At 68.5% G+C, this 54,241-nt stretch carries 59 protein-coding genes (2 of these 59 only partly in view); 32 read left to right on the top strand and 27 right to left on the bottom strand.

Annotated features, from left to right (window positions below; translation table 11 throughout):
* Positions 1–679 carry the 5' portion of an alpha/beta fold hydrolase gene (locus AB0B96_RS23230; protein WP_362901705.1) on the bottom strand. 20 nt of this gene lie to the left of the window's left edge, so 679 of the gene's 699 nt are visible here — the first part of the coding sequence; it begins with the start codon at positions 677–679; its stop codon lies beyond the left edge, outside the window.
* Positions 680–859: 180 nt separating this feature from the next.
* On the opposite strand from AB0B96_RS23230, the gene AB0B96_RS23225 reads away from it, so the two are divergent.
* From AB0B96_RS23225 to AB0B96_RS23210, 4 genes are all read left to right on the top strand, one after another.
* Entirely contained in the window at positions 860–1,510 is a 651-nt protein-coding gene (locus tag AB0B96_RS23225) for an SUMF1/EgtB/PvdO family nonheme iron enzyme (RefSeq protein WP_362901860.1), read from the top strand.
* Positions 1,511–1,964: 454 nt separating this feature from the next.
* Positions 1,965–2,291 (top strand): NYN domain-containing protein, encoded by a 327-nt coding sequence (locus tag AB0B96_RS23220; protein WP_362901703.1) that lies wholly within the window; start codon positions 1,965–1,967, stop codon positions 2,289–2,291.
* A 278-nt stretch (positions 2,292–2,569) separates the two neighbouring features.
* The gene (locus tag AB0B96_RS23215; protein WP_362901701.1) at positions 2,570–5,461 is read left to right on the top strand and encodes a DUF6493 family protein; all 2,892 of its coding nucleotides are present in this window, start codon (positions 2,570–2,572) and stop codon (positions 5,459–5,461) included.
* Between the two features lie 230 nt (positions 5,462–5,691).
* Positions 5,692–7,098, top strand: a complete 1,407-nt coding sequence (locus AB0B96_RS23210; RefSeq protein ID WP_362901699.1) for a S41 family peptidase — start codon at positions 5,692–5,694, stop codon at positions 7,096–7,098.
* A 176-nt stretch (positions 7,099–7,274) separates the two neighbouring features.
* Here AB0B96_RS23210 and AB0B96_RS23205 read toward each other — a convergent pair whose 3' ends face one another.
* The 7 genes from AB0B96_RS23205 to AB0B96_RS23175 all read right to left on the bottom strand — a co-directional run bounded on the left by AB0B96_RS23205 (position 7,275) and on the right by AB0B96_RS23175 (position 15,854).
* A complete protein-coding gene (locus AB0B96_RS23205; RefSeq protein ID WP_362901697.1) occupies positions 7,275–8,405 on the bottom strand; it encodes a HAMP domain-containing sensor histidine kinase in 1,131 nt (376 codons plus the stop codon).
* 205 nt (positions 8,406–8,610) lie between these two features.
* Entirely contained in the window at positions 8,611–9,264 is a 654-nt protein-coding gene (locus tag AB0B96_RS23200; RefSeq protein ID WP_362901695.1) for a response regulator transcription factor, read from the bottom strand.
* Positions 9,265–9,533: 269 nt separating this feature from the next.
* The gene (locus AB0B96_RS23195; RefSeq protein ID WP_362901693.1) at positions 9,534–10,505 is read right to left on the bottom strand and encodes an FkbM family methyltransferase; all 972 of its coding nucleotides are present in this window, start codon (positions 10,503–10,505) and stop codon (positions 9,534–9,536) included.
* Between the two features lie 353 nt (positions 10,506–10,858).
* Positions 10,859–12,109: a hypothetical protein gene (locus AB0B96_RS23190; protein WP_362901691.1), complete on the bottom strand. Its 1,251-nt coding sequence runs from the start codon at positions 12,107–12,109 to the stop codon at positions 10,859–10,861.
* 297 nt (positions 12,110–12,406) lie between these two features.
* Positions 12,407–13,966: a serine/threonine-protein kinase gene (locus tag AB0B96_RS23185; RefSeq protein WP_362901689.1), complete on the bottom strand. Its 1,560-nt coding sequence runs from the start codon at positions 13,964–13,966 to the stop codon at positions 12,407–12,409.
* A gap of 339 nt (positions 13,967–14,305) precedes the next feature.
* Positions 14,306–14,887, bottom strand: coding sequence for a hypothetical protein (locus AB0B96_RS23180; RefSeq protein WP_362901687.1), 582 nt, complete (start codon positions 14,885–14,887; stop codon positions 14,306–14,308).
* 22 nt (positions 14,888–14,909) lie between these two features.
* Positions 14,910–15,854, bottom strand: coding sequence for an SDR family oxidoreductase (locus AB0B96_RS23175; protein ID WP_362901685.1), 945 nt, complete (start codon positions 15,852–15,854; stop codon positions 14,910–14,912).
* Between the two features lie 197 nt (positions 15,855–16,051).
* On the opposite strand from AB0B96_RS23175, the gene AB0B96_RS23170 reads away from it, so the two are divergent.
* From AB0B96_RS23170 to AB0B96_RS23160, 3 genes are all read left to right on the top strand, one after another.
* Positions 16,052–16,891 carry a helix-turn-helix transcriptional regulator gene (locus AB0B96_RS23170; RefSeq protein ID WP_362901683.1) on the top strand — a complete coding sequence of 280 codons (840 nt, stop codon included), beginning with the start codon at positions 16,052–16,054 and terminating at the stop codon, positions 16,889–16,891.
* A 200-nt stretch (positions 16,892–17,091) separates the two neighbouring features.
* Positions 17,092–17,652 (top strand): hypothetical protein, encoded by a 561-nt coding sequence (locus AB0B96_RS23165; protein WP_362901681.1) that lies wholly within the window; start codon positions 17,092–17,094, stop codon positions 17,650–17,652.
* A gap of 91 nt (positions 17,653–17,743) precedes the next feature.
* Positions 17,744–18,346, top strand: coding sequence for a DUF6461 domain-containing protein (locus AB0B96_RS23160; RefSeq protein WP_362901679.1), 603 nt, complete (start codon positions 17,744–17,746; stop codon positions 18,344–18,346).
* A gap of 151 nt (positions 18,347–18,497) precedes the next feature.
* Here the strand turns inward: AB0B96_RS23160 and AB0B96_RS23155 are convergent, their stop codons facing one another.
* Positions 18,498–18,866: a hypothetical protein gene (locus AB0B96_RS23155; protein WP_362901677.1), complete on the bottom strand. Its 369-nt coding sequence runs from the start codon at positions 18,864–18,866 to the stop codon at positions 18,498–18,500.
* A 212-nt stretch (positions 18,867–19,078) separates the two neighbouring features.
* Here AB0B96_RS23155 and AB0B96_RS23150 point away from each other — a divergent pair, with 212 nt between their 5' ends.
* From AB0B96_RS23150 to AB0B96_RS23140, 3 genes are read left to right on the top strand one after another with little or no spacing between them, the layout of a single operon-like run.
* A complete protein-coding gene (locus AB0B96_RS23150; RefSeq protein WP_362901858.1) occupies positions 19,079–19,543 on the top strand; it encodes a sigma-70 family RNA polymerase sigma factor in 465 nt (154 codons plus the stop codon).
* A 1-nt stretch (position 19,544) separates the two neighbouring features.
* The gene (locus AB0B96_RS23145; RefSeq protein ID WP_362901675.1) at positions 19,545–20,459 is read left to right on the top strand and encodes a hypothetical protein; all 915 of its coding nucleotides are present in this window, start codon (positions 19,545–19,547) and stop codon (positions 20,457–20,459) included.
* A 48-nt stretch (positions 20,460–20,507) separates the two neighbouring features.
* Positions 20,508–20,960 (top strand): hypothetical protein, encoded by a 453-nt coding sequence (locus AB0B96_RS23140; protein WP_362901673.1) that lies wholly within the window; start codon positions 20,508–20,510, stop codon positions 20,958–20,960.
* Here the strand turns inward: AB0B96_RS23140 and AB0B96_RS23135 are convergent.
* Genes AB0B96_RS23135 through AB0B96_RS23120 form a run of 4 tightly spaced genes read right to left on the bottom strand, consistent with a single transcriptional unit; the run spans position 20,957 to position 22,581 of the window.
* Positions 20,957–21,583: a dihydrofolate reductase family protein gene (locus tag AB0B96_RS23135; RefSeq protein ID WP_362901671.1), complete on the bottom strand. Its 627-nt coding sequence runs from the start codon at positions 21,581–21,583 to the stop codon at positions 20,957–20,959. The genes AB0B96_RS23140 and AB0B96_RS23135 overlap by 4 nt on opposite strands.
* On the bottom strand, positions 21,580–22,056 hold the full coding sequence (locus tag AB0B96_RS23130) for an SRPBCC domain-containing protein (protein ID WP_362901669.1): 477 nt from the start codon (positions 22,054–22,056) through the stop codon (positions 21,580–21,582). The genes AB0B96_RS23135 and AB0B96_RS23130 overlap by 4 nt, the downstream gene beginning before the upstream one ends.
* On the bottom strand, positions 22,053–22,391 hold the full coding sequence (locus AB0B96_RS23125) for a metalloregulator ArsR/SmtB family transcription factor (protein ID WP_344746984.1): 339 nt from the start codon (positions 22,389–22,391) through the stop codon (positions 22,053–22,055). The genes AB0B96_RS23130 and AB0B96_RS23125 overlap by 4 nt, the downstream gene beginning before the upstream one ends.
* Positions 22,392–22,419: 28 nt before the next feature.
* Positions 22,420–22,581: an NUDIX domain-containing protein gene (locus AB0B96_RS23120; protein WP_362901667.1), complete on the bottom strand. Its 162-nt coding sequence runs from the start codon at positions 22,579–22,581 to the stop codon at positions 22,420–22,422.
* A 143-nt stretch (positions 22,582–22,724) separates the two neighbouring features.
* Between AB0B96_RS23120 and AB0B96_RS23115 the strand changes: the two genes are divergently transcribed.
* The 4 genes from AB0B96_RS23115 to AB0B96_RS23100 all read left to right on the top strand — a co-directional run bounded on the left by AB0B96_RS23115 (position 22,725) and on the right by AB0B96_RS23100 (position 25,494).
* The gene (locus AB0B96_RS23115; protein WP_362901665.1) at positions 22,725–23,882 is read left to right on the top strand and encodes a hypothetical protein; all 1,158 of its coding nucleotides are present in this window, start codon (positions 22,725–22,727) and stop codon (positions 23,880–23,882) included.
* A gap of 103 nt (positions 23,883–23,985) precedes the next feature.
* Positions 23,986–24,339 (top strand): hypothetical protein, encoded by a 354-nt coding sequence (locus AB0B96_RS23110; protein WP_350945087.1) that lies wholly within the window; start codon positions 23,986–23,988, stop codon positions 24,337–24,339.
* 233 nt (positions 24,340–24,572) lie between these two features.
* Positions 24,573–24,812: a hypothetical protein gene (locus AB0B96_RS23105; protein ID WP_362901663.1), complete on the top strand. Its 240-nt coding sequence runs from the start codon at positions 24,573–24,575 to the stop codon at positions 24,810–24,812.
* Between the two features lie 280 nt (positions 24,813–25,092).
* Positions 25,093–25,494 carry a hypothetical protein gene (locus tag AB0B96_RS23100; protein WP_362901661.1) on the top strand — a complete coding sequence of 134 codons (402 nt, stop codon included), beginning with the start codon at positions 25,093–25,095 and terminating at the stop codon, positions 25,492–25,494.
* Between the two features lie 94 nt (positions 25,495–25,588).
* On the opposite strand, the gene AB0B96_RS23095 is transcribed toward AB0B96_RS23100, so the two are convergent.
* Positions 25,589–25,876: a hypothetical protein gene (locus tag AB0B96_RS23095; RefSeq protein ID WP_362901659.1), complete on the bottom strand. Its 288-nt coding sequence runs from the start codon at positions 25,874–25,876 to the stop codon at positions 25,589–25,591.
* A 278-nt stretch (positions 25,877–26,154) separates the two neighbouring features.
* On the opposite strand from AB0B96_RS23095, the gene AB0B96_RS23090 reads away from it, so the two are divergent.
* A complete protein-coding gene (locus tag AB0B96_RS23090; protein WP_350945083.1) occupies positions 26,155–26,619 on the top strand; it encodes a hypothetical protein in 465 nt (154 codons plus the stop codon).
* A 230-nt stretch (positions 26,620–26,849) separates the two neighbouring features.
* On the opposite strand, the gene AB0B96_RS23085 is transcribed toward AB0B96_RS23090, so the two are convergent.
* From AB0B96_RS23085 to AB0B96_RS23075, 3 genes are read right to left on the bottom strand one after another with little or no spacing between them, the layout of a single operon-like run.
* Positions 26,850–27,392 carry an NUDIX domain-containing protein gene (locus AB0B96_RS23085; protein WP_362901657.1) on the bottom strand — a complete coding sequence of 181 codons (543 nt, stop codon included), beginning with the start codon at positions 27,390–27,392 and terminating at the stop codon, positions 26,850–26,852.
* 5 nt (positions 27,393–27,397) lie between these two features.
* Positions 27,398–27,559, bottom strand: coding sequence for a hypothetical protein (locus AB0B96_RS23080; RefSeq protein ID WP_362901655.1), 162 nt, complete (start codon positions 27,557–27,559; stop codon positions 27,398–27,400).
* Complete coding sequence (locus AB0B96_RS23075; RefSeq protein WP_362901653.1) at positions 27,556–28,026, bottom strand: ATP-binding protein; 471 nt, start codon at positions 28,024–28,026, stop codon at positions 27,556–27,558. The genes AB0B96_RS23080 and AB0B96_RS23075 overlap by 4 nt, the downstream gene beginning before the upstream one ends.
* Before the next feature lie 353 nt (positions 28,027–28,379).
* On the opposite strand from AB0B96_RS23075, the gene AB0B96_RS23070 reads away from it, so the two are divergent.
* Both AB0B96_RS23070 and AB0B96_RS23065 read left to right on the top strand, forming a co-directional pair.
* Positions 28,380–29,273, top strand: coding sequence for a helix-turn-helix transcriptional regulator (locus tag AB0B96_RS23070; RefSeq protein WP_362901651.1), 894 nt, complete (start codon positions 28,380–28,382; stop codon positions 29,271–29,273).
* Positions 29,274–29,287: 14 nt separating this feature from the next.
* Positions 29,288–29,494: a DUF397 domain-containing protein gene (locus tag AB0B96_RS23065; RefSeq protein WP_362901649.1), complete on the top strand. Its 207-nt coding sequence runs from the start codon at positions 29,288–29,290 to the stop codon at positions 29,492–29,494.
* A 64-nt stretch (positions 29,495–29,558) separates the two neighbouring features.
* Here the strand turns inward: AB0B96_RS23065 and AB0B96_RS23060 are convergent, their stop codons facing one another.
* Together AB0B96_RS23060 and AB0B96_RS23055 are read right to left on the bottom strand one after the other, a co-directional pair.
* Positions 29,559–29,681, bottom strand: a complete 123-nt coding sequence (locus tag AB0B96_RS23060) for a hypothetical protein (RefSeq protein ID WP_362901647.1) — start codon at positions 29,679–29,681, stop codon at positions 29,559–29,561.
* Between the two features lie 284 nt (positions 29,682–29,965).
* Positions 29,966–30,490, bottom strand: a complete 525-nt coding sequence (locus AB0B96_RS23055) for a TetR/AcrR family transcriptional regulator (RefSeq protein ID WP_362901645.1) — start codon at positions 30,488–30,490, stop codon at positions 29,966–29,968.
* 114 nt (positions 30,491–30,604) lie between these two features.
* Between AB0B96_RS23055 and AB0B96_RS23050 the strand changes: the two genes are divergently transcribed.
* The 3 genes from AB0B96_RS23050 (at position 30,605) to AB0B96_RS23040 (ending at position 34,444) form a co-directional block, all read left to right on the top strand.
* The gene (locus tag AB0B96_RS23050; RefSeq protein ID WP_362901643.1) at positions 30,605–31,852 is read left to right on the top strand and encodes an FAD-dependent monooxygenase; all 1,248 of its coding nucleotides are present in this window, start codon (positions 30,605–30,607) and stop codon (positions 31,850–31,852) included.
* A 149-nt stretch (positions 31,853–32,001) separates the two neighbouring features.
* Positions 32,002–32,211: a hypothetical protein gene (locus AB0B96_RS23045; RefSeq protein WP_362901641.1), complete on the top strand. Its 210-nt coding sequence runs from the start codon at positions 32,002–32,004 to the stop codon at positions 32,209–32,211.
* 115 nt (positions 32,212–32,326) lie between these two features.
* On the top strand, positions 32,327–34,444 hold the full coding sequence (locus AB0B96_RS23040) for an NACHT domain-containing protein (protein WP_362901639.1): 2,118 nt from the start codon (positions 32,327–32,329) through the stop codon (positions 34,442–34,444).
* Between the two features lie 1,122 nt (positions 34,445–35,566).
* Here AB0B96_RS23040 and AB0B96_RS23035 read toward each other — a convergent pair.
* From AB0B96_RS23035 to AB0B96_RS23025, 3 genes are all read right to left on the bottom strand, one after another.
* Positions 35,567–36,721 carry a hypothetical protein gene (locus tag AB0B96_RS23035; protein WP_362901637.1) on the bottom strand — a complete coding sequence of 385 codons (1,155 nt, stop codon included), beginning with the start codon at positions 36,719–36,721 and terminating at the stop codon, positions 35,567–35,569.
* A gap of 85 nt (positions 36,722–36,806) precedes the next feature.
* Positions 36,807–38,228: a hypothetical protein gene (locus tag AB0B96_RS23030; RefSeq protein WP_362901635.1), complete on the bottom strand. Its 1,422-nt coding sequence runs from the start codon at positions 38,226–38,228 to the stop codon at positions 36,807–36,809.
* Between the two features lie 321 nt (positions 38,229–38,549).
* On the bottom strand, positions 38,550–39,188 hold the full coding sequence (locus AB0B96_RS23025; protein WP_362901633.1) for a helix-turn-helix domain-containing protein: 639 nt from the start codon (positions 39,186–39,188) through the stop codon (positions 38,550–38,552).
* A gap of 49 nt (positions 39,189–39,237) precedes the next feature.
* On the opposite strand from AB0B96_RS23025, the gene AB0B96_RS23020 reads away from it, so the two are divergent.
* On the top strand, positions 39,238–39,921 hold the full coding sequence (locus tag AB0B96_RS23020) for a methyltransferase domain-containing protein (RefSeq protein WP_362901631.1): 684 nt from the start codon (positions 39,238–39,240) through the stop codon (positions 39,919–39,921).
* Between the two features lie 95 nt (positions 39,922–40,016).
* Here AB0B96_RS23020 and AB0B96_RS23015 read toward each other — a convergent pair whose 3' ends face one another.
* On the bottom strand, positions 40,017–41,021 hold the full coding sequence (locus AB0B96_RS23015) for a CU044_5270 family protein (protein ID WP_362901629.1): 1,005 nt from the start codon (positions 41,019–41,021) through the stop codon (positions 40,017–40,019).
* On the bottom strand, positions 41,014–41,655 hold the full coding sequence (locus tag AB0B96_RS23010; protein ID WP_362901856.1) for an RNA polymerase sigma factor: 642 nt from the start codon (positions 41,653–41,655) through the stop codon (positions 41,014–41,016). Before AB0B96_RS23010 ends, AB0B96_RS23015 begins: the two co-directional genes overlap by 8 nt.
* 300 nt (positions 41,656–41,955) lie before the next feature.
* Here AB0B96_RS23010 and AB0B96_RS23005 point away from each other — a divergent pair, with 300 nt between their 5' ends.
* From AB0B96_RS23005 to AB0B96_RS22995, 3 genes are all read left to right on the top strand, one after another.
* The gene (locus tag AB0B96_RS23005; protein WP_362901627.1) at positions 41,956–43,365 is read left to right on the top strand and encodes a hypothetical protein; all 1,410 of its coding nucleotides are present in this window, start codon (positions 41,956–41,958) and stop codon (positions 43,363–43,365) included.
* Complete coding sequence (locus AB0B96_RS23000; RefSeq protein WP_362901625.1) at positions 43,362–44,132, top strand: hypothetical protein; 771 nt, start codon at positions 43,362–43,364, stop codon at positions 44,130–44,132. Before AB0B96_RS23005 ends, AB0B96_RS23000 begins: the two co-directional genes overlap by 4 nt.
* Before the next feature lie 84 nt (positions 44,133–44,216).
* Positions 44,217–44,393 carry a hypothetical protein gene (locus AB0B96_RS22995; protein WP_362901623.1) on the top strand — a complete coding sequence of 59 codons (177 nt, stop codon included), beginning with the start codon at positions 44,217–44,219 and terminating at the stop codon, positions 44,391–44,393.
* Here AB0B96_RS22995 and AB0B96_RS22990 read toward each other — a convergent pair.
* From AB0B96_RS22990 to AB0B96_RS22980, 3 genes are read right to left on the bottom strand one after another with little or no spacing between them, the layout of a single operon-like run.
* Positions 44,390–44,575, bottom strand: coding sequence for a hypothetical protein (locus AB0B96_RS22990; protein WP_350945024.1), 186 nt, complete (start codon positions 44,573–44,575; stop codon positions 44,390–44,392). The two genes, AB0B96_RS22995 and AB0B96_RS22990, sit on opposite strands and share 4 nt — an antisense overlap.
* Positions 44,572–45,525, bottom strand: coding sequence for a methyltransferase domain-containing protein (locus AB0B96_RS22985; RefSeq protein ID WP_362901621.1), 954 nt, complete (start codon positions 45,523–45,525; stop codon positions 44,572–44,574). Before AB0B96_RS22985 ends, AB0B96_RS22990 begins: the two co-directional genes overlap by 4 nt.
* Positions 45,522–46,847 carry a cytochrome P450 gene (locus tag AB0B96_RS22980; RefSeq protein WP_362901619.1) on the bottom strand — a complete coding sequence of 442 codons (1,326 nt, stop codon included), beginning with the start codon at positions 46,845–46,847 and terminating at the stop codon, positions 45,522–45,524. Before AB0B96_RS22980 ends, AB0B96_RS22985 begins: the two co-directional genes overlap by 4 nt.
* 251 nt (positions 46,848–47,098) lie before the next feature.
* Between AB0B96_RS22980 and AB0B96_RS22975 the strand changes: the two genes are divergently transcribed.
* From AB0B96_RS22975 to AB0B96_RS22940, 8 genes are all read left to right on the top strand, one after another.
* Positions 47,099–47,485, top strand: a complete 387-nt coding sequence (locus AB0B96_RS22975) for a hypothetical protein (RefSeq protein ID WP_362901617.1) — start codon at positions 47,099–47,101, stop codon at positions 47,483–47,485.
* 89 nt (positions 47,486–47,574) lie between these two features.
* Positions 47,575–48,528, top strand: coding sequence for an ABC transporter ATP-binding protein (locus AB0B96_RS22970; protein WP_362901615.1), 954 nt, complete (start codon positions 47,575–47,577; stop codon positions 48,526–48,528).
* A gap of 5 nt (positions 48,529–48,533) precedes the next feature.
* Positions 48,534–49,364 carry an ABC transporter permease gene (locus AB0B96_RS22965; RefSeq protein ID WP_362901854.1) on the top strand — a complete coding sequence of 277 codons (831 nt, stop codon included), beginning with the start codon at positions 48,534–48,536 and terminating at the stop codon, positions 49,362–49,364.
* Between the two features lie 261 nt (positions 49,365–49,625).
* Positions 49,626–50,948 carry a cytochrome P450 gene (locus AB0B96_RS22960; RefSeq protein ID WP_362901613.1) on the top strand — a complete coding sequence of 441 codons (1,323 nt, stop codon included), beginning with the start codon at positions 49,626–49,628 and terminating at the stop codon, positions 50,946–50,948.
* Positions 50,938–52,173, top strand: coding sequence for an NAD(P)/FAD-dependent oxidoreductase (locus tag AB0B96_RS22955; RefSeq protein ID WP_362901611.1), 1,236 nt, complete (start codon positions 50,938–50,940; stop codon positions 52,171–52,173). The genes AB0B96_RS22960 and AB0B96_RS22955 overlap by 11 nt, the downstream gene beginning before the upstream one ends.
* Complete coding sequence (locus tag AB0B96_RS22950; RefSeq protein WP_362901609.1) at positions 52,173–53,252, top strand: Rieske 2Fe-2S domain-containing protein; 1,080 nt, start codon at positions 52,173–52,175, stop codon at positions 53,250–53,252. The genes AB0B96_RS22955 and AB0B96_RS22950 overlap by 1 nt, the downstream gene beginning before the upstream one ends.
* Positions 53,249–54,043 carry an alpha/beta hydrolase gene (locus tag AB0B96_RS22945; RefSeq protein ID WP_362901607.1) on the top strand — a complete coding sequence of 265 codons (795 nt, stop codon included), beginning with the start codon at positions 53,249–53,251 and terminating at the stop codon, positions 54,041–54,043. Before AB0B96_RS22950 ends, AB0B96_RS22945 begins: the two co-directional genes overlap by 4 nt.
* Before the next feature lie 74 nt (positions 54,044–54,117).
* Positions 54,118–54,241, top strand: the beginning of a protein-coding gene (locus AB0B96_RS22940; protein ID WP_362901605.1) for a hypothetical protein. The gene runs 722 nt beyond the window's last position; only the first 124 of its 846 coding nucleotides appear in the window; the start codon lies at positions 54,118–54,120; the stop codon falls past the right edge of the window.

The following is a 54,241-nucleotide window of genomic DNA, read 5'->3' as shown; positions in this document are numbered from 1 at the left end:
GCAGGATCCGCGCCAGCTCTCGCGGCAGGGAGAACATCGGCCAATGACCGGTGTCCATCTTGACCAGCCGCCAGTGCTCACCGCTCAGCAGCTTGGCCACGTCGTCGCTCGGCTCGTCGCCGTCGAGCAGGCATTTGACGTACGTCGCCGGGAGCTCGCCGAGCGGGCGTGCCAGCACCGCCGGCTCGGTCAACGTGGCGCCCGGATGCGGCGTCGCGCCGCTCACGATCCGGGCGATCTGCTCGCCGGTGAGACCCTGGCCGTCGTAGTCGGCCGCGACGGGCGGCGCCCAGAAGCCGCCGGTCTCGGCGATCGAGGCCTCCACCATCGCCCGGCCGTACGGCCAGCCGGACACGAAGGACTCTCCGTCGGCCGGAACGTTGGCGTCGACGAAGACCACGCGGGCCAACCGGTCACCGATCCGCTCGGCGGCCTGACCGACCGGGATTCCCGAGTAACTGTGCCCGACCAGGACGACGTCGCGCAGATCACGGTGTTCGACCTCGTCGACGATGTCCTGAACGTGGGTCCGCTGCCCGGCGGGCACGCCCCGCTTGTCCGCGAGACCGGACAGTGTCAGCGGATGGGCGCCGTGCCCGGCCGCGCGCAGCTCGGGCACCACCTCGTCCCACGCCCACGACCCGAGCCACGCACCTGCGACCAGTACGAAATCCGCCATGGCGGCAACGTAGCGGAACAGACCGACAATCCCGGTCGCGACCGCGAGACCGTCGGCCCGCCGACGCGCCTGGTAGCGTTCGCGGACGGGTGTGTCCGGGACCGATCGGGTGGAGCAGGACGAACGATGATCGCCGAGTCGACGCCGCGCGAGGCGACCGCCATCGCCGTCGCCGAGCACATGGTCGCGATCCCGGCGGGAAACGTCTTCCTGCGGGACGAGGGCACGAAGGCGATCTGGAAGGTCGAGATCGGGGCCTTCGAGCTGGCCTCCTATCCGGTGACCCGCGAGCTGTACCGCGCCGTCCTGGGTGAGGCGCCCGCGAGCCCGGCGGGGCCGCGGACGCCGGTGACCGAGGTCTCCTGGATGGACGCCGTCCGGTTCTGCGACCTGCTCTCACGGGCGGAAGGGCTCGCCCCCTGCTACTCGATGGGCGACGACCCCGATGGCGAGGACGTGGTCTTCGACCGGGAGGCCGACGGCTACCGCCTCCCGACCGAGGCCGAGTGGGAGTACGCGTGCCGGGCCGGGACCACCGGCGTCCGCTACGGGGAGCTGGACGAGATCGCCTGGCACCGCGGCAACTCCGGCGGCGAGGTCCGCGACGTCGCGACCAGGGCGCCGAACCCATGGGGGCTGTACGACATGATCGGCAACGTGTGGGAGTGGTGCTGGGACGTCTACGACCCCGAGGTCTACGGCCCGTACCGGGTCTTCAGGGGCGGAGGTGTGTCCGATCACCCCCGGGGATGCCGGGCGTCGTGCCGCCGCAAGAGCCACCCGACCTTCCGCATCGACGACCTGGGATTCCGGCTCGCCCGATCGCGGTAAGAAGACCGCCTGCCCTCGATGAGCCACGCTCGACGTCGCACTCTTCAGTTGAGAGGCGATTGTCCTACCGGCTTCCGGCTCTCACGCTTCCGCCCAAGCAGTATGCCAAGCCCCACTGTTTTAACTTTGCGTGACGATAGATTCACTCTGTGATTACGAACTTCTATGTTGACGGGTTCAACCTGTTCTACGGCTGCCTTAAGGGGACTCCTTACAAGTGGTTGGACCTCGACGCTCTTTCCCGGCGACTCGCACCCACCCATCAGATCCACCGCATCCGCTACTTCACCGCCAAGGTTTCAGCCCGCCCCGATGACCCCGATGGCCCAAACAAACAGGATTTTTACCTCAGAGCCCTGTCTACCATTCCTCACCTCACCATCCATCTGGGACGGTTCCAGCGGAAAAGACAAGAATGCGACTCGCCTATCCACCGGTAGTAGGCCCCACGACGGTGGAGGTCATCAAGACCGAGGAGAAGGGTTCGGACGTCAATCTTGCGACCTATCTGCTCGCGGACGCCTTCCGAGAGGATTGCCAGGTCGCCATCGTGATCAGCAACGACGCCGATCTGGCCGAGCCCATCCGACTGGTCTGCCACGAAGTCGGCCTTCGCGTGGGCGTGGTCAACCCCCATCGCATACGCGGACGGAGTCTCGACCTACAAGCCGCCACCCCAACCTTCTTCCGAGAGATCCGGGAGACCGTCCTGGCCACCTGCCAGTTTCCGGAAAAGCTGGAGGACTCGCGAGGAGAGATCCGGCGGCCGACGACCTGGTGAGAAAATACAAGGCCCCGTCCAACGGACGGGGCCTGTTCCCACCGGCGCGTGTCCCGTGGGGCGATGCCCCAAGTGAAGCAGTCCACCTCCGTGTCTGTCAAACCACTCGGAGTAACAGGCCTGTCCGTCCGGCCACCATGTCCTGCACGGGGTGCGCGAACTCCTGAGCAAGGCCAAGGAGGCGGGCGACCTCCGCCCTCCACCTCCAACGCATCGCCTACCCGGTGCTGTTCATGTGAGATCCGGTTCTGTCGGGGGCGATCTCTACGGTGTGCGGCATGACGACACACTCCCCCGTGAGCGGGGCCTGGTCGAGCGTGCGCGCGGCCATCGCCGCCGGTGACCCTGCCCTGGTCGCAGACACCGTGTTGGCTCTGGACGAGGCCGGGTGCCGGGAGGTGGCTCGCGAGTTGCCCGACCATATCGGCGTCGCCAGGACAGCGGTCGAGGAACGCGACCGGCGCCAGGGGGTGTGGACCGACGGCGAGGAATGGATCGAGCCCATGCGGGTCGCCGGCGCGGGTGTGTTCGGCGGGGTGGCCGCCGTCGCGACCTGGCTGTATCGGCGCGACTTCACCCGTTGGCGGCCACCGCTGGACTCCGGGCCGCTGCTGCGGGTGATCGCCGCGCGACCGCAGCAGTGGCAGGCCGGTCTCGCGGTGCGGCTGGCCCTGCGGCTGCGTGGCAACCGGACCCAGGTCAGGGACGACAGCATGCCGTTGGCCCTGGAGCTGCTGCGCCGTAGCGGTGCCGTCCCGCCCGAGCACGACCCGCTCGCCGTCGCCTGGGTGTCCCAGCCGCCGGATCTGGAGCACGACCCGTTGGCCGAGCACCTGGTGCCCCGGTTGTTCGAGGCCGAGGGCGTGGGCCGGGCGCTGCGCGGAGACAGCGTCGATCCGCCCTCGTGGGATCCCAGCCTCCGCACCTGGCTGGGGGCGCTGCGCGCCGCGGTCACGGCCGGCCGGCTAGCCCCCGAGCCGCTGGTCGACGGCTGCCTGCGCCGGTTCCTGCGCGGTGGCAACCCCGCCGACCTGCGTTTCTTCGTTCGCCTGCACGAGATGCTCGACCCGGCGCCGAGCGCTGAACGCACTCGCGACTACCTGCGGCTGCTGCCCGCCGCGCCGGGGCCGGTGGCCGAGCTGGCGCTACGGCAGCTGCGCGGTGCGGGTGGGCTGAGCGGCGAGGAGATCGACGAGGCGGTGTCGGCGCTGCTGTTCCGCCCCGAGGGCAAGCTCGTGCGGGCCGGGCTGACCTTGCTCGACCAAGCCGCCCGCGACGCGGACGGCGACCTCGACGAGCTGGCCCCGGCGCTCGCCTCGGCATTCCTGTGCGAGCCCTACGAGGTGCGCGAGCGCGCGGTGCGCCTGGCCGTCAAGCATGCCCGGCGCTTCACGCCCGCCGGGGCCGAGGCCGTCCGCGAGGCGGCGAGCGTCCTGCCCGCCGAACTGGCGGCGCGGCTCTCCCAGTCTTACGGGGTGGTGGCGGCCGAGCCGGAGGAGATCGACGACTTCGAGCCGGGGACGCTGCCGCCGTTCCAGCCGGTCGCCCGCGAGCCGTTCCCACCGGCGCTGGAGGACCTGACCGCCACCTACGACCAGGTGAGCGACGTCATCACCTTCGAACGGTGGCTCGACGGTTTCGTCCGCGACCCGTCCAGGCGACCGCGCCCCGGCCGGGGCCGCATCTACCAGCGGCGCCAATGGTGCCACCTGGAGGAGTGGACGGAGGCGCTGCTGCGCGAGGCCGCCGACCCCGGACAGGAGCCGCCGATCCCCGAGCCAGAACAGGCTCCCAAGTACGCCAGGCACGTCATCGGCGTGCGCATCGCCGAAGGCGGCGAGGAGCGCGACATCGAGGTGGACTTCGGCCGGCTGCCCGCCGAGATGCGAGAGAACATCGCCGCGGCCCTCACCGAGAACGGCACTCCGCTCGGCAATCTTGAGCACTTCACCCAGGGCCCGCCGCTCGAAGCGGAGATCCTGAACGTGTGGATCATGTCGTCGGGCAGCTGGAGAAGCCTGGAGGAGCAGGAGAAGCCGCCGCACGACCGCCTGCCTGACCCGCGTCACCTCTCGGCACCGCACTACGCCATGCTGCTGCGCTGCGCCGAGGTCCACTCCGCGCTGAAAGCCGGGACGCTGCCCTCGTACCTGCTGGCCACCCCGACCCTGACCTCCGGTCACCTCGATCCCGCCGAGCTGGTGGCCCGCCTGGAGGGGTACGAGCGGGCCGGCGCCCAGGCCCTGCCCGCCGACCTGGGGCAGGCGCTGCTGCGACTGCCTCGCGAGGCGTCCGCCGAGGTGATCGACCGTGCCGGGAAGCTGACCTCTCAGGCGGGCGCCACACTGGTGCGCTGGCTCACCGACCGGCCGGAGCCGCAGTTGCGGGTGGACTGGGCACACGCCGGCGGCGCCTACACGCACGACCGGCAGAAGGGCGAGCACTCCCCCCGGCTGAACCCCCGCATCCGGATCGAACCGACGGGGCTCGCGCTGATCGACACGCTGCTGTCCGATCCGCGTTCCTGGACGGGCGAAGACGACGGCAAGTACATGGAGTTCTGGCGGCTGACGCTGCCCTCGGATCGGGAGGCGGTGGCCATGCACCTACTGCCGCACCTGCTCGACACCTGGGAGCGGCCCGGTTACTTCCATCAGTACGTGACCGCGCTGTTCTCCCAGGACGGGCCGGTGGGTGAGGCGACGGCGCTGCTGATCGCCGTCCAGTTGGCCCAGCTGGGCATGTTCGCATGGCCCGAACGCGGTCTGCGGCTGCTGCTGGACGCGGCCGCCGCCGGCTGCCTGCCCGCCGTGGAATGCGGACGTCAGCTCGGGCTGTCCCTGCGCAGGGAGGTGACCACGATGAGCCCCGTGCGCTCGGCGCTGGAGGAATGCGCGAAACAGGGCGCGCACCGGCAGGTGTGGGAGATCATGACCGGGTTGCTGCCGGTCTACCTGCCAGGACCGGACGAGCGACCGTATTCCGGGCACACTCAGGCGCTCTCCCTCGCGATCGACGCCGCCCGCTGGGCCGAAGCGCGCGGTCCCGTCCCCGCGGTCGCCGAGGCGGCGGCCCGCAAGGGGACGAGCAACTTCGTACGCACCGCCCGTACCCTGCACGAACAACTCCTCGGCCGACAGGAGCGGACCGCGACACAGACACCCGCCTGAACAGGCAAAACCTTCTCGACCGGATATCCCTCCTCCCCCGCTCCCGATGACGTAGCCCGGCTCCCTGTCGGCCGATCGGCCAAGCCGACACAATCGGTCGCGGCCGGTACCATCTCCCCGCGACCGGCGCCGGGCTCCCAAAAGCAGTGTTCCTACCGGAGGGACCGCTACGGCGGTGTTAACGTTCGCGTTCACATCCGGGCAACAGCATGATCGCGAAGCTCGGCGGCATGAGAAGCAGAAAATCGTTCGTCATCGCGATCACGCTCGCCGCTCTCATCGGTTCCGGGGCCACCGGCGCGAGCGCCGACCGTGGGTACGGCGGCCGATCACCGGCGTGCGTGTCCCTGTCAGGACCGTCGGGGCCGTCCGAGCCTCCGCCGTTGAAGCCGACCACCGTCACCACCCTCGAGCAGGCATACCACTGCGTCTTCGCCAACTACTACAGCGGCCCAGTCTTGGATCCCCGCGCGCTGCTGATGCCCGCGTTCGCCGCGCTCACCCAGGAGTTGCAGCGCCGCGGACTCGACCGGCCGAACGCGACGATGCCGGCGCTCACCGGCAACAAGAAAGCCGACTGGGCTGCGTTCAGCGCCGTCTACCAGAAGGTCGTCGGCACGTTGCCCGCCGATCCCGAGGTACGGCAGGCGGTCGCGGAGGCGACGATGCGGGGCATGGTGCGGAGCCTCGACGACAACCACGCGAACTGGGAGCGCCCGACCCCTGGTGGACTGTCCCTCGGCGCCCGCCTCTCCGGCATCCGTCCCCCAGGGGTGATCGATCCCGCGGCCACCCCGCCGCTCTTCATCACCGACGTACGCCCGGAAAGTCCGGCCGCGAAGGCGGGGATCCGGCCGGGCGACGAACTCGTCTCGGCCGAGGGGGTGCCGCTCTTCGTCAACGGGGTGCTCTCCCAGGGAGTCCTGGACGGGCTCATCAGACCCCCTGCGGGCAAGGAGATCCGGCTCACCCTGCGCCGTCCCTCCACCGGCGGCACCGTCGATGTCTCGGTGACCCCCGCCCCCTCCTCCGGCTCCGAGCCGAAGGTCGACTCCAGGCTGCTCTCCGGCTCCGTCGCCTACGTCGCGCTGCCGGGCTTCTTCCCCGGCGCGGCGGACAAGGTCCTTGAGGCCATCGCCTCCCTGCGCGAGAAGGCGACCCTGCGCGGGGTCGTGCTGGACCTGCGCGGCAACGGCGGCGGCAGCCCGCAGGAGGTCTCCAGGCTGCTCGGTGCCTGGACGCACGGCAAGGTCACCAGCTACTGGTGCGACGTGCACGGCCGCTGCACCGCCAACCGGAGCGACGACACCGTGCCGCTGCTGGGTCTGCCCCTCGTCGCGCTCACCGACCGCAACTGCGCCTCGGCGTGCGACTCCTTCACCAGCACGGTCAAGGATCTCCGTCTCGGCACCCTGGTCGGCACCCGCACCGCCGGCGCGGTGTCGGGCCCGGGAGCCGGTTATCTGCTCGACGACGGCAGCGTCCTCATCCTGCCCAAGAAGCACGAGATCGGAGCGAACCGGGAGGTCGTGAACACCATCGGTGTCGCCCCCGACCACCAGGCCCCGATGACCTCGGCGGACCTGTCCGCCGGACGCGACCCGGGCGTCGCGAAGGCCCTCACCTTGCTGAAGTAGGCCCTCCCCGCGCAAGGAGCCCGGCGACCGCCGGGCTCCTTCTTCTGTGTCGCGGGCGGCCCTTGCCGCGTACGTTCTGTGTCGCGGGCGGTCCCTGCCCCGTACGGGGAAGCTCGCGGTCGGCTGCTACGGGCGAGAAGAGTCGCGATCGACCGCTGCGGGTGAGGAGACTCATGTCAGCCGCTACGGACGGGGAAGATCACGGTCAGTTCGAGGCCGCCGCCGAGGTTGGGCCGGGCGGTGACGGTGGCGTGGTGGGCGTGGGCGATCGAGGCCACGATGGACAGGCCGAGACCGGCGCCGTCGGCGCTTCCGGTCCGGGAGTGCAGCCTGCGGAACGGCTGGAACAGCTCGTCGACCCGTTCTGCGGGCACCTTGGGGCCGGTGTTTCGTACGGTCAGCACGCCGGTCGCGGTGAGGCCGACGTGCACGGTCCCGCCGGGGCGGTTGTGGCGGACCGCGTTCTGCAGCAGGTTGGTCAGGAGCCTGCCGAGCAGGATCGGGTCACCCGCGACGACGACCGGCCGGGTCTCCGAGGTGATGACGATGCCGTCGACGCCGTCGGCGGTCGTCTCCTCGATCGCCTGGCGGACCAGCGCGTCGAGGGCCACCGGCTCCATGCCGTCCGGGCCGTGTTCCGCCTGGGCGAGCAGGAGCAACGAGTCGATCAGCCGCTCGGTCCTGCGGTTCGCGGTCAGCAGCTTCTCCCGTACCGGGACCAGCCGGTCCGGCAGCGGGTCGTCCAGCCCGATCTGGATCGCGGCCCGCTGGACGGAGAGCGGGGTCCGCAGTTCGTGGGCGGCGTTGGCGATGAAGCGGCGCTGGCTGTCGACCGACCGTTCCAGCCGTTCCAGCATCGCGTCGAAGGTCTCCGCGAGGTCGGTGAGCTCGTCGCGGGGACCGGCGAGCCCGATCCGTTCGTGCAGGTTGGACAGGGAGAGCCGTCGCGCGGTGGCGGTGATGTGCCGCAGCGGGCTCAGCACCCGACCAGCCAGCCACCAGCCGGCGGCCACCGATACGACGGTGAGCAGGGCGATCACGATCGCGCTCACCGTCCACTGGTAGCGCAGCACCGCGCCGGACAGTGTGTTCACGACGTCGACGACCTCGGGGCGCGCCGGGAGGTCGGGCAGGTCTGGCGCCCTCGGCGCGGGCACCCCCGGGGGGAATCGTTCAAAGGGCGGAAAGTCCTCCTTGATGGATCTGACCCGGCTCTCCAGCGCGTTGCTGAGCAGCAGGTTCACCACGGTGAGCAGGATCGTCGAGGTGACCAGGAACAGGCCGGTGTACAGCAGGGTCAGACGCATCCGTACCGTGCCGAAAACCTTCCGGGCCGCGCGCCCGCTCACAGCGGCCCCCCGGCAGCGCGCGTTCCCGGACCGCACACCGGACGCACCGCCCTTCTCCGACCGTGTGCCGGGCATGCCGTGCCTTTCCGACCGTACGCCGGGCATGCCGCGCGCCTCCTGTCGTGTACCGGGAGCGCAGGGTTCCTCCGGAGCGTACGCCGGGTCACAGCAGGTATCCGGCGCCCGGCACGGTGTGGATGCACGGCGGGTCGCCGAGCTTGGCGCGCAACCGGCTGATGATGACGCGTACCACGGTGGTGAACGGGTCGGCGTGCTCGTCCCACGCCGACTCCAGCAGCGTCTCGGCGCTGACCACGGTCCCGTTCGCCCGCATCAGCACCTCAAGCACCGCGTACTCCTTCAACGACAGCCTCAGGAAGCGGCCGTCCCGGGAGACCTGCATCCGCTGCGGGTCCAGCACGATCCCGTGGCGTTCCAGCACCGGTGGCAGCGCTGCCTGGCTGCGCCGCCCCAGGGCACGTACCCGCGCCACCAGCTCGGTGTAGTCGAAGGGTTTGGGCAGGTAGTCGTCGGCGCCCAGCCCCAGGCCCGCGACCCGCTCGGGGATCGACGCGGCCGCGGTCAGCATCAGGATGCGGGTGCGTGCCCCGGCTCGCACCAGGTCCCGGCAGATCACGTCGCCGGATATCCCGGGCAGGTCCCGGTCCAGCACGAGCACGTCGTAGTCGTTGACGGTGAGCCGCTCCATCGCGGCCTCGCCGTCGTACGCGACGTCGACCGCCATCGCGTGCCGCCGCAACCCCATGGCCACCAGGTCTGCCAGGTCCCGCTCGTCCTCCGCCGCCAGTATTCGCATGATCGAAGTCGTATCCGACGACCGGTATCAGCGGCGTTAACGCCCGTGCCACACCGTCGACCGCCGGGGTGACCGCGCGGGGGTACGCCTCGTCATCGCCCGGCACCCGGCACCCGGCACCCGGCACCCGGCACCCGGCACCCGGCACCCGGCACCCGGCACCCGGCACCCGGCAGACCCTACCTCTCGGTCCGGGACATGGACTCGCCTCTGACGAATCCGCCTTCCCCTGGAGGAAGCCCTCGCCCTATCTCCGGGTACGGCGGCGCTCAGCCGAGGTCGTGCCACTGCCGGAGCGCGTCCCGGTGCTCCTGCCGGCCGACCGCCACGAGGTTGGAGCGGTAGAGGCCGATCGCGTCGGGGGCGTCGAGGTCGGCTCGCGTACACGACCGCAGGACGTTGTTCAGCTCGTCCACCAGGAAGACCCAGGGATAGCGGGCGAAGACGAGGTCGAGGAGTTCGCTCGTGTCGCAGCCGCAGTTCGCCTGGAGTTCGGGGTGCAGTTCGAACAGCAGCGTCGGCAGGGCGGTCAGGGTCTGGGCCGCACCCTGCAGCACGAAGCCCTCGTACCCCTCGACGTCGATCTTGATGATGTCGGGTGGGCCGAGGCGATTGTCGGCCAGATAGGCGTCGATCGACGTCATCGGCATGGTGATCGTCCCCGCGGACGTCCCGACGTTCGCCGCCGCGGCCGAGTGCTTGCCGGACTGTTCACCCGACAGATGCACCGTCAACTCTCCGGTCGACGCCCCCACGGCCACCGGCTCCACGGTCACACAACCGGTCAGATCGTTGCGCTCCACGTTGCGCCGCAGGTAGGCGAGGTTCTCCGGCACCGGCTCGAAGGCGATCAGACTGCCGCCCCGCGAAAGGTGCGTCCCGCCGGTGCAGGCGTAGACGCCGATGTTCGCCCCGACATCGAGGATCGAACGACTGCACGCGGCCAGCCGCTCGAAGACGCTCACCTCGAACTCCTCGTAGTATCCCGCCGAGATCGAGGGCATGATCGTCGCGTCCCACACCGGGCCGGTGAGCACGACGCCCCGGTAGCGCGCCTCGGCGTCGCGATTCCCGGTGGTGACCCCCAGCCGGAACACCGTGTGATAGAGCCGGTTGACCAGGGGGAGACGCCGGACGCTACGGCCGCGCAGCAGGGTGCGGGTCACCCGACTCCTGTTCGCCGCCCTCGCCGCCCGCATCACCCCGATGGCGAGATCCTGCCGCAGCCTCTTCAACGACATGACCGTGACGTGACACCGACGCCGTTGTGTCGAGGGACGTCGGTGAAGAACGTTTCGACGTGGCGTGCGTGGCGAACAACGGGCCGATCCTCGCCAAAGGTCCGCGGTGTCCGAGTCATCCAGGGTCTCAAGGAGCGCTGCCGCCTTCCGAAATAGATCCGGGTCTCTTCTCGCTCCCCCTGCCCCGGTATGCCCCTTCGACACCGACCGGGGCAATGCGGCTCGTTGACCCTGCCTTCGACCGCCGACGCGAGCCGATAACCGGCCCATCGAGATCGAGGCCGCTGGTGGGGCCCGAATCCACCGACCTCCCGCAACGGCCGCCCCGCCGTCGGCGCACCTGTGTCGGCGTCTCAGCCTTCCTTGTCGCGTTCCTCGTTGTCGCCGCGTCGACGGAGCACTCGCTCGGTGATCCCGCCGGAGAGCCTGCCGGTCACCGATCTGGCTCGGTCGAAGGTCTCGTTACCGAGGCGCTTGGCGGTATTGACGCCCTCCGCTCCCGTCTCGAGCACCTTGTCTCTCGCCTCCGCGGCCGCGTCCCCCCATCGTCTCGCGTCCAATGACTGCCGCCCCCGCTCGATCCCTAGCCGCCCGTGGAAGTCGACGACGGCGATCGCGACGTGGTTGCTCGAATGCACCACGGCTGGAGAGGCGGTCGGGTGCAGCAGCACCTTCGTGTTGGCCGCGTCGGCAGCCGCGACGACGCGGGCCATCAGACGCTCGGTGCTCCGCGAGATGAGTTCCATCCGGTTCTGCCGGGCGACCCGGAGTGCGAGGCGATGCCGGTCCAGCTCGTCCGGAGACGCGTCGAGCACGCGGTCGAGTTCGAGCACGGCGATCGCGTCGTGCAGTTGGAGGCAACGCGCCAGAACGGCGAGCCACTCCCGAACCGCGACCTCCGCGTCCTTGGACGCCTTGGCGAGATCACCGATCTTGGTCTTGTTCTCCATCTTCTCGGCGAGCGCGTCGAGTCGGCGCAGCGCGTAGGCCTGGGTTCGCGCGATCGTCATCGACATGGCCTGCACCTTCGACCACGTGATCTCGGAGACCCGGCCCACCTGCTCCCGGACGGTCATGGCCTCCTCGATGACGAAGCCCGCTCCGATCATGTCCGCCAACACCACGTCCTTCTGGGCGCGGAGCACATCGTCGACTTTCTCGTCGATCGCGGCGAGATAGTCGGTGATCTCGTTCATGGCCTGCTGCATCGCGAGCTGCGCCATGAGCACCCCGACATTGGCCAGAAGCGCCGGGTTGGTCGAACGCAGTCCGGGCGTTTTCACGAATTCGAGGAGTCCCTTGATCTTGCTGTTCTCCGTCAACACGGCACGGTCGACGCCCGGACTCGAACCTTTCATCAGCTTGTACTTCTTGAGAGCCTGCGCGGACTCCTTGGTCAACTTCACCCAGCGGCCCGAGTTGGCGGCGATCTCGGAACCCACCTGCGCGACTCCGGCCGCGGCGCCGAGGGTGGATCGGAGCCTTGGCAGCCCGAGATCCTTCGACGGCAGTCCTTCGGAGGCGAGGAAGCGTTCGACGGCCGCCGGACTTCCGATGACCGCCAGGCCGTCGCCGTCGCTGATCAGCTGAATGTCGTCATCCATCATCGGCTCCTGAAGTGGCTTTCCGTGGTCGAGGGCGTGAGCGGATCGTTCGCGCCTTCCGAAGTCACGGAGAAAAGTCCTCGTCGATTCCGAACCTCGGCACGCCGTGTCCTCCGGGGATTCTCATGTGTGCAGGCGCCCTACAAGAATGCTCGCCCTGGTCAGTGGCGATCAGGGCTTTCCGGAATTTCCCGGAACCGGGGGCTCCTGCCTTTTCCGTACGGCGAACGATGTCGGCGTCGCCGGGGCGTCATCGATCTTTTCCGTACGACGAAGGACGTCGATGTCGCGGAGGCGTCATCGGTCGTCGAGAGCTTCGAGGATCGCGCGAACCTTACCGGCTTCCGCGTGCTGCGGGCCGTACTTCCGCTCCAGGTCGCCCAGCAGGTCGCCCAGCGTGCGCCTGGCCTGGGTCCGATGACCCGAACCGAGTTCCACCAGCCCGATCTGACGCCGGAGTTCGAAAATCCGCTCCTCGTCGGCACCGAACCGCCTCTCGTCGGCGAGGAGCTCGCGAAACTGCGTCAGGGCGAGGCTCATCTCCCCCACCGCCGCGTGGCAGTTCGCCTCCATCAACCGGCATCGCAGTGCGAGGTTGTTGCCGGGTCCCTCCACCTGGGCCACGTCGATCGCCAGCCGGCGGAACTCGGGCGCCGCCCGGCGGTAGTCCCCGCCGAGGAAGAGCGCCTCGGCGAGCTCGATCCGCAGGTCCACCACCTCGGAGCTGGCCGAGCCGAACGACCCCTCGGCGGGGCGCATCACCTCCGCGAGCACATCCGCCGCCTGGGTGAAACGGGACTCCACCTTGAGCTTCCTCGCGTCCCTGCGGGCACGCTCAAGATCGTCCCCTCCGATCTGCGCCGATTCCGCGGCGAGCCTGATCCGCGGCGGCCGTACCGGATCGGCGGGCCGACGGTTCCGGTTCGCTCCCATGGGGGCGACGCGTCCGACGACCGCGGCGTACATGCGCACCGGGTGCGGCGCGTCCAGGTTCACGTAGCCGGGAAAGGGCGGCAGTTCGCGGCAGAAGTCCAGCAACCGCTCGTAGACCACCCCCGCGTTGGCCGGCCGTTCCTCGGGTGACTTGGCGAGTAGCCACAGGACGAGCCGCTCCAGACCTTCTGGGATGCCCTGCCTTCTGGCGCGCAGCGGCCGGGGCGGGACGTCCGTGTGGTTGCGCATCGAGGCGAGCGCGGTGGGGGCGGCGAACTGGTTCTCGCCCGCGAGCATCTCGTCCAGGATCACGCCGAGGGAGTAGAGATCACTCTGCGGACCGGCGATTCCGGTCATCGCCTGTTCCGGTGCCATGTAGGCCGGCGTGCCGAGTATCTCTCCCGTTCTGGTGAGCCGGGTCGTCTCCGTACCGGCCAGCGCGGTGGCGATCCCGAAGTCGAGTACCTTCACCGTGCCGTCGGGGCAGAGCACCAGGTTGGCGGGTTTGAGGTCGCGGTGCACCAGGGAGTTGGCGTGGGCCACGGCCAGCACCGAGCAGACCTGCGCGGCGATCGCCACCGCCCAGGCGACGGGCACCTGTGTCTCGTCGAGAAGCGAGGAGACGGGGGCGCCGTTGACGAGTTGCATGACGAGGTAGAGGTCGTCGTCGTGCGATCCGCAGTCGTAGACCGTGGGGACCCCCGGGTGCTCAAGCCGGGCGGTGATCCGTGACTCGCGCACGAATCGTCTTGCGAGCTCCTCGTCCTCGCGGCCGTCGGGCAGCTTGTCGATCCTGATGAACTTGATGGCGATCGGCCGGTCGAGGCGGTTGTCGTAGCCGAACCACACCTCGCCCATTCCTCCCGAGCGACGCGAGAGAGGGTCCAGCTCGTAACGGGCTCCGATGATCGTCCGCCTGCTCACAACCGCCCGCCGTCTGGATCAGGGGCTGCCTGTTTGTTTTCGACCGGTCCGGCGGTGATTTCGGGTGACAGATTAAGCCCTTGCCGTCTATCCCTTAAGTCCGGAAACAGGCCTTCCTGATCATTTACCACGCCCGCCGACACCTCTCGCGGAGTTCATGCCTCAGTCGTTCACTGAAACAAACTTAGCCCCGTTTTCGGCACGTCTCTCAATGTCTAAGCAGACATAAACGACATTGACGGATATATGAGGATATTTTTTATCCAGAACTCTCTACACCGCTGCCGCCAACCCGACATCGCGGCAGCCCGGCGCCCCGGTCACCTGCGAGCCGCCGGTTCAGCCAGAGCCCGAATCGGCCTCGGGCGCGGGCCGTTGTCCCGGACACGGCGCCCCGATACCGATCTGCACCCGGTGCAGCTCACCGTTCCCGACTCGAACATCTACCGGAAGACAGGCAGCACGCCGGACGGTGTAGCCACCCGCGAATGCGAGCCATTCCTTGTCCGAGTCGCAACGATCGACAATCACCTGGTCGCCCAGCGGCTCCGGCCTGCCCCATTTCATCCAGAACCGGTCCCGAAAATTCTCCGGAACGATCAGCTCGACAAGCTCGCCCCGCCGTACGAGCAGCCCTTGTTTCGCGAACAATCCCGTCTTCCCGTCAGGCAGCTTCACCTCGCCGGCCTGCAGGGCATGTGATCGATCACGGCTCGTCGGCAGCGCCACCGCACCACCGATGATCTCGAACCCGGCAGGGGGGACCTGCTCTCCGCCGACCGTCGCCTCACACTCGACGGTTACCGAGGTAGCGGGCGAGGACGAGGCCGGCACGCCGGTTTCCTGCCTTGCCGGAGAGGCGTCGGGAGTGCAGGCGACCGCGCCCAACGCCAGAATGAGGACGATCTTTCTGATGCGCACCCCCGTAGGGCCTCGGCGTGGGTCAAGTGGCCGGAACGACGGTCTTGGTGAGCTGCTCCGAGATCCGCCAGACGCGCTCGGCGTCCTCCGTACCGCGTAGCGGAGAATACATCCGCTGCTCGGCCGGTGCGCCGCCCAGGTCGCCGAGGCCCTTGGGGCCGTAGAGGACGCCGGGCTTGGCGTCGGGGTCGGTCGCGGCCATGAGCGCGGGCAGCATCGCGGTCTCGACGGTGCCGACGAGGATGCCGCGCGCCGAGAGCGCGCGGATCAGTCGGACGCCACCGGTGTCCTTGTCGCGGTTGAGCTCGGGGCGGGCGGCGAGGAGGCTGGTGGGGGCCACTCCGGGGTGGGAGAGGTTGCTGGTGATGCCCCATCCGTGGGTCTTGCTGCGACGGTCCAGTTCGAGACCGAAGAGCCCGAACGCGATCTTGGACTGCCGGTAGGCGCGCATGGCGTCGTAGTCGCGTTCCCAGTTCAGGTCGTCCCAGTTGATGCCGCCGCGTCTCACGGCGATGCTGACCTGCGACGTGACGCGGGCACGACCGGCGCGCAGCAGCGGGAGGAGGTGGGCGACGAGGGCGAAGTGGCCGAGGTGGTTGGTGCCGAATTGGAGTTCGAAGCCGTCCGCCGTGGTCTGCCGGCTCGGCGGGGTCATCACGCCCGCGTTGTTGATCAGGATGTGGATGGGCCGCCCCTCCTCGCGGAGAGTCTCTCCGAGGGCCTGGACCGACGTGAGCGACGACAGGTCGAGGCCGCGCAGCGAGAGCTTCGCGTTCGGGAGGTTCCGGCGGATCGCGGCGATCGCGTTCTCGCCCTTGCCGAGGTTGCGGACGGGCATGACGACCTCCGCGCCGGCCGCGGCGAGTCGCGCGGCCATGCCCAGCCCCATGCCGTCGCTGGCGCCGGTGACGAGCGCACGCTTTCCTGACAGGTCCGGAATGGTGATGTCGATTGCTTGACGCGACATTGCTCTGCTCCCTGTGGTGTCGTCTCGGATCCACGGTCCCGGAGGCGGCGTGGATGTTCCAGGGACCACCGATCCATGGATGCGGCCTCGCCCACCTCGGAAACCTCCGAGACCTCCGAGAGGGGGATCGACGGTCCGTGGTTGCCGTCGCGCGAGGACGATAGAAACGGAACAGCACCGCGAGCGGAGGGAATGCCATGATCGATCGCGCCGGGCTGGCGGAGTTCCTCCGAAGCCGTCGAGAAGTGCTGCAACCCGAGGACGTCGGCCTCCCGCGCGGTCCCCGTCGCAGGACGAACGGGCTACGGCGCGAGGAGGTCGCGACGCTGTGCCACATGTCGACCGACTACTACTCCCGCCTTGAGCAAGAACGCGGACCGCAGCCGTCGAGCCAGATGCTCGCCTCGATCGCCCAGGGCCTGCACCTCTCGCTCGACGAGCGAGACCACCTGTTCCGCCTCGCGGGACAGAACCCGCCCACCCGCGGCGGGGTCGGCGAGCACATCAGCCCCGGCCTGCTGCGCATTTTCGACCGTCTGGACGACACTCCCGCGGAGATCGTCACCGAACTCGGCGAGACCCTGCGGCAGACCTCGATGGGCGTCGCGCTCACCGGCGACACGACCCGCTACGCCGGGCCCGCCCGCAGCCTGGGATACCGGTGGTTCACCGATCCGGCCGCACGGGATCTCTACGCGCCGGAAGAACATCCGTTCCTCACCCGGATGTTCGCCTCGGGACTGCGCGAGCTCGTCACCCTCCGCGGCCCCGGATCCCGAGCCGCGCACCTCGCCGACCTGCTCCTCGCCCGCAGCGACGAGTTCCGGCGCGTGTGGGACGCCCACGAGATCGGGATACGCCCCCACGAGGTCAAGCACTTCGTCCACCCCGAGGTCGGAGCCTTGGAGCTGACCTGCCAGAGACTGATCGACCCCGACCAGGCACACTCGCTGCTCGTCTACACCGCCATTCCCGGCAGCGAGAGCCACGACAAGCTGAACCTGCTCTCCGTCATCGGAGCCCAGACCCTCCACTGAAAACAGCGTGGAGGCGATGGTTTCGGAGACGGTGAACGACAGCTGGGAGGCATAAGAACCACTCGGGGCCGTCGAAGGGGTGCTCGCCCGGCCGTCACACCTCGGACTCCGGAGTGTCCGTGAAGCCCACATGACATGCTTCTCGTCTCATCCGGTACCGGTGGCGGGAAGCAGGACAGATGCGGTTACAACGGTGGTGGTTGGCGGCCGCGTTGCTCGCGCTCCTCCCCTCGGTCATGGCCTGGTTCGGCAGCGACGCCATCGCGAGCACCGGTCTCTTCTACTACGACTTCCACGTCACCGACGGGATCGGGATCTTCCCTCTGGCGCAGGGCCTTGGCATCGGCTATCTGGGCTCTGTCGGCGTGGACATCATGCAGGTGCTGTGGGATGCCGAAGTCGTCGTGCTGGCCTTCGCACTCCCCGTACCCATGGTGGCCGTGGCGGCCTTGCTCCGGCGAAGGTGGCGGGATCGAACCACCCTCGTCCTGGCGGTTTTTCTCGGAACTCTCGCGGTGGTCAACCTCGCCGCCAACATCGTCGGCCCCTGGTCGGACCTGACCCAATGCCCGCCGATCGATTCCCTGTCTCTTTCTGACCAGTACTCCTGCTACAGGAACGGCACAGGGACGGGTATTCCCCCCTTCTCCTACAGTCCCGCTTACGCCTTCGCCGCCCACACCCTGATCGAGATCCGTCGCAACCTCACCGACGTTCCTCGTCGTCCTGAGGCGCGAAGCGGTGTTGACGTCGTTGACTGACATTCGATGTTCATCCTGCGGCGATAGCCATCTCCAGAACTTGGACAAAAAAGCTTGTCCAGCGAACCCCGCCATCCATATGACAGACGATTTGGAACTCTACGATCTTCTTGATGAATACGACCTCGACAGCGAGGATTTCGGCTTCCGTGCGGCTTGGTGCGAAGGCCTGACCTGTGAGGAGGCCGCGCGTCGCCTTCGAGCAGACCTTGACAGCGCCTACGCGTCCACCATCGACGAACTGATGCACGAAGAGGGAGACCACGACTTCGATGAAGGCGCGGTCCTCATCGGTCCGGCCGGAGCCTGGACAATGATCCTGCAGCTCAACGGACTGGACTGCACTCGGTATTCGACACTTGAGGCATTGTCCGCCGGAGCCGGGCGAGCGGTTGGAATCGGCTGGAGCGTCAATGGTGACGAGCGGCTGATCTACGCAGAAGATGGACGTGTCCTGGTCTCAATGGACTTCACGTTTCCAGAGGACCGCAGCGGGCCTGATCGCCAGGCGCTCGACCCGTATATGGAAGGGCTTGTTCTCGGGTACGAGGAGGGGGCCGATGTCGAGGAGAGCATCGACGCCGCCTTGACCTTGATCGGCCGAATGACCGGACATCCCATCGATCGCGACTGGATCGAGGCCCGCCACACGTTCTACGTGATTCCCCGAGACGCCTGGGCCTTCCAGTCGTAGGAGCGGGACGTCACGGCCCGCAAAGCCGGGGGTGTCCTACGGCGCAGAATTCGACTCGGTAGAGAGAACGGCCGCCTCACCTGGCCAACCACTCAACGTTGCCGTACCGCATCAGAACCCGGAACCGTCGGGCCCTGGGTACCCTGCCGCTTCAGTAAGCGGTGAAACCGTCCGTCGCGGTGCGGCAGAAATCGCGGAAGCGAGTCAGCCACGCGACCGTCGCGGAATAGTTGCTTCCGAGGTCGTCGCGGTGGAACTCGTAGGTGTCGGGTTCCGTGACGATCGATCCGTTCAGGAGGACTCGGCCTTCGGCGGGAGCGGTCGCCAGGTAGGTGTCCAAGAAAGCGGCGATCCGCCGGGCCTGCTCGCCGGTCAGTTCCACGGCGATGTTGTAGCCCAGCATTTCGGCCGTGTCGGCGTCGAGGAGATCGGATCTCTCCAGTAGTTCCAGAGTCGGTCGCCAGTTCCACGCGTTGACGTCAAGCGACTCGCCACCCGGGGTTTCGAGCGTCCAGGACATCGACCCATCCTATCGAGACGTCAGGTGAACGTACGGGATGGCGGATTCGCACGTCAGAGCTCTTCAGAGGGCAGGTGTCCACCAACTTCAGCACTCCCCTGCCCCTGTTGCGACGTCATGCTTCCGGCGCATTGACCGGCAAGCCGTGTGACCATTCCCGGCGCGGTCGCGTCTGCATGTGACGTGACAATCGAAACCGTTCGGGGGGCGACATCATCGAGGAGCTGTACCGCGAGCACTGGCCGCTCGTGTGCGGGTTCCTTCTGCGCAGGACCCGCGACCCGCATCTCGCCGAGGACCTGGCGCAGGAGACGTTTATCAAGGCGACCAGGGCACTGCTCGGCTGGCGGGGGGAGAACGCGGCGGCGTGGCTGCTCACGATCGCGCGTAACACCCTGGTGGATCACGTACGCAGGAGCCGCCGCGAACTCGCCCTCCCGAACCCCGACGAGCTGGGCGTGCCGCCACTTCACGTGGAATCACTGGACGTTCGCGACGCGCTGGAGCGGCTGCCCGAGCAGCAATACCGGCTCCTCACGCTGGTCTACTTCGAGGGCTTCTCGATGGTGGAGGTGGCCGCGATGACCGGCAGGTCGCACAACTCGATCAAAACCGCGGTGTGGCGGGCGAGAGCCGCCTTCGCCGACCTCTACGGGAGAGCCGATGAACATGCCTGAGATGCCAGACCTGCCAGACTTCGACCCCAAGCGCACCCGGCGTGCGGTCCGGCGAGGACTCTTCAGGACGGTCGCCATCGTCCTGGCCGTCCTGGCGCTGCTCGCGGTGGCGGCGACCGAAGGCTCGTCCCTGCTGCAGACCCGCGGCGACCGGGAAGACCGCATGCAGGCCGTGCTCGGCACCGCCTTCAAGATCTACAACCCGGCCTATACGGTGACGATCGACTCCTGCTGCCAAACCTCGCCCCTGTCGATGTCGTTCGAGGTGGTGGCACGTCCCGTAGGGCCTGTCGGAGCCTGGCCGGCCGGGGGCGAGTCGCACACGATCGGTCAGGACTTCTTCGGCCGCGTACGACGCCTGCCGCTGGGCCATACCTCCAACACCAGGCTTTCCCAGTCCCTGTTCAACGTCGGCACCAGGCTGGCGCCCAAGGACGAGGTGCGCGCCGTGCTCGCCCGGCTGCCCGCCGACCTCAGCGCGCTCGCGGTGGTGGAGTTCGAGCAGCCACTCGGCGAGGCGGATCTGAAGGCGTTCACGAAGCGGCACGGCTCCTGCGCCGAACGGATCGTGTACGAGCGCAGGCCCGGCTCCCTCCCGATCACCTGGGGCTTCGACTACTGGACCGACCCGATGGAACTCGGCATAAGCGGCGACATGACCGAAGAGATGTGCGGTGGCGGCCTGCCGCAGTTCCGCGACTGGGTCGGCCGACTGCGTGACCACGACGACGCGAACCTGCGCTCCTTCGACCTGTCCCTGACCCGGCTGCGCGAGGCGGCCAAAGCCGGACTCGCCTACGGCTATGTGGACCAGCTCAGCTCGGTCCGCGAGCTGCGGGAGTTGCTCAAGGACCCGAGGGTGCGCACGATCCGTCTGGCCGACGTGGCGTTCAACCTGGACCGGCCTCGCCCCTGACACGCGTCCCCTCGGGCAAGCATTCGGATCACGGCGAGACCCATCCGTATGACACCGCCGGCCGGGCACCTCAACGCCGCCACCGGTCGCCTTCAAGCCGCCCAACGCGAACCCTTCGTCGACCTCTACGGAAGCGACACGGTCGTCGTGCCGGGAGACGAGGTGAAGGCGAAGGTCCTCGCCTTCTACCGGCACGACTACGAGCGGGCCGGAAGCAAGAGCGGCCCGTGGACTCCGCCCGACCTGCCCGATCCCGGCTTCCCTCAGACGGGGATGGTCGCGATCCTCTTCGACGAGGAGGACGGCCTCGGCTTCCACCCGGACTTCGACCTGCTCCAGGAGGTCTTCGCCGACCCCGTGCTCATCGCCCGCGGCCGGTATCGCGAGGTGGTCAGCGGATATCTGCACGGCGACGACGTCAGCCCCCGCATACTGCAACGACTCGCCGCGAAGGACCCCGGCAAAGCGAGCGAGATCTTTCGGTTCCGGTCACCGTGCTAGACGAAGGCCGTGACGCCCTCGTATTCCGCTGTCGGGGCGGCACCGGCGGCCTCGTACTGGAGCAGTAGCAGGCCTTTCGCCGTCACCTCGTGGCGGACGAGTCGAAGGCCGACGGGTCGGCTCGGCTGGTCGAACAACCGCCGTCCGGAACCGGTCACGGCCGGGGCGACGACGAGCCGGAGCGTGTCGACGAGGCCCGCCGCCAGCAGGGCGTTGCCGAGCCGGGCACTCCCGTGGATCTGGAGTTCCCTTCCTGGTCGTGCCTTGAGTTCCCCGACGGTCTGGATCGGGTCGCCGCGAAGCACGGTCGTCGGATGCCAGCTCCCTTCGGTGAGGGTGTTGGTCACCACGTACTTCGGCAGTACGTTCATCCGCGCGGTGTACGGGTCGTCCGGGTCGGTGATCTGCGGCCAGTCCCGGGCGAACGCCTCGTAGGTTCGCCGCCCGAGCAACAGGCCGTCGGCGAGGTCCAGCCAGTCGGAGGTACGCCGGACGAAAAGTTCGTCCAGGTGGGGCACGAGCCAGCCGCCACGGGTGAAGGCGTCGCTCGTGTCCTCGGTCGGCGAGCCGGGCCCCTGGCTGACCCCGTCGAGGGTGACGAACTCCGTGAGAGCGATCCTCACCGTACGGCCTGGCTCTCCGCGACCACGGCGAGCTGCTTGACGACCGAGCCCACGCCGTCGAAGAAGCCGAGCTCCTCGTGACGGGCACGGGCGGCCGGATCACCGTGCCGGACGATCATCCGGTACTCCGTGCCGTCCGGATGATCGCTCAGCGTGACCTCGGCTGTCATGAGCACCGGTGCGGGACTCGCGGGGCGCCAGGCGCTGTCGATCGCGTTCGTGTACACGATCCGCTCAAGCTCGTCGACGACGAGGAAGCTCGCGTCGAGGTGCGGGACGAAGCCGACCCCGTCTTCGCTCATTCGCGTCACGAGCGCGCCGCCGGGCCGGACGTCGAGGCGGTCGACGCGGCACACGGTCGGCGCCGGAACCCACCACTGCTCGAAGAGGGACGGATCGGTCCACGCGCTCCACACCGCGGCGCGGGGAGCGCGGATGACCCGCTGCAGGAGCAGGTCGAGATCGGGGTTCACGGGTGTTTCTCCTTCGGATCGGTGACGAGGCGTTCAAGCCGGTCGGTGCGCTCTTCCCAGACCTGGCGCTGCTCTTCGAGCCAGCCGTCGACAAGGGCGAGGCGGTCGCGGTTGAGCACGCAGGTGCGTACCCGGCCGAGCTTGACCGTGCGGATCAGGCCGTTCGCCTCCAGCGTCCGCACGTGCTTCATGAAGGAGGGAAGGGTCATCGGGAACTCGCGGGCGAGATCACCAACGCTCGTCGGACCGCGGCCGAGGCGTCGGATGACACCGCGCCGCGTCGGGTCGGCGAGAGCGACGAACACACCGTCGAGCTCGGCCGAATACTGTGCCATGCGGCTAAGTATTGCCCACCCCTAATACTTAGCGCAAGAGCAAAGTATTGCCAAAGGTCCGCTGCCGGACATCGAGGAAGCGGATCGCCTCGGCGAGTTCGCGCAGGGCCGCCTCCAGCAGGGTGGTCTCGGAGTCCTCCAGGTGACCGCCGGGCAGCAGTCGTCGATCCGGGGCGACGGCCTTGGCCATCGCCGTCTCGGTGCCGATGCTTGGCCACCGGGCTGGTGGGGTTTCTTCTCCCGGCCCCACGCCCGGCCGTCTGCGTTCTGTCGCCGCCGTCCTCTACGCTCCGATCCCGTTGATCAATGGGCGGCGGCAGGAAGGCGGGTCCGATGGCGTGGCTGCTGCGCGGTTGCGATGACGAGGTGTGGGTGCAGTTCGGGGAGCTGGGGGTCTTCTTCGAACGCAGCGACGGCGATCTCCTGCTGGAAAGTCCTGACGGCGAGAATCACCTTGCAGACATCCGGCTGGAGGCGTGGGATGGGCGGCCTTCTGATCCCGGGGCTCCGTGGTTCCTGCTCCAGGACACCACCATCGAAGGCGGCACCGGGTTCGTCACCGTGGGGTCGTTGGCCGAGGAGGCGAGCCGACAACTGATCATCGGCCCACCGCACTTCCTGTACGGCGTCACCGCGCACACTCAAAAGGGCGGGGATCCGCCGGAGTTCATCTCTGAGGAGCAGTTCGAACGGGCGTGGGAGGAGCGCACGCCCGAGCGGTGGCTGATCAGGTTCTGGCCGATTCGAGACGTCTTCGATCCGGCCCGGCACGCACGTCCCGACAGGGCGGACGGCCAGCAGGCGCGCCCGGTCGAAGTGCCGGTCTCTACGGCCGAGCACTGGCCCGCGGCGCGGATCGGCCGTCGGCAGGCGGCCTTGAACAAGCACCTCGTCCGCCAGGGAATGACCATGGCCGACTTCCTGACGGCCCAGGGGCTGGCGCCGGACATGCCCTTTGACCGGTGGCAGGCGGCGATGGCGGAGCGGGAGGTGCCCGACATCGCCGAACGCGAGGGATGGCCGCACTGGCTGACCGAGCTCGTCAGCAAATACCCGCAGATCGCCGGCCACTGGCACCACCTGCCGGAAACGGTCGAACAGTGGGCTCCCGAGCAGCGTGAGGAGCGGGCCCGAGACCTTGCCGCGCGCCTACACACCGCCGAGGTCCTGAACCCGGACGACGTCACCTTCACCGCCGACGTCCAGGCGTACGAGCCGCAGCCGGGTGGAACCTACCGGGGTTGGCGCTGGGACTACGCCGATCGGCCTGCCCACGAAACCTTCGGTGTTGACCGACGCGTCGTCTGCCACGACATCATGAGCGGAAAGGTGCTGGTCACCGGCATCGTGACGGTCCTGGGGCACGACGGGCAGAGCGGTTATGAGGTCCGCGACGCCACACCGGCCGAGGCAGCCCGCCTCCGCTGCGCGGAGGCGGCATGGAGCGGGCCGGACGTCGGCGAAAAGCGCGCAATGCGGCTCGGGCCTTGAAGCGGCCAGGAACGGTCGGCTCACTGACGCTGAATCGCTCCGTTGTCGCTCAATGCCTGATCCTGACGCTTGAGAACATCTGATACTTGATCGGGAGATGGGCATGATCTGGGAAAGCGACGACTACGCACACGAGGGATGGGCCGCTGCCGAGTTTTCAGACGGCAGGGTCTCGGTGGGCTCGGAGACCGGCGGTGCCGTGGTGGTGCGCTGGGGCCCGGAAGGCGAGGCCGAACCGGCCGGTCTGCTGGACGGCCGGGACGCGGTCGGCTGGTGCGCGGTGTGCGAGTGCGGCTGGCGCGGTCCGCTGTGGGCCCGAGTCGCCACCCCCGCCGAGCACGACACCGCGCGCCGCCGCGTCCACGCCGCCCCTGGCCTGCATGGTGACGCCCCCAACGACGTCGAGGACGCTCTCCGCCGCGAGTGGACGGACCACCTGGGGCCGGCCATGTTCTGATCGGCGCCTTGATAGGCGACCGGTTTCCAACTGATTTTCAAAACGCTGACGGGGACATCGGCTGTGGTCGGTAAGGCTTGGTCACTGGATCTGTGCGGCAGCCACCCGGCCACCCGGGACAAGGTGGTCGCCGAGCTGGTGGCCAGGAGCTGGACGGCGGCGAGCTCGCCGTCGGTGTACCAGCGGCGGTGTCGGACGCATGCTCCCGCAGACGTTCGTCAGACGACCGTTGGATGAACACGCCGGACACGGCTACGGAAGGTCGTCTGCGTCTGGAATCCACCGCGCCCGGATCTGCCGCCTGGGACGGCGGCGACTTGGGAGCGCGCGGCCCGGAACAACCGAAGACCATGCAGGCCATCAGAACTCAGCGCAGTCCCGCACAACCGCCCCTACCGATCGTCGCCGGTCACAAAGGCCACGATCGCGCCAATGAAAAAACCCACCGCGGCGACCGTGCATACAACAAGTGAGATGTACAGATATAGCCGAGTCGATCCGTTCTGGAGCATCGTATAGGCGGCCCACGCTGCGACCGCCGATATGGTGCCGCATACGAGGTACTTGGATCGCTCGGTCATGCGGGGTCCTCCGGCCTTTCTCGGTGAACGATCGAAGGGGGCGGTCAGTGCCGAACGGGCGTACTGGAACCACTTCGGGGCTCGCTTTTGACTCGCGACGAGCGGCATCATCGCGGGTCAGGCTTGCGATTCCGGGCTACTGATTGCTCGCTTTGCGAGGTGGCCGATCAGGGTGGCGACGGGCACCATTACGGAAGCGGAACCGTTTTTCCTTGTGCAGACTCACCCCTCGGGAGGCGCCGTGATGCTCGTACCGTTCGCCATCAACGTGACCAGCTGGGGTGGAGCGGTAGGCACCGGCATAGGACTGCTGACTCTGACCCTGGTGGAGCGCAGGAGAAAAGCCCGGCGTGAGCAGGAGCGCGCCTCCACTGTGGGGTATGTGCTGGGCTGGCGCCTGAGTGACGGCAGCTTGCACAGCGGTACGGCCTCGGCCAATGCCACTGAGGCTGAGGTGACCACCGCTGCCCGGCGGAAGTCGTTGGAGGTTGACGTGATGGAAGCGTGGGTTTCCTGGCGTACCCATGACGGCCACCGGGTCCGGCGGTCCTACGCGGACGGAGGACGACTGTGACTCGGCGGCCATCATCGCGCGTACGGGCGTAGGTTCAGTTATGGATCGGGCAGCCGCCCGGAGCTTCGCAGGCGCACTCTTCGAACAGCGCAACTCAGCATTCAAGAGTGCGCCAGCGCTCGGGCCGCTTGACCGGGTCGATGCTCCGGAAGTTCTGGACGCTCCAGACCTCACCGTATGAGGCGCGACCGTCGGCAACGCAGTTGATCGGAGTGAGCGCGAACTGACGGCCACCGTCGTTGATGACGAGCTGCTTGTGCTCTGCGCCGATCCGGATATCAAAGGTAACGGCGTCGCGGCTGGTTCCAGCCTTGATGTTCAGCGCCTCCCCCTTGCCGTAACTGTCCTGACTCTGGGGATTTAATACCATTAGAACCGACATATCCAGTTCTCCTTCTTTGTTTCCCGCCGACCTGGGGCCCGTCTCGTCATCAGTACGTCCGAATGAACCGGCCCGGTCATGGAGTGGGCGACGCCTGCCATCCTCGGCGACAGCACCACCTGCCTGATCTCCACATGTTCTCGTCACCCCTGGAAGCTTCCAGGTTCCCGGATCCCCGCCGGCGTTCGATCATTTGATCGAGTAACCGCCTCCCGACCAGACAGGTAGCACGCCGAATCGATTCCCCCGTCATTGGAAACGCAGGAGAGAAGGAAGAGATGAAACCATCCCGTCGTCTGGCAATCGCCGGCAGTTTGCTGCTGGCCGCGACCGTGGCGCCGTTCGCCGGCATCCAGGCCGCTCAGGCCGCCGTGTCGTGCGGCTCCACCACCTTCACCACGGATCCCACGGTCACCCACAAGGGGGCGGGTACCCCCTCGCAGAACAACGGCCTCACCTCGTTCCGTGGCCGCGTGTTCCAGCTGCGCACGGAACCGATCTTCGACTACAGCCAGGGCAACATCGCCTCCGGCTACAAGTCGGGCGACAAGGTGTGGATAGACGTCTCCGAGAACCAGGGACAGAGCTGGACCCAGTGCGGCCCGTACTACCGCGACCGGACCTACTTCTCCTACCACAAGGGGAAGTGGATGCGCGTGTGCGTCAATGTCGACGGCATCACCCAGTGCGCGACCAACGGCAACAAGACCGGGCCCGGCGGAAGCAAGTGGTGGGACGACTGACCTCGATCCAACAGAACGAACCGGTTCGGTAAATGGGCGCTGTTCCGGCAAGTTCGTCACTCGCCACCATCGAAGCCGATGCCATTCAAGCCGAAACGAGAGCCAGAGCAGCAATAGGACGCTTCATCGACGGACTCCTTTCCGTTTCAGGGCCACCAAGAGTTCGCATGACTGATATCCGTGCCCCTTAACGAGAGTGAAGAGCACCCACCGAACTCGGCCGGAAGGGTTCAGTGAAGTGCCCGGATGACGCGTTGTCTCAGGATGGGGTCGCCGATGCTGTCGGGGTCGTGCCAGGCGGCGGCGGTGACCTCTTCGGTCTGGAGCGGACCGATCGCACTGGTGGTGTGCAGGAGGAAGCGGAAGTCGATGTGCCGGTGGTCCGGCTCGCCCTTGGCCGGGTTGGCGGGAATGGAGTGGATGTCGATCTGGAGAGGACGCTCCCCGGCCGGGGTGACGGCGGCGGTGGGGATGCCGGTCTCCTCGGCGAGCTCGCGCAGGGCCGCGTCCAGGAGGGTGGTGTCGGATGCCTCCAGATGACCGCCGGGCAGCAACCAACCGTCCAGGACGAGGTGATGGATGTGCAGGATCCGCCCGTCGGGGTCGGCGAGGATCGCGGCGGCGGTCGCGTGGCCGCGGAACTCCTTGCGGGTCGTGATGTCCGCGCCGTCGTCGAGCAGTTCCAGGGCCGGGGCGAGGCTCTGCCTGTCCTCGGGGTACGCGTCGAGGTAGTCGCCGATGACACTGCGAATGTGGTCTGCCGTGATGGCCAAGTCGATCACCTGTTGACGTAGGAGAGCCGGATCGCCGCGACAGCGGCGCGGTCGGCCGCGGAGACCTCATGCATACCGGGTGCGAGGTCTCCACAGGCGAGCTTTCCGATCCTGGCGAGCCTCTCGTCCTGGGCCAGGAGGACGAACGGCGAAGGCCGTTCTCTCATCGGTGCGGTTGGATCGTTCCTTCCCGCTCTTCGGGAGGTGGGAGCGCCAGGGTGCACCAGACGATCTTGCCGCCGGGGGTGGGGCGGTAGTAGCCCCAGTCGGTGGCGAGGAGCTCGACGAGGTGCAGGCCGCGGCCGTTCTCGTCGTCGGGGTGGGGATCGCGGACGACCGGGGTGAGCGGGCTGGCGTCCCAGACGCGGAACACGACGGTCTCGCCCATCCGGTAGACGTCCATCCAGATCTGGTCCGGGTCGGCGTGCGGGATCGCCTTGGCGGCCTCGGGACACGCGGCGTGCGCGGTGATCGCGTTGGAGACCAGCTCGGAGACGAGGAGCTGAGCGGTCTCGATCAGGTCGTCCCGGTGCCAGCTCTCCAGTACGCGTCGGACGTGGACCCGGGCGTAGTAGGGCGAGGTGGGGAAGACGGAGAGTTTGAGGTACTGCGTGCTGCTGGCGACATCGGTCATTTTCCCTGGCTCCTGGTCAGTACGTCGGACATAGGACCGGCGCCGTTCGCGGCCGGGGACGCCGCGCTCCCTCACGGGGGACGAGAGGGCACGGCGCCGGTCCTACGGGAGTACGGCCGGGGAGCGTCGCAGATGTATCGCCGGTCGTACCGCTGAGGCCGGGCGGGCACCCGGTACGGGGTGGGCCGCACCGAGAGGGAAGATTGTCCGCCCGGCCGTCTGGGGAAATCCTTCGTTTTGCCTTCCGGCGGGAACCCCACCTGGAATGCTTACGGAGAGAGCATGCACCATCACACAAAGTAAAAGCAATCCGGGCTTTTACATTGCCTGCTTGATCCAGAAAGGAGCTAAAGATGCGAGAGAAAGAGGAGATGACCGGAATCGCGCCTCTGTCGTCGCCCAAGCGCCAGCCACCCACGGTCCGCCTACGTCGCCTGGCAGCCGAACTGCGTCGCCTCCGCGAGGAGGCTGGACTAACCCAGGCCGAGGTGACCGAGAAGACCGACCTCAACCTCGCAACCCTCTACCGAATCGAGACGGCCAAGACCAAGCCACAACTCCGGACACTCAACGCGCTGCTTGACCTCTACAACGCCACCGGAAGCCGCCGCGCCGACCTGGTCGCATTGCAGAAGGAGGCCAAGCAGCGCGGCTGGCTCCACAGCTTCGAGGCGAGTCTCCCCGACCAGTACACCGCCCTCATCGGCCTGGAGGCAGAAGCCGAACAGGCCATCAACTACGAGTCGCTGTTCATCCCCGGCCTGCTGCAGACCGAGGACTACATCCGGGCGATGATCCGCGGTGTGCGGCCAGCCGCCACCGACGAAGAGATCGAGAATCGCGTCAGCGCCCGGCTGCAGCGGCAAGCCCTTCTGGAGGGAGACGCCCCTCTCCACCTGTGGGCGATTCTGGACGAAGCCGCTCTGCTCCGGCAGGTCGGCGGCGTCTCTGTCATGCGTGCCCAACTCAAGCACCTGGCCCAGCAGGCTCGACGCCCGCACATCACCGTCCAGGTCATCCCATTCTCCGCTGGAGCCCATCCAGGAATGCCCGGCAGCTTCATCGCCCTGAAGTTCGCCGAGGACGACTTCGATGTGGTCTACATCGACAGCATGGCCGGCGACCTATTCCTTGAGAAGGAATCGGATATCGAGATGTATAACCATATGTGTCAGCATCTTCGCGCGATAGCGCTCAGTCCAGCCGACACAGCCGCGCTACTCGCGTCTCTAAGCGAAGATCATTAGCGGAAGGAACCGCGATGCAGCCAAACCTATCCGGTGCGCGCTGGCGCAAGAGCAGCCTCAGCGCCGACGGCGCAAGTTGCGTCGAGACGGCCTTCGTCGGCAACGACGTCGCCGTCCGCGACACCAAAAACCGCGACGGCGGCACCCTCATCTTCAGCCGCACCGAGTGGACCGTCTTCATCAACGGCATCAAGAACGGCCACTACGACAACCCTGTCTGACCACAGAACCCCGGGAAGTGTGTCGTCGTACAAGACGGGCGCTTCCCGGAAACAACCGTGGACCTCACATGCTCACGTTCCGGATGACCGCCGCGTACATGTGCACCGGGTCGGTGGTGAGGTCCTTGCTGATCAGGCCCGGCAGCGGTGGCAGCGGCCCGATCAGCCAGAGCAGGGGATACTCCATCGGTGATCGTGGCCGCCTCCCCGCAGAGGTGATCGAGGCATACCGGCAGTCGACGAACCCGCAAGCGGCTTTCCCCGTTTCGGAACACGGCTGACGTCGGCGAACATCCGGGCGGATATCCCCGCCATCGCCCCTTGGCCGATACGAGTTCTCCCACGGTGTCGTGCCGGCCTCCGATCGCGATCAGGGTCGGCGAGGTGGGCCTGGGCGCGGTAACGAGACCGGCGGCTCAGTGGTGCGCGCGGAAGACATGACTCGGCCGCCCCAGCAGGACCCTCACCGGTTCAGATGGCGAGGACGGTCAGCGCGGCTTCCACGGCGGCGGTCTTGACCTCGTCGAACGGAAGGTCAGCGTGTTCCATCACGCAGTCCGATATGCCGCCGAGCGCCACGGTCGCGTGGATCTGCGCGGCGGTGGAGGGGGTGGGGCCGAGCAGGAGGGTGGTCAGTCGCTTGCGCCACGCCCACATCCGGTCCATCAGATCGAGCTCGACCAACATGACAGGCGTGTTCAGGATCACCATGAACACCTCCCGATGCCGCCAGATGAGCTCGAAGTAGTCTTCGAGCAGCCGCCGCTCGTCTCCGGGCTCACGCTCGGTCGCGAATGTCTCCAGCTCGTCTATGAGCGGCTGGATGATGCTTCTGACCAGGTCGTCCCTCGACTCGAAGTGGTAGTAGAGGGCCGGTTTGGTGATGCCGAGCCGATCGGAGATCTGCTTCAGGCTGGTGTTCTGCACACCCTGCTCCAGGAAGAGCTCGCGGGCCACCGCCTGGATGCGCATCTTGGTGTCCGAAGCCCTCGCCATGGAACCAAGAGTATCGCTTACCTATCGTTAAGTAATACCTTGCGTTCCGCCTCAAATTCAGCTTACCTATCGTTAAGTAATCGACTTACCTTCCGTTAAGTAGGGAGATGGCGTATGCGGATCCTCATATCCGGTGCCAGCATCGCCGGCCCTGTTCTGGCCTACTGGCTCAACAGCTACGGCTTCACCGTCACCGTGGTCGAGCGGGCTCCCGCACTGCGCAAAGCGGGCGGACACGCGGTCGACCTGTTCCGTCCGGCGATGGACATCATCGACAGGATGGGCCTGACCAAGCCGGTCCAGGCCAGGAAGACCGGCACCGAGTGGCTCTCGTTCCGCTCGGAAAACAGCGACCGGCCGCACGAACTGGAAGTCGGCAAGCTGATGCGCATCGTGTCCGACCGGCACGTCGAAATCATGCGGGACGACCTGGGGGAGATCCTCTACGACGCCACCCGGCACGACGTGGAATACCTCTTCGGCGATTCCATCGCCTCCATGACCGAGGACGCCGACGGCCTCGACGTCACCTTCGAGCGAGGCCCCGCCCGCAGGTTCGACCTGGTGATCGGGGCCGATGGACTGCACTCCAACGTCCGGCGCCTGACCTTCGGTCCGGAGTCGCGCTTCTCCACCTGGATCGGGGCCTACCTGGCGGTCATGTCGATACCCAACTATCTGGGCCTGCGCGACCGCATGGACGGGATCACGGGCGTGAACAGAATGGTGGGCGTGTACGGCGGGGCGCACATGGACGACGCCCGCGCGGTCTTCCTGTTCCGCCCCGCCGCCGAGCTCGACTACCACCACCGGGACGTCGACCGGCAGAAGGAACTGCTGCGCCGACACTTCGCCGGGCTGGGCTGGGAGGTGCCCCGCCTGCTCGGCGAGGAGCTGGACCGCGCCTCGACGTTCTACTTCGACTCGATCACCCAACTGCGCATGGACACCTGGTCCCGGGGACGGGTGAGCCTGGTCGGCGACGCCGGCTACTGCCCGGGCCCCGCGGTCGGCGGCAGCACCAGCCTGGCCGTCGTGGGCGCCTACGTCCTGGCCGGCGAGCTGGCCGAGGCCCGCGGCGACCACACCCGGGCGTTCCCGGCCTACGAGCGGGAGATCGGCGACTATGTACGGCGCAGCCGCACCTACGCGGTCGGCGCCGCCAAACGGCTCATCCCCGACACCCGCCTGGGCCTGTGGGGCCTGATCCAGGGAGCGCGGCTGATCAGCCATGTCCCCACGCCGATCACCCGCACTCTGGTCGGCTTCGGCGGCAGGGGCACACGACTGCACGACGAGGTCACGCTGAAGCACTATCCGCAGGGACCCGCTGTGAAGAACGCCGCGGCGCCTGACCTCTGACCTTCACGACGGTTGACCGCCGGATCAGCCAAGAGCTCGGTGCTGATCGGTGCCCCCTCCGTCCCGGCCTCGGCTTCCACCCGGACTTCGACCTGCTCCAGGAGGTCTTCGCCGACCCAGCGCTCATCGCCCGCGGCCGGTATCGCGAGGTGGTCAGCGGATATCTGCGCGGCGACGACGTCAGCCCCCGCATACTGCAACGCCTCGCCGCGAAGGACCCCGGCAAGGCGAGCGAGGTCTTCCGCAAGCTGCTCAAGAAGCGGCGTTTCTCCTGGGAACGCGACGGCGAAGCGCTGCTGCGCAAGCACAAGGCCGACTGGTACGACGGCCCCCGCCTCCCCAGAGTCATCCCCGTATAAGACGCAAACGGCGAGAACGGCGGGGCGGGTCATCGAGTGGGACGTCGGTTTTCTCGCATTCAGTCGTTTTTGTCTTTGCGGTTTTCTCAAGGCGACGGAATGCCAAGATGATGACATGACGGGTACGGGGCTGCGGTCCGCCGCGTTGTCGTCGGCGGGGGTCCTTCTTCCGGTCGCCCTGAGCGTGGCGGTCAATCAAGTGCTCAACGCAGGCGTGTGGAGCAGGCCATGGATCGTGGTCACCGTGGTGCTGGCCTTCGCGGGATGGTACGTCACCCGCCTGATCACGCGCGTCTCGACCTCGGCCGCCGGGGACCTCGCACAGGTCAAGGGGCGGCTGGCGGGGCTGGTGGTCGATTTCTGGAATACCGAGATAGCGAAACGGTCTCTCGGCGATCCGCCGATTCCGGTCCCCTGGCATCTCACCCAGCGGACCAAACTCATGGACCATCCGCACCTGATCACCGAGGGTGAGCTGTCCTTCACCGGCCGATCCGACGACATCGCCGAGCTGGCCACCCGCTTCCGCCGGCTGCCCCGCCGTCGCCTGGTCATCACCGGCGGCGCCGGGACAGGAAAGACCACCTTGGCCGTTCAACTCCTCGTACAACTGATCGACACCCGCGAGCCGGCGGAGCCGGTGCCGATGTTGGTGCCGGTCGCCGACTGGGACACGGAGCTCTATCCGCGCTTACACGATTGGATCGCAGAGCGCCTGCGGAATGACTACCTGGCTCCGAAAATGCCCGAGCAGGGCCGCGATGCCGCCGAAATATTAGCCTCGGGTGGTCATATCCTGGCCATTCTTGACGGCCTGGACGAGCTGCCCGAACTCGCTCGCGCGAAAGTGATCACCCAGCTGGGCAGAACCCTGGCCCCGCGGGATCAAGTAATCATCACCTCCCGCACTGGCGAGTATTCCGATGCCCTCGTGAACGCACGACGCGCGGTCCGGGCCGCCGCTGTCATCGCCCCCAAGACGCTGATCCCCAACGTCGTCGGCGACTATCTGGCCACCTGCCTCCCGCCTCACCCCCCGCAGCCCTGGAGCACGCTGCTGCGAGCTTTGCGGACCGGCGCGACGCCTGCTCTGGCGGCCATATCCTCGACCGCGTTGGGACTGTGGCTGATCCGAACGGTGTACGTCGACCAAGACCGGGACCCGACCCCGCTGTTCACGGTCTACCGCGACGATGTTCCCGCGCTGCGCGCGCACCTGATGGACAACCTCATCGAAGCGTTGCTGATCGCCCAGAAGCTGTCGGGGACGACTCGCCGGAAAATCCCACAAGCCTGGGATGCCGAGCGGATACGCCGGTGGCTGGTCCGGCTCGCGACGTACGCCGCAGAACGCGGAACACCCGATTTCGCCTGGTGGCAGATAAACCAACCCCGGCAGGGCGGATTGAGAGTGCCACCTCAATGGGTCGTCTCGCTGGTTGTCGTACTTGTTTACGCACTACCTGTCGCGGCCGCCGCCGCGCTGGCCGGGAGCCCGATACTTGGACTTGTCGCCGGTTTCGGCTTCGCGTTCGGAAAATCGATCGACACGCCCGAGCCACCGGAGTTGAGGCGACTACAGATCTGGCGACGTGTCACCACGGCGCTACGCGAGAACAGTGGCCGCATTGCTCCCGTATTTCTCACGATGAGCCTGCCTTTGGCGGCAGGGGTGACGGCCATTCAGGGGATCGGAGCCGGGATCTTCTCAGCCGTGGCTTCTACGCTCACCATCTGGGTTGGCCTCGCACTGCATGACAAGTCCCCGCCAAAGGATTCCGGCCAGGCGCCGGAGGATCGGCTTCCGCAGTTCACCAACGCTCTCACCCCCCTGTCCGCCTGGAAGATCAACCGGTCTTTAGTAGGACTTCAACTGATGGGAGCACTGGTTTTTGGGGCGGTTTTGGCGATCTCCTCGGAGTGGGTGCTCTCATATTTCCCCGGGCCGCGAGACATCTGGAGTGACATTGGGCTGGGGCTCATAGTCGGATGCAGTGCCGGTCTGACACAGCGGTCACAGCATGTCTGGTTGACGTCCCGGATCACGTTCATATTCTTGGCCGTCTCGGGCGAGCTGCCGGTGCGCACGGTGAGGTTCTTCGATGAAATGCACCAGCTCGGCCTGCTACGCGCGGTCGGCCCGTTCTATCAGCTCCGACATGCTGAACTACATGACCATTTAACAGCGATGGCCGACAGAAATCAGCTGCCTTCGAGTGGAGGCGCGTTGTGACTGTCAATGGCCAAGTGCGTGTCGCCGCCGGTGGCCGGGATCGACGGCCCGACTACGGTGAGTGGCGCGTGGTCGAGTAAGAACCGCGAAGTGAGGCCGGGCTTCCGGCCTCATGACGGGCACCCGGCCATCGCGTTCTGATCGCTCTCTTCGCACCTGTCCGCGACCCCAACCGCCGCCCTCATGGCGGGATCCAGCTCCTCGGGGGAATTCTTCGACGATCAGTGGGCCCGGCCTCGGGTCCCGGTGTTTGAGCTGAGGCCAGGCCCATGGTGATGCTCACCGGCCTGCCCCTCGGGAGGCGATGAGGCTGTCAGGACGGGCCAGGAAATCTTGCCGCCCGGGCCCGCGGACAGCACCTCGGCCGACCACCCGCTATGGACGCGGAGATGGCGGCTCGTGCTCGGCGACTGCCGGGCGTGTCACGGACGACGCCGTACAAGCACCTGCCCGAACTCCAGCCCGAGTGTCCGAGCCTGCCTGCGATCGATCAGCAGGCCAAGTGAGCTCAGAATTCCCGGCCCAGAAGTCTAGAGATAGATCTCCGGGCCACAGACACCGTTGCTGTTGCAAACGTGGAAGCTGCGGAACCTGGACTTGCTGGTGATCGGATTTTTTTGCAGGCATTTACCCCTTCCCGCAGAGTAGGAGCCGCCGATTTCCCGACCCGGGATTTCCGACTCGGTATAGTACAAAGACCCGTACTGCATGGTTGAGCTTGTGCAGAGTTGGGAGAGGGTTGGAGTCACGGTCCCGATGACACCCGGAATCGACTGACTCGCGGCCGATGCCGGCGGCGCCCATGCCAGCGAGGCGAGTCCGCCGAGCGTCAAGGAAAGTGCTACCGCCGATAAACGTCGGGTGAGGCGGTTGTGACGCGACGTGGTGGATCCCTCGTGTCCTGCCATGCGAAAATTCCTCCATCGATTTGAAGAGAACCTAGGCAATTAGAACTATTTGGTTGCGATTTCGACAACCTATAAGTTTCCAGGGTGTCGCTGAGGCGTCGATCAGGTAGGGGAACACGCGGTCGAACAGCGCGGATTCATCGATCGGCTCACCACACTGACCGGCCAATCGAGTACGAGTTCTCCCGAGATGCCGTGCCGGCCTCGATCACGGTCAGGGGCGGGCGCGGCGGGCCTGGGCGCGGTAGTGGTCGAGGACGTCCTGGCGGAGGAGGTGGCCGAAGCCCGCGGCCTCGACGCGCAGGCCGAGTTCGTGTTCGGTCACGCCGAGCGAGACGGCGGTGTCGGCCACGCTCCAGCCCGCGGCGGCGAGGCTGGTCAGCAGGTGACCGCGCCGGACCTGGTTCTCCGACAGGCGGAACGTCTTGAGGTACGCGAGTCGGCCGGCGCCGTCGGTGATGAGCTCGCCGATGTGGTTCTCACGCCGGCGTTCGAAGGGCGGCAGGAAGCGTGACAGGCGATACCCGCCCATCTGGTAGACGCGCTGGTAGGTGTAGTCCGTGCCCAGCAGCGCGCCCGCCATGACCCGGTCGTGGAAGGCCGCCCACTCCTGCTGCTGCCGGCGGGCCCCCGCGCGCAGGTCGGCGAGCGAGTGCACCGTCGCGTCCTCGATGCGGGCGCGGAAGTCGGCCACCGGACCGCTGAGCAGCGCGTAGTGGTAGATCAGCTCGCCGTACAGGTCGTGGACGAGGGTGGTGTGCAGGGCGCGGTAGTCGTCGGGGTGCGGCACCACGAACGCGGCGGCGAGCGCGTCCGCGACGTAGACGAGGACGCCGCACTGGCCGCGGTGGATCTCGAAGACGCGAAGGGCGTCCTCCAGGCCGCTGACCTGCGCGCCCGTGTACGCCTCCTCGACGCGAGGCGAGAGCCCGCGGCTGATCGCACGGTGCGACCATTCCTCCCACACGATCTCCGGCCCGCCGAAGTGCAGCGCCAGATACCCTTCGAGCGCCAGGTGCAGGGGCAGGAAGCGCAGCCGGTTCCTGTCGGTTCTGCGGGCCATCCGGCGGTGGAAGCGCAGCGGCATCCGGCCGGGCGGGCGATCACGCTCCCGTGGCCCCCGAAGCTGCGTTCCGTACGCCGAGGCGGGGGTGCCGTCATCCGTCCAGGTCGCCACGAACCCGTGCGGGATGTAGGAGAAGTACTCGGTCCGCGGACCCACCTCGACGACGCCGAGTTCCGCGTCGTAGAGGCGTGCGTCGAGCCGCAGGTCCTCGATCGGCTCCTCCCTGACCAGCGGGACGAGCCGTACGCCACCCCATGCCTGCGCGGGGCGGGTGGTGAGCCCGGTGAGGGCGAGATCCGTCACATGTCCTCCTACGGGAACCGCTCGACGCCGCACACCGGGCGGTCAGGTTCCGTCACGCGTCTTCCTGCGGGAACCGCTCACGACCTCACGCGTCCTCCCGCAGGAACCGCTCGACGCGGCGCGCCAGATGGGCTCGCAGCTCGCCGATCCCGGTGCGTCCCTCCGCGAACCGGGCCAGCTCCACCAGGGCGACCAGGTTCTCGGCGTCACGGATCCCGGCGGTCGGGACGGTGGGCGCCAGCCGCCGTACGTCGAAGTCGGCGGCGTCGTACACCGGGTTGAGGTGTACGACGGCGCAGGTGTGGTCCGGGTCGAGCCGGGTGCGCCAGATCCGCAGTACCTCTCCCGCGAGCCCCGGCGGTGAGTTGTCCCATCCGTCGGAGACGATGACGAGGCGGCCGGGTCCGCGTTCGAGGCCGTCGAGGATGCGCTCGCCGAGCGGTGTCGCCCCGTACGGATTGACGAGCAGCGCGTCCGTACGACCCGACAGCCACAGCGGCGTGTACTCGGCGGACAGCGCCTCCAGCAGGAAGTGGCAGGCGAGCGCGACGGCGAGCGGGCGACGGCGCTTCTGCCCCGAGCCGTACGCGGAGAAGCTGTCGTCGAGGACGGCGACCGTCGCGCCCCAGCTCCCGGCCTCGTCGCCCGCGGCCCGGCGGGCGGCCGCACGCAGCGCCGCCGTCAACTCCGCGCGGCGGCGCACGCGATCCTCTGCCGAGAGGGCGAGCACGTACGACGCCAGCCGGGTCAGCGGCATCGTGGTGAGGTCGGCACGCACCGCGTCGACCTTCAGGGCGTGCGCCGACTCCTGCAGGCGTAGCCGCTCCAGCCGGGTGAGCCTGGGCGCGATGCGCTCCAGGAAGGTGGCGCGGGCGACGCGATGCTTCGCCGTGAACCCCTCCGCGACCGTGTAGGGCAGCTCGTACAGCGCCGCCTGCTCGTAGTGGGCCCGCCGCCAGGTCTCCAGGATCGGTGTGGTGTAGGCGGCCTGCCGGTGCGGCGTGAACAGAAACGGCCCCAGCTCCCCCTCAGGGCTCAGGTGAGCGTGACGGACGGCGCTCTTGACGGCACCCCGGTACTTCACCGCGTCGAACGCGAGATCCGACCGGGCGGCCAGCCACTCTCGCATGATCGCCCTGGTGCGCCGGTTGTTCACCCTGGCGCGGCGCAGCGCCGCAAACAGCCCGTACACCCGAGGCGGTGGCAGCAGGGCGAGCCTCCGGGCGATCAGGCGCCCCTCGGCCCGACGCTGCTCCAGGTCCGCCTCCCCCGCCGTGACCAGCAGGTTTCTCGCGATCAGTACGGCGTTGTGGTCGTTGACGTCCAGGGCGAGGGTGGCCGCGTACAGGTCGCGGTAGTTCCCCAGCAGGTAGTCGTGCAGGAAGTCCAGCGAAAGACCCTGCTCCTCCGCGCCCGAGTGGAACTCCCGCTGGCCGGTGGCGGTGATCGCCGCGTTCACGAACAGCAGGACGTCCTCGGCGGCGATCAGATCCGCGCTGGTCTCCATCTCCGCCTCCGGGGGTGTGCACGGGGTCGGCCGGGGAGTGGGGGCACGAGCTGCGAATCATCGCTTCAAAGGCGGGTCCCGGAAGTCGCACCGAAGTCCCGCGGCCGACCCCGGAAGGCTAGCACCGGCATATCGCCTTCTTCTTCCTTATTTACCGCCGCCATGTGGGCCGACGATCCTCGATGAGCGGTAGGAGCCCTTTGCGGTTGATTGCCCGCTCGGCGGTATCCAGGTAGGCGCCCGCGATCCGCCGTGCTCCGCGCCTCCTCCTTTTGAGGCGTCGATCCTGCGGGATCCGCCGGACGTGCTGCTCACGTCCGCTTAGCCGGGGTCGGCGCAGAGTTGGGAGGTCAGGGTGGTGCGTGCCCACTCTTCCCAGGTGTCCGGTGACCAGTCCCGGTCGCGGACGAAGATCAGGTAGAGCTGCGGGCTGAGCAGGCCGAACAGCAGGTCCGCCGCCATCTCGGCGGAGAGGCCGGGACGGGCGTCGGGCTTGCCGACCAGGGCTTCGGCCGCCGCATGCTGCACGGTGTAACGCGGGTCGGGGCCGTCCGGCCACTGTGCGGCGATCTCGGGGTCGGTGGCCGCGGCGGCCGCGATCAGCGGCATGATCGGAGCGACCCTGCCCAGGATCTCGCCGGTGCCGTGGACGTGCGCGCGCAATTGCCCGGCCGCGGTGGGTTCGGCGCACGCGGCGCGAAACCACTCGCGATCCATGGTGGCGACCGGCTCGGTGTCCCCGGCTATGGATGTGTCGACGACGTCCTTGAACAGCGTGCGCTTGTTGTGGAAGACGAAGTAGACCGTCTGGACGGCCACGCCCGCCCGGTCCGCGACCTCCTGCAGGCTCGTCGCCCCGTAACCCTGCGCGACGAACAGCTCGCGAGCCGCCTCGATGACCTTTCCACGGGTGCGGCGTGAGCGCTCGGCCCGCTGATCCGGTCGCTTGACTCTGTCCATATTGCGAGTATATCTCTAGAGTATGTCACTAGAGTTCAACTCTAAATTCTTGGAGGAGACGATGGACCGGCACAGCACCCCCCGGGCGACGGAACCGGACCCGGCCTCGACGCGGCGAGACCCGGAGGAGGAGTCCGTCCACCGCGCGCTGGAGCGCTACTACCGCACCGGCAAACCACCGTGGGACACCGGCGTGACGCCGCCCGAGCTGGTCGCCCTGGTAGAGGGGCACGGCGCGCTGCCACCCGGCCGCGCCCTCGAACTCGGCTGCGGCACGGGGACCAACGCCGTCTACCTCGCACGGCACGGCTGGGAGGTGGCGGCCGTCGACCTGGTCGACCGCGCCGTCGACCAGGCCAGGAAGAAGGCCGCGGAGGCGGCGGTGGCGGTACGGCTGCTGCACGGAGACGCCACCCGCCTCGACGAGCTGGACGTGCCGGGCCCCTTCGACCTGTTCTTCGACCTGAGCTGCTACTGCGGGATCCCGCTGCACCGCCGCGACGCCTACGCCGCCGGGCTCACCCACCGCGCCGCTCCCGGAGCACGGTTGCTGATGTTCGGGTACGGCCCCGAGCCGCTCGGCAATCCGATCCCTGAGGTCACGTCGTGGGCGGCGGGCGTCACAGCCGACGAGCTCCGCGCCAGGTTCACCGGCTGGGAACTACTCGACGTCACACCGGGCACCAACTCGGTGCCGACCTTCTGGTTCACGCTGCGCCGCGACGCCTACTGATGCCATAGCCCCGCGCCCAGTGATCGACCGGTCGCGGGGCCGTGGCATCTCGTGGACGACACCCGGTGGTTCCCGATCCCCCGGGTGTCGAATCCCTAAGGGAGCTGTCCGGGTTCGTCGACGACTCCCGCCGCGACCTCGGCGGTCGCGAAGACGCTCCCCTTCTGGAAGGCCACCTCGCCGTTGATGAGGTAGTCCCGCAGGTATTCCGTCCGCGAGCCGAGGTGGTTGTAGGTCGTGCTGTCGAGGACGACGTAGGAGCGTTCGACGACCTCGCCGTTCTCGTCGCGCCGCGTGCCGGAGCCTGGAGAGTCCGCCTCGTAGGCGATGCCCATGCCCGACCTGCCCACCGCGTCGCGTACGCCGAGGTCCACCCGGACTCCCGGGATCCTGGCGAGGGCGCGGAAGATCGCGGCCTCCAGCTTGGGCGGCATGTACTCCTCCTGGCCGAGGTAGAGCGACAGCACTCGGAACGCCCGTGCGTCCGGGTGCTCGTGGAGACCGCGCTCCTCGACCGGCTTGTCCCTCCAGTGCAGGTCGCCCTTGACGTGGGCGAGCAGTTCGTCCGGGTCGGTGGGCAGTTTGGCCAGCCTCGCCGCGTACTGCTGGGGGGACAGGTCGTCGTCATCCGGGTCGGGCTCGACGGTCCGCCTCTCCATCGGGCCCGAACCCAGCCGGGTCGCCTGCTCGGTGCCGTCGTAGCGGGTCCAGTACTCCTGCGTCTCGACCGCGCCGTCGGCGGGCTGCCTGACGACGCTCTTGCGGTACAGCCACTGGTCGGGACGGGGCGGGGTGTCCTCGGGCCGGCGCTTCTCGGCCGTCAGCGCCGCCTGTCGCAGCATGACCTGCGCGCTCACCGGCGTCACCTCCACGATCGCGGGCGGCGACACGACCGACCGGCCGTCGTCGTTCACCACCACGACCACCGCCGCGATCGCCGCGACGGCCGTCATCGCCGCCGTCGTGACCATCGGCAGCGAGAGTACGGGACGGAACCGGCGGCGGGGCCGCAGGGAACGCGCCCGCAGCGCGCGCAGGCGGTCGGCGTCGGGTTCGGGCGCGTCCGCCCGCAGCTCACTCAGCAGCTTCAGGTCATCCACGGCCGGTCTCCTCCTCCGAGACATCCGATACGTCCGAGACATCGGCGGTATCCGAGATATTCACGACATCCGAAACAGCGGACGGGTCGACCCCGCCCAGGGCCTCACGGGTCTTTCTCCTGGCACGGTGCAGGCGCGAGCGCACCGTGCCGACGGGCACGCCGAGTGCCCGCGCCGTCTCCTCGTAGCTGAAGTCCGCCCAGGCGATCATCAACAGCACCTCGCGGTCTTTCGGCGACAGCGTGGCGAGCGCCCTCACCAGATCGCGCTGCGCCGCCGACGCCGTCACCCGGGCCTCCACCCGGTCGGCGTAACTCTCGGCGACCTCGTCCACCCCGGTCCTGGCCAGCGAGAGGTACGCCCTGACCTCGGCACGGCGGTGCTTGCCGATGAGGTTGGCCGCGATGCCGTACAACCAGGGGCGGGCATTGGGATAGTCGGTGTCGTAGCGCCCGAGCCGCCGCAAAGCGGTGAGGAACGTCTCGGAGACGATGTCGTCGGCCACCGAGTCCCCCAGGCGCCGCGTCACATAGCGGTGCAGGGCGGGGGCGTGCCGGTCGAACAGCACCGAGAACGCGGCGGGATCACGCCGGGCATGCTTGATCACCTCCGCGTCGTCCAGATCCGTCTCCACATTCAAGCGTGAGCTCCGTTCCTCGATCCGGGTTCCTCGATCCGGGTTCCTCGGTCCGTCACCCCCTTTCACCCGGTACCGCGAATCGGGTTCTCCACGCCCGCGCTCGATGTTCACCGCACGGCGCCGGCCGCGTCCGGACGAGAGCACGCCGTCGGTCCGGCGTGCTCTCCTCCGGGACGAACCGTTTCCTCCGCCGACATGCGCGCCGTATGCCAAAATGATCACTCTCCCGGAGGCGTGAATCGGTCCATCCGGATTACCGAGAAGGCACTCAACGCCATCAGGAGAGGATGTCGGTTGTCCGTGACGGATCTGGAGACCGCCTGCGAGCTTCGCGAACTCGCCGATCACCCCCACCTGGCGGCCCGGCGGGACCAGCTACGTGATCTCGCGGACGCGGTCGCCGATCCCGACAGGGCCGGGCACTGGTGTGAGGTCGACCTGTTCGCCGCCTTCTCCCCCGACGACACCATCCTGGTGGACGGGGAACCGGCGGAGACCACGTCCTCTCCGAGGAGGCCGGGATGGCGACGTGGGCTCGGCGGCGCCGTCGGTCCCGCCCTCGTCTTCGTACCGATCTTCATCACCTGGCTCGGCCTGATGATGGCGACCGGCGCCTACGGCGACCTCCTCGCGGCCGGTGGCCTGGAGGCGGCTCGGCGCCCCTTCCTGGAGATGTGGCAGCAGGGCTTCGGCGGCCGGTTGCCCGCATTCTTCAAATTCGACAACATCGCGCTCTGTACCCTCGCGGCCATCTTCTGCCTCATCTGCTGGACCGTGTTCGAGAACGTCACCCGGAACACCAGGGAGGACGCCTCGGAGCAGGAGCTGCGTGCCCTCCGCGTCCGGCTCCGCGGGGCGCTGACCGGGGCGAGCCTGGTGCTCGGACAGGTCCGCCTCTCCGCACCGGAGCGGTTCGGCGCCGAACTCAGCAAGGCTGCGGCCGACATCGGCTTCGTCGGGACCACGGCGCGCAAGGTGCACACCGAGCTGGTCGAGGCGCTCACCCTCACCCTGGAGGCCACCCGTAAGACCACGGACGCACTGGCCGGTAGCGCGATCGACGTGCGCGACGCCGTCGAGCACCTGGGCGGGCACCTGGCAGCCGTCAACAGCACCTGTGACGACCTCGCCGCGGCGGTGGCCCGCTTCTCGGCTGTGATCGACACCGCAGGATCCACGGCCGGTCAGGCCGTCACCGACGTCGGGAACCGGTTGTCGACGACCGTCTCCCGGACCGCCCTCGACATGCGCCAGGCGTTCAACGAGGAACTCGTACGGTCCATCACGTCGGTCCAGGGCAGCGTCTCCGCTCTGGATCTCCGGATCAACGAGCTGGTCGGTGTGACGGCGGGTATCGGCCACGCCGTCGACCGCGCGGCCATCTCGATCGATTCCGTCGGCTCCTCGACGGAGAAGGCGGTCGACCAGCTCGGCGCACGGGTCACCGACACCATCGCGGGTACGGCCAGGGAGCTTCACCGGACCTTCGAGGGCGCCGGTACGGAGATCCGGGAGGCCCTGGAGAGCTGGTCCGCCGTCGCCGGGACACACGCCTCCCGGATCGACACCACCATCGAGACGGTCACCGGCACCGACGACAGCGACACTGACACTCGCACCGGCACCGGCACCGGCACCGGCGGAACGGACGACAGCGGCGACGACGAGCCGGACTCGCAGCGGAAAGTCCGAACCTCGCGATGACCACCCGCCGAAGAACCTCCACCACGACCCTGTTGGCCGGTTGGCTCTTCGCCGACCTGCTGCTCGGACTCACGATCATCATGCTGGGCGCGCAGGCGCCGCCCCCCTCCCCCGCCGACCTCATGACGGACGGCACCCGGTTCCAACCGGACCCCTTCCAGTCCCCGCCCGACTCGACCCGACCTCCGAGCGAAGAGCCACCGGCAGAAGAGTCACCGGCGGAAGGGCTTTCCGCCGAGAAGCCCTCGGAGGAGACCTCGGGGGAGACGTCGGGAGGAGAGCTCCGGACCGAAGATTCCAAGGAGGAGAAGAAGCCGGGCAAGAAGGAATCCGAAGAGAAGAGTCCCGCCCGGCCCGCCCCTTCGCCGTCCCCCTGCACCGGCCTCGTCGGAGGCGTGCGAGCGAAACCGGTCACGCTCTCGTTCCGGGTCACCCCCGGCGCCGGTGACGGTGTACTGGCCGCACAGGTCCGCCAGGAATTACGCAGGCACCGGGAGAAACTCGCCGGACGGCGCGTCGGCATGCTTCTCACCTTCGGCTCCGACGACGGTGCCAGGGACGGCGTTCAGCTCGCCTCCAGGGTCAACGCGGCCATCCTGGAGGCGTACCCGGGCACCTTCGGCACGGCCGTGACCCGTGACTTTCACGACCTTTCCGCCCCGAGCGGATCGATCTCCGCCGAGATCTACTTCGTGACCCACGGCTGCGCCCCCACGTCCGCGGCGCCGAGGTCATTCGATGAAGGAGCGGGCTCCTCCATCGAATGACGTGCGGGCCGTCGAGCGGCCCCTCGGGCTCCGTCGTCCGCCGATCCGGACACGCCGCACGGCCAGGCGGAACGCCGCTTCGGCGTGCTCAAGCGGCGGCGGGCCGTCGCGACCCGCTTCGACCGGCTCGCCGACCGCTGCTCGGCGGGCGCCACCCGGCGGGCGCTGCTCGCCGACCGCTGCTCTGCGGACGCCGCCGTCGCGTGCCTCATGCTCCGGCAGCACCCTACCGAGCCCTGCCGAGCCGTCAGACCTTCCTAGTAGCGAGGTTTGCGGCTCAGGGCGATGCCGGCCACCAGAAAGATGCCGCCGATCACCCCGGCGCCTATCGCTCCCGGAGTGTTGGCGGGGGTGCTGCTCGCCTGGAAGACGGCGGTGACGAGGCCCATCACGCCGCTGATGTAGCAGAAAATGGTGATGAAGATCTTGACGTTGGTGCTCACTGGATTCCTTCGGTGGGGCGACGGCCGTCTGCGGGCGCGTCGGGGGCGGTACCGGCTGCGGTGAACCCGAGGAGCATCACCCAGGCGTTGGGATCTGCGCGGAACCGGTTCCAGCGGTCGGCGGCGAGGGCGAACTCTCGAAGCGACAGCACACCGGCCGCGAGAAGCGGCTGCAGCCGTCCCGGGCCGAGGTGGGGGGCGAAGTCATCCGTCGGTCGGGTGTCGTTGGTCGTGGCGAACGGGCGAAGGGCGACCTCCGTGAAGCCGGTGTCACGTAACAGGCGGGTGAGACGGCGGCCGATCGTACGGTCGCCACCGGCGGCCTGCTGGGTCGCCGCCATCTTGGCGTGGATCCCGGCCAGCTCCGGATAGGTCGGGTCCGCCAGGCCCCAGCAGGAGGCGTCCACCTCGGTGACCAGGATCCGGCCACCGGGGCGGAGGATCCTGCGAGCCTCCGCGAGGGCGGGTGCGGGGTCGGAAAGATGCTGAAGGACGTACCTGAGGAGTACGTATCCCGCGCTCGCCGTTTCCAGCGGCAGGTCGGCGGCGTCGGCGACGACGAGTTCGGCACCGGCGCCCTCGGCGTGGGCGAGCAGGTCGGGGTCGATGTCCACGGCGACGAGCGACAGGTCGGGCATCGCCTGACTCAGCCGCCGGGTGATCGCGCCAGAGCCCGCGCCGACCTCGACGAGCGGGCCGTTCGACGCGGTCAGGCCCAGCTCGCGCAGCAGGCTCAGCTCCTCGTCGAACGAGAGCGCCGCCTGAGCCTCCAACCGCGCCAGCTCTCCTGCCATCCCACCCGCCGTGGTGGCGGCGGGGTTGTACGAACCGGCGTTCGGTGCGGGAGTGGCGGGGTCTTTCCGGATGGGGACCGGCCGTGCGGTGTCGTGGCCGTTGTCGGTCAGATGAGCAGCGGTGGCCGGTGGCGGAGGGGTGGGGGCGGTGGTCATCGGGGGCTCACGGTCATGCGCATGCCGTGCTTCGGCCGTAGCGTCACCAGCGCCTCGGGCTCCACCGGGAAGCCGGGTTCCAGCGTGAGCCGTACCGACTGGGCCAGCATCGCGAGGACCAGCGTCGCCTCGGTGAGCGCCAGGTGCCGGCCGATGCAGACGCGCTCGCCGCCGCCGAACGGCAGATACAGGTGGCTCGGCAGGTCGGCGCCGTCGAAGCGGTCGGGTACGTACGCATCCGGGCGGTCCCAGTAGCGAGGATCGCGGTGCAGGACCCACTGGCTGACGCACACCAGTGTGCCGGGCGCCACCGGATGGCCGTCGAGCTCGTCGTGACCGGTCGCGCGTCGGGAGATCAGCCAGACCGGCGGGTACAGGCGCATCGCCTCCTGCACGGCCCGGCCGCACAGGGGCAGGTCGAGCAGGTCCGCGGCCGTGGGCCGGCGGCCGCCCAGCACGTGGTCGACCTCGGCGCGGATCCGTTCCGCCTCCTCGGGGTGGCGGTCCAGGAGGTAGAGGGTCCAGGTCAGGGCCTTGGCGGTGGTCTCGTGGCCCGCCATGATCAGGGTCAGCACCTGGTCGCGCAGGTCGGTGTCGGACAGGGAGCCGAGCATGGTGTCGAGCAGGGTGCCGACGGCCTGGGGGTCCTGGGGAGAGGCGCGGCGGGCGGCGATCACGGTACGCGTGATCATGTCGAGGAGGGCACGGGCGCGTACGTAACCCCGCTGCCTGCGGACGGTGTCGGCGGGGTCGGGGTCGGGGTCGGGTACGTAGTGGCCGATGAAGCGGTTGACGTCGTCCACCGCCCGGCCGAACCCGTCGCCCGTCCCGCCGAGGTCCACGTCGAGCACCGCGCGGGTCAGGATCGACAGGGTGAGCGAGGTGAGCTGGTGGTCGATCGGCTGGGGGGCGCCAGTCTCGGCGGGGCCGCGCCAGCGGTCCAGCAGGGCGGCGGTCTCGTCGGTGATGATCTCGTCGAAGGAGGCGACCGCGCCTCGGCGGAAGGCGGGGGCGCACAGCTTGCGCTGACGTGACCATTCCGCGCCGGTGCTGGTGAGCAGGCCGTTTCCGAGCAGCGGGCGCAGCATGTGGTCGTCCGGCGTGTTCTTCTTCGTGTAGTTGCCGACGTTGTCCTTGAGGATGTGCCGGGCGAGGTCCGGGCGGTGCGCCATGAGGACGGTCTCGCCGTTCGCGTGGTGGGCGGTGACGTCGCCGTACCGGCGGGCCAGGCCGGTCACGAACCCCAGCGGGTCGCTGCGCATGCGTCCCATGTCCACGGGGCCGGCCGGGCCGGGGGGAAACCGCGTGCCTGTGGTGGTCACCGACGCCTCCGTTCAACGTGCTTAAGTATCCGCATTACGTATTCACGGGTGCCGGATATACGTATTGAGTATTGTTGATGATTCCATCCGTACTGTGGGATGCTGCTAATGTAACACCGCACAGAAGAAGGTATCAATACTTACATGAATGGCACACAAGTTAAGTCTTGGTAAGCGCCGCCGAGCATGCGACAGTCCATTTCAGTTGCCGATGCAGAAAGCAGCGGCAAACACCCGAGAGGGAGAATCGCATGGCTCTCGAACCGCAGGAGCGCGCGGAGTTCATCAACGCCTACACCCGTACGCTCATCACCGCCTGGTCGGACGAGGAGTACGCGGCCCGGCTGAACGCCGACCCGCGTTCCGCGCTGGCCGAGTCCGGGCTGGTCGTTCCGGAGGGCGCCGAGATCGTCATCGTGCGGCACATCCCCGAGGGGCACGAGGAGGGCAACCTGGACGTCCAGGTGGGGCTGTGGGAGGTGGGCCTGGCGACCGGGCAGTTCGAGTTCCACATCCCTGAGACGCCGGTGGTCGACGCCGCCGAGCTCAGCGAGGGGGACCTGTCCGACATCGCGGCCGGCGCCGCCGACGCGGCCGCCTGCTACTACTGCTGCTGCCCCTGCTGCTGCTGCACCTGATTCCCGGCGCAATTCCGGCATAATTTCCGGCGCCGTTTTTAAAATCGCCATGCCGTTCCCGTCAACGTCTCCATCGGAGGAATAAGTCGATGGCTTCCGCCGCCGCGGAAAAAGATCCGGTCGCCGTCACCGGCCTGAACAAGCGCTACGGAGAGCACACGGTGCTCACCGATCTGAGCCTGCGGGTGCACCCCGGCGAGGTGTTCGCCTTGCTCGGGCCGAACGGCGCGGGGAAGACCACGACCGTGGAGATCCTCACGGGAGTACGGCGGCGGAGCGGTGGAGACGTACAGGTCCTCGGCCAGGATCCGGCCAGGGACCGTCGGGAATGGCGGGCGCGTATCGGGGTGGTCGGCCAGTCCACCGGCTCCTACCCCGATCTCACCGTGGGTGAGGTGGTGCGGCATTTCGCCGCCATGTACCCCAGGCCGCTGCCGCCCACGCAGGTGCTCGACATGGTCGGCCTGGGAACGTACGAGAAGAAGAAGACCACGGAACTCTCCGGCGGCCAGCAGCGCCGCCTGGACGTGGCGGTCGGCGTGATCGGCGACCCTGAGTTGATCTTCCTTGACGAGCCCACCACCGGGCTCGACCCGGTCGCCCGCCGCGAGGCGTGGGATCTGGTGCGGTTCTTCTCCGGGCGCGGCTGCACGACGGTGCTGACGACCCACTATCTGGACGAGGCCGAGACGCTCGCCACCCGGGTGGGGGTGATCGCGGGAGGGCGCCTGGTGGCCTGCGGGCCGCCGAGCGAGCTGGGCGGGCGGGCGACGACCCCGGCCACCGTGTCGTTCCGGCGTTCCGAGTCACTCGCCGGCCGGGAGCTTCCCGACCTGCCCCGGGGTGCGGTGCTCGAACCGGGTCCGACGGGCGCGGGCGACCCGGTCACCGTGCTGACCTCGGAGCCGACCCGGCTGGTGAGCCTGCTCGGCGCCTGGGCCGGAACGGAGCTGCCCGACCTGATCGTGCACCGGCTCACCCTGGAAGAGATCTACCTCAACCTCATCGACCGGCATCGCGAGCAGCCGGAGGAGAACACGTGAGCGTCATGGAATCCGTCCACGCGCCAGGTCGCGGTTTTCTGCCCGACCTGTGGCGGGCCAGTGCCGCCCGGTCGTCGGTCGAGCTGAAGTCGTTCTTCCGCAACAGGCAGTCGCTCGTCTTCACCCTGTTCTTCCCGGTGATCCTGCTGGTGGTGTTCGGTGCGATCTTCACCGGCAAGGTGCAGGGCACCGAGACCGACTTCCGGCAGGTCTTCATGGCGGGCATCGTCGCCGCCGGTGTGATGAGCACCGCCTTCTCCGGGCTCGCCATCAACATCGCGATCGAGCGGGACACCGGCCTTATCAGCAGGCTCGCGATGACGCCGATGCCCAAGGCCGCCTACTTCATCGGCAAGCTGGTGAAGGTCGTGGTGACCACCGTGGTGGAGATGGTGCTGCTGCTGGGCATCGCGGTGACCGCGTTCGGGCTGCCGCTGCCCAGCACCGCGCAGCGCTGGTTCACCCTCGCCTGGGTGCTGACGCTGGGCACCGTAACCTGCGCGCTCACCGGGATCGCCTACAGCGCGGCGATCCCGAACAGCCGCTCGGCCGCGGCGATCGTGACGCCGGTGTTCATGGTGCTGCAGTTCATCTCCGGGGTCTTCTACCCCTTCCACCAGCTTCCCGCGTGGATGCAGAACACGGCCGCGCTGTTCCCGGTGAAGTGGATGGCGCAGGGGTTCCGTTCGGTGTTCCTGCCGGACAGTTTCACGGTCGTGGAGCCGGCGGGCAGCTGGGAGCTCGGCCGCATCGCGCTCGTTCTGGGGCTGTGGGCGGTCGGCGGCCTGCTGCTCACCGCGTTGACGTTCGGCTGGCGCACCGCGCGCGTGCGGTGACCCGTCCAGATTGATCCGTTCAGATTGATCCGTTCGGGTGGGGACGCGTTCAGGTGGGGGACGCGTCCCGGCGGGTGATCCCGCCAAGGCAGGTGGTTCGTCCAGACAAGGTGGTTCGTCCAGGTGAGTGATCCCATCCAGGCGGCGGCTCGTCCAGGTGGGGGATCCCGTCCAGGCGCTTGACCGGGCAGGCCGTTGACCAGACGGGCCGTCGATCGGGAAAGCGGCTGATCAGGCAAGCGACAGCAAGGGAACCGACGCGTGACGGCAGGCACTCAGATCCGTCTCCCCGCCCACCTCCCCCATCCCTTCTCCCCCGCGGGACGGGCCGATCCCTATCCGGCCTACGACTGGCTGCGTTCCCGTGCCCCCGTCCACCACGACGTGATGTCGCGGCTGTGGCTGGTGACCGGGCACGCCGACTGCGCCGCCGTACTGCGTGACCGGAGGTTCTCGGCGAGCGCCGGGCAGCAGGGGCGGGCGCGCGGCGAGGAGTTGCCGCCGTCGATGCTCACCACGGACCCGCCCGACCACACGCGGCTGCGCGCGCCGGGACTGCTGCTGCTCGGCCCCGCGGCGATCGCGTCGGTGGCCGGGGGGATCGCCGCCGACGTGGACGACCTTCTCGAACGGCTCGCGGGCGAGACCGTGGTCGACGCGGTCAGGCAGATCGGGAGCCCGCTGTCCACCTCGGTCTTCCTGCGGCTGTTCGGACTCGCGGAGAGCGACAGGAAGGTCTTCGAGCAGCTCGCCCAGGCGGCCTCGATCAACCTGGATCCGCTCGCCGGGCCGCAGGTGGCGGCGCTGGGCAGGTCGGCGATGTCGGAGCTGAGCCGGTTCCTGGACGAGCGCCGTGCGAGCGCCGCGCCCAGCCCGCTGACCCGGTTCGCCGCCGACGACCGGCTCACCCGGGCGGAGATGCTCGGGGTGCTCGGGCTCGCCGTGGTCGGCGGGTGGCAACCGCTCGCCGAGGCGATCGGCAACGCGCTGTACTGGCTGCTCCCCCGGCCGCGGGCGCTCGCCGCGCTGCGCGAGGGCGGGGACGAGTCCGCGCGTACGGCGATGGACGAGTTGCTGAGGTTGGAAGCGCCGATTCCCTTCACGGCGAGGGTCGCGGTCGAGAACGTGACACTGCCCGGCGGTGAGGTGCCCCGGGGGGCGAGGGTGCTCGCGGTCGTCGCCGCCGCCAACCGGGACCCGGCCGTTTTCGACAGGCCGGGGGAACTGCTGCTCGACCGGACGCCCAACCCGCACCTCGCCTTCGGCGGTGGGCCGCACTTCTGTCTGGCGGCGCAGCTCGTCCGGCAGACGGGGGCGGTGCTGCTCGCCCGGCTGGCCGGGCGGTTCCCGGCCGCGTCACTCGCCGACGAGAAACCGGCCTGGGCCGCCACCCTCATCCCCCGGCGGCTGCGCTCCCTCCCGGTGAACCTGGGCGATCCGGCTTCCCCTCCGACGGACCCGGGCAATCTGTCCTCCTTTTGGACGGACTCGGGCGTCCCGGACTTCCCCACGGTGGACCCGGACTCCCTCCCGACGGCCTCGCACTCCCTTCCGGCGGACCCGGGAGGCGGGGATGCGTACTGAGGTGCTCGTGATCGGCGCCGGGGTGAGCGGGCTGACCTGCGCCACCCGGCTGGCCGAGGCCGGGGTACGTACGGCGGTGGTCGAGGCGAGGTCACGGGTGGGCGGGCGGATACGGACGTTTCGCCCCGCGGACGGCGGCCCCTCGCTGGAGCTGGGCGCGCAGGTCGTCCACGGAGACCTGAACCCCGTCCACAAAATCGTGAACACCGAGACGGCGCCGCGGCCGACCGCGGCGCGGGTGGTGAGCGGGCGGGTGGGCCGTCCTATGGGGGCGCTGGCCCGCACGCCCAATCCGCCGTGGGCGCTGGAGGCGAGGCTGAACGCCGAAGGCGCCGGGATCGGTGAGTCGGTGAACGACTGGCTCGTGGACAGGGGCGGCCCGTACCCGGTGGCGAGCGAGTGGTTCCGTCAGATCTGGGCCACCGATCCGGAGCGACTCAGTGCCCGGGGCGTGGCCGAGGCCCATCGGGGGGACACCGCGGGGCGGGGGGAGTTCGTGGTCTCGGGCGGGTTCGACCTGCTGGCGAGGCGGCTGGCCGCGGGGCTCGACGTGCGTACGGACTGCCCCGTCCAGGTGCTCGGCTGGTCGCCGGGGCGGGTCTCCGCGCAGACGCCGGTCGGCGTCGTGGAGGCGGAGCGGGTGGTGGTGACCGTGCCGCCCTCGGTCGTGACCCACGGCACGCTCACCGTCAAGGATCTGCCGGAGCCCAAGGTCGAGGCCGCGCGTGCCCTCGCCGGCGGGGACGGCTGCTGCGTCGTCGCGACCCTGTCCGTGCCCGCGCCGGAGACGGCGTCGGTGTTCGACGCGGACGGGATCGGCGGTTTCGTGAGCTGCCGCGAGGGACGTCCCGAGGCGTTGATCGTGGCCAGGGACGCGGCGGCGGCCCACGTGCGCGCCGCGACCGCCGGCTCCGGCCCCGCGACCGCTTCCAGTCCCGGCTCCGGCCTCGCGACACTCCTCGCGGTCGCCCTGCCGTGGGCCGCGCGGGCCGAGGTGGTGGACATCGAGGTCGCCGACTGGGGGGCCGACCCGTGGAGCCGGGGTGCGTTCACCGCGCCGCTGGTGGGCGCCGAGTGGGCTCCGGTGATCTGGGCCGAACCGGTCGCGGACACGCTTTTCTTCGCGGGCGAGGCCACGGTCTCGGGGACGCGCCTGCCGTGGGTTCAGGGGGCGATCGCCAGCGGGGTGATCGCCGCCGACCGGCTCCTGGAGGCGATGGGCTGATGGCATCACATTCGGAAGATCCACGACAGCCGGCGCGGCCGACGACACCACATCCGGAAGAATCACGACAGCCGGCGCGGTCCATGACCCCGCATCCGGAAAATTCACGGCATCCAGCGCAGTCGGCGGCGTCACGCCCGGAAAATTCGCGGTATCCAGAGCGGTCGGCGGCACCCCGGGCGCACTCGGCGGCACCGCACTCCGGCTGGTACCTGCCCGCCTTCACCTCGGAGCTGGAAGCCGAGGTGACTCCCCTGGAGATCGGCACCCGGCGGCTGGTGGCGGTGCGGACCGAGACGGGGCTCCGCGTCTTCGACGCCGACTGCCCACACCGGGGCGCGCATCTCGGTTACGGGGGACGGCTCTCCGGCGGCTGCCTGGTCTGCCCGTTCCACGGCCGCAGGATCGCGCTGGGCGACGCGGCCGGACGGCTGTCGGTACGCGAACACCACGTGATCGTCTCCGGTGAGGCCGTGTTCGTCCGCCTCTCGGACGGCCCTGACGACGACCGCGGACTCACCAGGGCGCTCAAGGAGCTGGAGGCGACCCACCCGCTCACGGCGGCCGTGACCAGGCCGCTCGCCGCCGATCCCGCGCTGGTCGTGGAGAACGCCTTTGACGTCGACCACTTCACCGAGGTGCACAAGGTGCCGAGGCTGCGCGGGATGGCGCATCGGGACGGGGACGAGGGCGAGCTCGTCATCGAGGGCGAGTTCGTCATGGGGGCGAAGCCGGGGAGCAGCTCGGGGCAGCAGGTCACCCGGGCCGGGTTCCTGGCCCGCGCCTACAGTCCCGGCGTGGTCGTCACCCGGTTCGGGCCGCCGGGGTGGGAGCAGGTGATCGTCACCGCCGCCGTGCCGTGCGAGAGGGGCGGGTGCGTGGCGCGGGTGGCGATCGGGGTCCGCCCCGAGCAGCGCGGGGAGTTGCCGCTGCTCATCCACGGCAGCGAACGCGCGCTGGAGGAGGACGCGGTGATCTGGGAGCGGCTGAACCCGCGGGCGGTGCCCCGCTTCGACAGCAGGGACGTCGCGGTGCTGGCCTACCGGGAGTTCTGCGCGACCTTCGGGGAGCCGGCGTGAACGGGCTGCGGGTCGTCAGCTCGGGAACGGGTTCTGCGGTGCTGTGGGTGCACGGCTACACCATGGACCTCACGCTGTGGAAACCGTTGTGGAAGCTGCTGCCCGGCTGGCGGCACATCGGCGTGGACCTTCCCGGCCACGGTGGCTCCGAACCGTTGCAGCCGGGTGTGACCCTGCCGTCGCTGGCGTTAAGGCTGACCGAAATAGCCGAGGCCGAGGGAGCGGAGCGGGTCGTGGGCCTCTCCTTCGGTTCCGGCGTCGCGCTGCAGATGGCCCTGGAGGCGCCGGAGGTGGTGCGGCGCCTGGTGCTCGCGGCGCCGACGCTCGGCGGCGCGCCGCCCGACCCGGCCGCCCGGCGGCGCTACATGGAGCTCATGATGGTGCGCAGGGCGGGCGGCGGACGGGAACAGATGGCCGAGCTGTGGATGAGCTCTCCTCCCGACATCTTCCGGGGCACCGAGGCGCACCCCGAGCTGCGGGCGCGACTGCGGGCGGTGATCGGCGGACACTCCTGGGCCGAGCTGGACACGGGGGCGATGGCCGCGCTCAGCGCGCACCGGCATCCTCCTGAGGATTTGACCCGGATCAGGGCGGCCACCATGGTTATCATCGGTGACTCGGACATGCCCACCTTCGTGGCCAATGCGAAGACGCTGCGACAGATGGTCCCCGAATGTCATATTCGGACAATCCCTAACTCGGGGCACCTTCCCCTGTTGGAGCAGCCAGAAATGTCGGCAAAAGCGGTATTTGCGGGACTGACATTATCTGAGAGAGTAGATCGGGTTTGAGGCTGTTGTACGAGCGTTTACAGTTAGACACCCGTAAGGGGGGTTAGTTGCCCCTGCTATTGAGTTTCTTCGGCATGACCGTCATGGTTCTCACCGAGCTCAACCTAGGCGACCTGGCATTCCTGTTCGGCCCGCACCTCGTGGAGAGCGGCGAACCACAGCTGGTCGTGAAGCTTCTCACCGGCAAGTCGTCGGACG

Origin of the sequence: Streptosporangium sp. NPDC049046, assembly GCF_040649155.1 — a bacterium.
GTDB lineage: Bacteria > Actinomycetota > Actinomycetes > Streptosporangiales > Streptosporangiaceae > Streptosporangium.
The sequence above is the reverse complement of the archived record's forward strand: the minus strand, read 5'-3'. Positions and strand labels throughout refer to the sequence as shown.

What these genes read in the sequence shown, in the direction of transcription:
- AB0B96_RS23225 (WP_362901860.1), top strand. Translation starts at nt 860, where the DNA reads ATGGTCGCGATCCCGGCGGGAAACGTCTTCCTGCGGGACGAGGGCACG.
- AB0B96_RS23215 (WP_362901701.1), top strand. Translation starts at nt 2,570, where the DNA reads ATGACGACACACTCCCCCGTGAGCGGGGCCTGGTCGAGCGTGCGCGCG.
- AB0B96_RS23210 (WP_362901699.1), top strand. Translation starts at nt 5,692, where the DNA reads ATGAGAAGCAGAAAATCGTTCGTCATCGCGATCACGCTCGCCGCTCTC.
- AB0B96_RS23205 (WP_362901697.1), bottom strand. Translation starts at nt 8,405, where the DNA reads ATGCGTCTGACCCTGCTGTACACCGGCCTGTTCCTGGTCACCTCGACG.
- AB0B96_RS23200 (WP_362901695.1), bottom strand. Translation starts at nt 9,264, where the DNA reads ATGCGAATACTGGCGGCGGAGGACGAGCGGGACCTGGCAGACCTGGTG.
- AB0B96_RS23195 (WP_362901693.1), bottom strand. Translation starts at nt 10,505, where the DNA reads ATGTCGTTGAAGAGGCTGCGGCAGGATCTCGCCATCGGGGTGATGCGG.
- AB0B96_RS23190 (WP_362901691.1), bottom strand. Translation starts at nt 12,109, where the DNA reads ATGGATGACGACATTCAGCTGATCAGCGACGGCGACGGCCTGGCGGTC.
- AB0B96_RS23175 (WP_362901685.1), bottom strand. Translation starts at nt 15,854, where the DNA reads ATGTCGCGTCAAGCAATCGACATCACCATTCCGGACCTGTCAGGAAAG.
- AB0B96_RS23170 (WP_362901683.1), top strand. Translation starts at nt 16,052, where the DNA reads ATGATCGATCGCGCCGGGCTGGCGGAGTTCCTCCGAAGCCGTCGAGAA.
- AB0B96_RS23155 (WP_362901677.1), bottom strand. Translation starts at nt 18,866, where the DNA reads ATGTCCTGGACGCTCGAAACCCCGGGTGGCGAGTCGCTTGACGTCAAC.
- AB0B96_RS23145 (WP_362901675.1), top strand. Translation starts at nt 19,545, where the DNA reads ATGCCAGACCTGCCAGACTTCGACCCCAAGCGCACCCGGCGTGCGGTC.
- AB0B96_RS23140 (WP_362901673.1), top strand. Translation starts at nt 20,508, where the DNA reads ATGACACCGCCGGCCGGGCACCTCAACGCCGCCACCGGTCGCCTTCAA.
- AB0B96_RS23125 (WP_344746984.1), bottom strand. Translation starts at nt 22,391, where the DNA reads ATGGCACAGTATTCGGCCGAGCTCGACGGTGTGTTCGTCGCTCTCGCC.
- AB0B96_RS23120 (WP_362901667.1), bottom strand. Translation starts at nt 22,581, where the DNA reads ATGGCCAAGGCCGTCGCCCCGGATCGACGACTGCTGCCCGGCGGTCAC.
- AB0B96_RS23115 (WP_362901665.1), top strand. Translation starts at nt 22,725, where the DNA reads ATGGCGTGGCTGCTGCGCGGTTGCGATGACGAGGTGTGGGTGCAGTTC.
- AB0B96_RS23110 (WP_350945087.1), top strand. Translation starts at nt 23,986, where the DNA reads ATGATCTGGGAAAGCGACGACTACGCACACGAGGGATGGGCCGCTGCC.
- AB0B96_RS23105 (WP_362901663.1), top strand. Translation starts at nt 24,573, where the DNA reads ATGAACACGCCGGACACGGCTACGGAAGGTCGTCTGCGTCTGGAATCC.
- AB0B96_RS23095 (WP_362901659.1), bottom strand. Translation starts at nt 25,876, where the DNA reads ATGTCGGTTCTAATGGTATTAAATCCCCAGAGTCAGGACAGTTACGGC.
- AB0B96_RS23090 (WP_350945083.1), top strand. Translation starts at nt 26,155, where the DNA reads ATGAAACCATCCCGTCGTCTGGCAATCGCCGGCAGTTTGCTGCTGGCC.
- AB0B96_RS23080 (WP_362901655.1), bottom strand. Translation starts at nt 27,559, where the DNA reads ATGAGAGAACGGCCTTCGCCGTTCGTCCTCCTGGCCCAGGACGAGAGG.
- AB0B96_RS23075 (WP_362901653.1), bottom strand. Translation starts at nt 28,026, where the DNA reads ATGACCGATGTCGCCAGCAGCACGCAGTACCTCAAACTCTCCGTCTTC.
- AB0B96_RS23070 (WP_362901651.1), top strand. Translation starts at nt 28,380, where the DNA reads ATGCGAGAGAAAGAGGAGATGACCGGAATCGCGCCTCTGTCGTCGCCC.
- AB0B96_RS23065 (WP_362901649.1), top strand. Translation starts at nt 29,288, where the DNA reads ATGCAGCCAAACCTATCCGGTGCGCGCTGGCGCAAGAGCAGCCTCAGC.
- AB0B96_RS23060 (WP_362901647.1), bottom strand. Translation starts at nt 29,681, where the DNA reads ATGGAGTATCCCCTGCTCTGGCTGATCGGGCCGCTGCCACCGCTGCCG.
- AB0B96_RS23055 (WP_362901645.1), bottom strand. Translation starts at nt 30,490, where the DNA reads ATGGCGAGGGCTTCGGACACCAAGATGCGCATCCAGGCGGTGGCCCGC.
- AB0B96_RS23050 (WP_362901643.1), top strand. Translation starts at nt 30,605, where the DNA reads ATGCGGATCCTCATATCCGGTGCCAGCATCGCCGGCCCTGTTCTGGCC.
- AB0B96_RS23040 (WP_362901639.1), top strand. Translation starts at nt 32,327, where the DNA reads ATGACGGGTACGGGGCTGCGGTCCGCCGCGTTGTCGTCGGCGGGGGTC.
- AB0B96_RS23030 (WP_362901635.1), bottom strand. Translation starts at nt 38,228, where the DNA reads ATGGAGACCAGCGCGGATCTGATCGCCGCCGAGGACGTCCTGCTGTTC.
- AB0B96_RS23025 (WP_362901633.1), bottom strand. Translation starts at nt 39,188, where the DNA reads ATGGACAGAGTCAAGCGACCGGATCAGCGGGCCGAGCGCTCACGCCGC.
- AB0B96_RS23000 (WP_362901625.1), top strand. Translation starts at nt 43,362, where the DNA reads ATGACCACCCGCCGAAGAACCTCCACCACGACCCTGTTGGCCGGTTGG.
- AB0B96_RS22985 (WP_362901621.1), bottom strand. Translation starts at nt 45,525, where the DNA reads ATGACCACCGCCCCCACCCCTCCGCCACCGGCCACCGCTGCTCATCTG.
- AB0B96_RS22975 (WP_362901617.1), top strand. Translation starts at nt 47,099, where the DNA reads ATGGCTCTCGAACCGCAGGAGCGCGCGGAGTTCATCAACGCCTACACC.
- AB0B96_RS22970 (WP_362901615.1), top strand. Translation starts at nt 47,575, where the DNA reads ATGGCTTCCGCCGCCGCGGAAAAAGATCCGGTCGCCGTCACCGGCCTG.
- AB0B96_RS22965 (WP_362901854.1), top strand. Translation starts at nt 48,534, where the DNA reads ATGGAATCCGTCCACGCGCCAGGTCGCGGTTTTCTGCCCGACCTGTGG.
- AB0B96_RS22955 (WP_362901611.1), top strand. Translation starts at nt 50,938, where the DNA reads ATGCGTACTGAGGTGCTCGTGATCGGCGCCGGGGTGAGCGGGCTGACC.
- AB0B96_RS22950 (WP_362901609.1), top strand. Translation starts at nt 52,173, where the DNA reads ATGGCATCACATTCGGAAGATCCACGACAGCCGGCGCGGCCGACGACA.